Consider the following 52,941-nt stretch of genomic DNA (forward strand, 5'->3'; position numbering starts at 1 on the left):
TTTTGCGAAAAGTTTCGCAAAACAGGGTAAAAGAGGCATCCCACCCCACACCTCGACGCCGGTGACTATAGGCATGCTTCACGGGGCCGCCAAACGGCACACGCCAAACGGGATGCGCCGAACGAGCGGTAGGCGCGCAATGGAAAGGCCGAATTAGCTGAAAAGGTATTCCACGTCCGCGCGGGACAGCGACTTCACGAAGCCTTGGTCGTCGGAGATTAAATCTTTGGCCAGTAGGCGCTTGCGCTCCTGGAGCTGCAAGATCTTGTCCTCGATGGAGTCCTTGCAGATCATGCGGTAGGCGAAAATGGCCTTGGTCTGGCCGATGCGGTGGGTGCGGTCGATGGCTTGCTGCTCGACGGCGGGGTTCCACCAGGGGTCGACGATATAGACGTAGTCGGCGGCGGTGAGGTTGAGACCGACGCCCCCGGCCTTCAGCGAGATCAGGAACACGCGACAGGTTTCGTCGTTCTGGAAACGCTGGATGGCCTTTTCCCGGTCGGGCGCGCTGGTGCTTCCGTCGAAGTACTCGAAGGGTATCTCCAGCTCCTGGAGCTTTTCCTTGACCAGAGCGAGCATCCCCAGGAACTGGGAGAATATCAGGGCTTTATGATTGGAGATGTTCTCGCTGATTTCGCGCGCCAGCTCTTCCAGCTTGGCGGAGACGTTGGGGTACTTTTCCGGCTCGTTCAGGATCGCCGGGGAATCGCAGATCTGGCGCAGCTTCATCAGACCCTGGAGGATCGTCAGCTGGGACTTGTCGATACCCTGGGCGTCGATGGTCCCCAGGATCTTGGCCCGGTAGTCGTTCCGGTAAGCCTCGTATATGTGCCGCTGTTCGTCCAGCATTTCACAGAAGAGGATGGATTCGGTCTTTTCGGGCAGGTCCTTGGCGACCTGCTCCTTGGTCCTGCGGAGGAGGAAAGGGTAAAGGAGCCGCCGGAGGTGGTCCTTTTGTTCCTGTTCCCCGAACTTGTCGATGGGCGTGGCAAATTCATTCCGGAAGAACTCCACGCTCCCAAGCATACCGGGGTTCAGGAAGTTCATCTGGGCGTAGATGTCGAAGGTATTGTTCTGCAACGGCGTACCGCTGAGGCAGAGCCGGTTTTTGGCGTTCAGCAGACAGGCCGCCTTGGCCACCTTGCTGTGTGGGTTCTTGATGGCCTGGGATTCGTCCAGGACGGCATAGTCGAAGGCCACGCCGATCAGCCACTTGATGTCGCTGCGGAGGGTGCCATAGGTCGTGATGATGATGTTGTATTGCTCGAAAACCGACGAGTCCTTCGCCCGGGCGCCCCCATGGTGTACCAGGTAGGTGAGCTCGGGGGTGAATTTCTTGATTTCGTTTTCCCAGTTATACATCAACGTGGTAGGACACACGACCACGGCGCGTAAGCGGCCATTCGCCGCATGGAAATGCGACAAATAGGAAAGGGCCTGGACTGTCTTACCAAGACCCATGTCGTCGGCCAGGATACCCCCCCAGCCCACTTCCCGGAGGTAGTTGAGCCATTGGAAACCGGACACCTGGTACGGCCTCAGGATCCTGGAAAGGGTTGCGGGCGCCGGGATTTCCTCGATGCGGCGGAAGGCCCGCAGACGCTCGTATTTCTCTTCCAGCTGGATCACCAGCTCCTGCTCGTCCCGGTTCTCGTATAGTTCGTCGATGACGCTGAAGTGGAATTTGGACAGCCGTAATTTCTCGTTCCGATTCTCCCCGACCTTGAAAAGCAGGCTGTATTTTTTCAGCCATTCTTCGGGCAGGATACCCAGGGTGCCGTCCGGGAGCTGTACAAAAGACTGTTTGCTGGCCAAAGCCTGTTTGACGGCCGCGATGCCGATGTGCTGTTCGCCGAACTGTATATCGACCCGGGCGTCGAACCAGTCGACCCCGCTCGAAATATGGATATGCGTGGAGGGACGGGCGGTATTGAACCGGAAGTTGCGCAAGACCTCGAAACCCGTGACGGGTATCTTCATGTCCTTCATCGCGTCTATGAACAGGAAAAACCAGTTGTTCTTCAGTACCTCGCTGCCCTTGAGCACCAGGTGACTGGTACCGTCGGGCCGGATAAAACCGGAATGCAGCCCCTCCAGCTTTTGTAGAAAAGCGCCTTCCGCTTCCATATCCCGGTGTACCACCAGGATCTGGTCGCCCTGGGCGGTGGTGATGGTGCCCTTGTCCCCCGACTTGGTTTCGAACCCTTTATAAGAGAAGATGGGGTTGAAAACGAGGTACTCCCCTTTTTCCTGGAGCTGAACCCGGATTTCGGGTACGACATCCTTGATTTCACGGACCAGCCCGGGCGCAAAATTCACCCGGTATTGCCGCGTCAGGGGCAGGATGTATTGCTGAAGCAGGGACGGCCAGTCCTCGTTGGGGATGACCTTTTTGCCGTGCTCCATATAGAACTCGCCCAACAGGATGTCGTCCTGCCGCTCCCAGTTATAAAATACGCCGTCACGGAGGAAAAGGGAAGCATGGCCCCACTCGTTTTCTCCCACCTCCAGTTGCTCGTCGGACACCCGGACCTGGCAGCGAACGATCCATCCCTCCTCACCGTGGCCGATGGCAAACGTGGGGACGATGGTCATGGTCGAAAGCCGGACGGGCTCGAGGTTTTCGGTTTTGAACGACTTATTTTCCGGGAGATAAAATACAAACGGGCTACCCTGCTGGTCCTGGGCCAGTTTTTTCCACTTGGGAAAAAGATAGTCCAGCATCAGCGCCTTGGTTTCCTCCGGGAGGCTGTCGCCTTCGGTATGGACGATGTTCTCCCAGATCCCGCTAAAAGGGGAGTTCCGGTTGAGGAACTTGTTCAGCTCGGAAGACTGGAAGCGCCTCAGCAACTGTACCAGCTGCTTGTCATCCTCGGAAAAGGCTTCGGTATTGACAAACTTCCCCAGGTCGACACGTTCTACCTTGTCCACAAAGCGTTCCCCCGTCTCATCGGCTTCGCCCTTGACGACATCGATGGAAAAACCGGGGTAAGAACCGGCGTTGGCGTTGATCACGATCCCCAGCCGCAGCCCGGCGATCTCCTCCACCACTTCGGCGGCGACTTCTTCGGGCACGGTTTCCACCAGCTTGACCGGTTTGACGGGCGCCGGGGTGACGTTGATCTTTTTTATGGTAGGATCCAGCACCCTCAGGAAGGGTTTGCCTTCGTTGTACGTGAACTCGAACTTCCCCTTCAGGTCGTCGTCCAGGGTGTAGCCGTAGGCCTGGAGGAGCTTGTTTTTTTCCTTGTCCCAGTTCCGGATGGTGTCGAAGTAGTGCGGCCCGAATGCATTGAGGAGCTGGAGCAGCAGGGCTGTCTTGTGTCTGCAAAGCGAATGCGCCGTTTCGTCGCAGGTACAAGAGGTATCGAAATTGCGTTCCTCGTTCTTTTGGATGACCAGGGGATAGACCTCCCCATCCACCTCCAACCGCGCCTCGACCCTCTCGTCCCTGGCGCTGATGATGTTGGCGAGGTTGTGCCGCAGGATCTCCTCGGACAGGTTGAACATCGCCGGCGACGTCAGCAACCGGATCGTTTTCAGGTCGATAAATTTCATCTTTACGACCGTATGGCGCTGGTTATAGAGGACCTCCTGGTCGCCCAGCAGGTTCTTGTCCAACATTTCCTGAAGCTGGAAGAGGGCGGCGGACTCGTGTCTGCAGATATCCCCCAGGTTATAGGGACACCCGCACCGGAGGTTCATCGTCTTGGGATCCCGGTATTTTTGGATATAAACCTTGTAGAAAGTGCTATAAGCATCATCCTTCACGCGGAAAACGACCGATCCGGAGAGCTCATCATGTTCCACCAGTTCAACAAAGCCAATGGCGTGGATTTTTTTCCCCCGACGGATCACTTCATCGGTCCCATTGGTATACACGTATTTGATCAAATAAGGAAGGGCCATTCAGAAAAGGGCAATTCACAAAAGTAAAGCAAAATCCCTGAAACGGCAGTCAAAAACCGCGGGCCCCGGCTTCACTAAATTGTTAAATCACTCGTTAACTTTCCTTCCGAATAGACTGGGAGGACGTTTGCCGCGTTGGATGTCAGGCAGTAACGAATATCTTCCTGGAGACCATACCCGCTCAGCCGTATGAAATGGGAGGCCCGTTTCTTTTCCATAAACCCATACAAATCCTTTTTGGCGTCCTTGTACAGGGTTTCGGCCATTTTGGAAGAGTCGCAGTTGATGTCGAAGGCGGAACCTATGCGGTTGATGATGGCCCCTGCCATCAAGGTATCTTCTATATTGACCCGGTCTTTCCAGGCCGAACAACCCAGGACCACGGGTTGGGCTTTTCTGGTCAAATAGTCGCAAACCGCGTCCAGGTTAGAGAACGCCCCCGTGACGATCTGCTGGGCGCCCTTCTCCAGGGCCATGTGCAAAAGCTTGGTGCCGTTGGTTGTGGTCAGGACCAATGTCTTACCCGCAACGAACTCCCGGGGGTATTCAAAGGGGGAGTTACCGTGTTCCAGTCCCTCGGCGATATGCCCATCCCTTTCACCGGCCGTTATTCCGTCGATCTGCCGCCCGATTTCGATGCACTTGGCCACGCTGTCCACGGGTATCACGCACCGGGCGCCGTTGTACAGGGCGGTGGCGATCGTGGAAGTGGCCCTCAGCACGTCGATGATAACGACGATACTCGAACTGACATCATATAGGGGTAAAAGCGCGGGGGAAAGAGACGTATAAAGACTGGGTTTCATTTATTTTTTGTTTTTTCCGGGAGGATCACCTTCCACTTTTCGCCCTCCGCGTACTGTTGGATCAGCCGGTTCTTGGCGTCCAGGTATTTTTTTAAAAAAGACCGGATCATGGCCCTGTCCGCCAATTTACCCATGGAACCAAACGCGGGCTCGTACTCCAGGACGTCTATCAGCAGCGTCCCGTTATCGATGGGTTTGAAATGCTGTTCGTGCGTCAGGGTCTTGAAGGGTCCCCGCACCAAGGTACTGACAAATTGCTTTGGGAACTCCAGGTTTTCGATCCTCGTAACCAGCTCCCGGGTCCTGCCCAGGAACTGTAGCTTGAATCCGACCTTATCGTCTTGTTTCAACAGGCTGTCCGCGCCTGTTTCCAGGGCGCCCTTCTTGTATTTTCGCAATACCGCCTTATGCAAGCTGGTACTCCTGGAAAGGTCAAAGATCCTTTCCACGGGTGCGTGGATACAAGAGGTCACATGGAGGGTTGACATAAGGAATCGGGTTTCGCCCTTGTCATCAAAAAATGTGCCCCGCCTTTGGAGGGCGGAGCGTGCTGACTGTTTTTTCCCCGGGTTGCGGGGGCCGCAAAAACGGGGAAAAAACAGTCAGCACGCTCCGCCCTCCAGGCTATCGGGTTTATGAGAACGGGACGCGTACTACTTTTGCTTCAAGGAGCTTGTCCCGAACGATAATCTTAATCTTGGAGTCGAGGGCCGCGTGGGCAACATCTACGTAGCCAAGGCCGATGGCCTTTCCGAGGGAGGGGGACTGGGTGCCAGAGGTCACGCGGCCGATGGGGTTTCCGGCGGCGTCGGCGATGACGTAGTCGTGGCGGGGGATGCCTTTGTCGACCATCTCGAAGCCAACCAGCTTACGTTTTACGCCTTCAGCCTTCTGGCGTTCGAGGAACGGGCGCGACGTAAAGTCCTTGGTGAATTTGGTGATCCAGCCCAGGCCGGCTTCCAGTGGGGAAGTCGTGTCGTCGATGTCGTTCCCGTAGAGACAGTAGCCCATTTCCAGGCGGAGGGTGTCGCGGGCGCCGAGGCCTACGGGTTTGATACCGCTGGCGGCGGATCCGGCTGCAAAGATCGCGTCCCATATTTTCCGGGCGTTCTCTTCGGTGGCCTCGAAATAGATCTCCAGTCCGCCGGCTCCGGTATACCCCGTGGCGCTCATCAAAACGTTGTCCACCCCCGCAAAGGTACCCTTGACGAAGGTATAGTACTTGAGGTTGAGGATATCCACGTCCGTCAGGGTCTGCAGGATCTTGGTGGCGTTCGGCCCCTGGATCGCCAACAGGGCCGTGCGGTCGGATATGTCCTGGAGGGTTGCGCCGCCGGTGTTGCGGGCAACGATCCAGTTCCAGTCCTTTTCGATATTTGCGGCGTTTACGACGATCATATAGGTCTTCCCGGGCTCCAGGCAATAGATCAGCAGGTCGTCCACGATTCCCCCTTCCCCGTTCGGCATACAGCTGTACTGTGCCTGACCCGCTACCAGCTTGGCGGCGTCGTTGGAGGTAACCCGCTGGATCAGATCGAGGGCGCCCTCCCCTTTGACGATGAATTCGCCCATATGGCTCACATCGAACACCCCCGCATTTGTCCGGACGGCCTGGTGCTCCTCGTTGATGCCGCTATAGGAGATCGGCATGTTGTAGCCCGCAAAGGGCGCCATTTTTGCTCCCAGCGCAATGTGCTGGGCGTGAAAGGGGGTATTCTTCATGTACTCTTTGGTGGTTTGGCCGCAAATGTACAAGATTCGTACTCGGGCCCAAAAAATAAGCGGGCCCCAATGTGGCCCGCTCGCATTCCTCGATCTACTACTAATACTAAAGGGTACAGCTAATACGGTATCCCGGGGACAAAACCGCGCTCACCGAATTGTCGGTCGAGTCGGCTTTGTGTTTAGCGGGTTGTTCGTGGTAGCGATATTGATGATCATGGCTTTTCGCAGTATCCGGTGCGTCCCCGCGGTCGGGTGCCTCCGGTTTTTCGGGTTGCTCGGGTTGTTCCGACTTTTCGGTCTTTTCCTTGCGTTCGCGGTGCTCGGGCTTTTCATCCGCCAGTACGAGCCCGTCCTTGGTCATGACATAGTCCATTTCCAGTTCCAGGTCGTTGCCGTCGTCGTCTTCATCCCAGCGGTTGTTATCCCATTTGTTCTTGAAGACCCTCCAGTTGTGTCCTTCCAGCCGGTCTGCGCTCTGGTCCAGGTAGATGTGCTTGCCGATGGGTACCAGGACGTTTACCCGTACCGCCTGACCATGAAAGTGGTCATTAGGCTGTAGCTCGAGCGTCCTGGACAGATATAGCACGCTGTCATCCTGGGTAAAGGTATATTGGATGCGCTGGGCGTTGTCGGCGGCGGCGTTCGGGTCGGTCCCAAAGCTTTGTTTCAGGACTTCGACGTGGTAGTCCGCGTCGGGACTTTGGGTGACGTTCATCCGGACATTGAACACGTGCAGGTTATTGTCGAAGTCGTTTTCCATAACGTTGTCCAGGTGGATGCCCCACCACCAGCCGCGGTAGCGGTAGCTCTCGTTCTTAACCCGGACGACGATCCGGTTGTTGGAAGGCTGGGTGATAGCCGGCTTATCGGTATAGTCGTTTTGCTCCCGGTAGGTGTTGAAGATGGTCGCCGCCAGGCAGATGGCACTGACCAGACCCAGTATCCATAACGTGGCGAAGATATATCGGAGATAGCTGTTCTGGCTCTTGCGTCCTACCATCATCCGGATAAACCAGTGGACGATGGCGATGGCCGGTATCCCGATAAACAGGGCCAGCGTGGACCATAGGAAAAAGTGCGGCCAGAAACCCACCACGAAAAGGTCGGCGAGGTTGTGGGCCCCGATCGTCGCAAAGAGCACGGCCAGCAGCACCATCAGGACGCAGAAGGCTATCAGGGCCGTGATGCCGAGGAAAATAATCTTGAACAACATCCCGATGGCCCTGGCGGCGCCGGAACCCGTCCGGCGGGCGGCCGGTCCCGCTTCCTTGGCAAAACGCGAGCCGCCCGACTTGAGTTCTTCTCCGAAGGCCTGGGCCCGCTGGCTCATTTCACCGCCGGCTTTTACCGCTTTGTCCTTGAGCGACTGGATCTCTTCCTGTACGGTTGCCTTGATGCTTTCCAGGTCGATCTTCGCCCCGCGCATTTCCAGCTTTTCACTGGCGCTCCGGGCTTCGGGGACCACAGCCCAAAGGATGATATATATTACGGTCAGCGTACCGCCAAAACCCGTTCCCACCGTAAAATATCCGTGGTAGTCGGTGAACATGTAAAAGATCCCGCGCGCGATCCAGCCGACGATGCCTAGGATAAACGGCGCCGCGAAAATCAGCCTGGGTATCCAGACCTCAATATTGAGGTAGGCCGCGATCCCCCCGCAGACCCCACCCAGGAGGCGGTCGTCGGGGTTGCGAAAAAGCCGTTTTTTAACGTTCGTTTCCAGGCTTTGCGTGGGCAGCACGATCCACAGGATAAAGTACACCAGCACCGCTGCCCCGAAGCTACCGAACACCATCAGTACGAATAGGATACGCACGATGGCCGGATCGATCTTTAGGTAATTGGCCAAACCGCTGCAGACACCACCCAGGACCTTGTCCGCGTCGTTGCGGTACAGACGCCCACGTGGCTCATACCCAAATGCGCGGCTGTCCCGGTTGTCGCCTTTATCGGTCGAACCGCCGCCCGACGCGTTCGAACGGCTGTATGAGCCGCCGGACGCGCCGCCGCCAAAAGCCCCGCCGGTTTGGCCGCCGCCGACCTGCTCCGCAAAGGAATTTTCAGCAGCTTCGAAGTCTTCGGGGCGACCCATATTATTGATGATCTTTTCCAGGTCGCCATCCGTCACACAGGTGGCGCCTGTCTTGAGGCAATCGTTAAAGAGCTCGCCGATCCGGTCCTGTATATCGTTGATAATCTCTTCCCGTCCTTCCTCCGCGGCAAAATAGCGTCTCAGGCTATCGATATACTGCTTCAGCGTCTCGAAAGCAGACTCTTCGATCGGTATGACCCGGCCCTGAAAGTTTATATTGATCACTTTTTTCATGACGTTCTATTGAGTGTGTTTGTCAGATTTTTATTTTATACAGGTGTTCCGTTTGTCGGCAGTTCTGTAAGCGCTTTGACGGCCCCGGCCAGCTCGTTCCAGGTGTCCTCGAGTTCCTTATAGAAGGTTAACCCTTTGTCCGTCAGGTTAAAGTATTTCCGGGGGGGGCCGGAATTGCTTTCAACCCATCTGTAGCTGAGCAGGTCCGCGTTCTTGAGCCTCGTCAGTAGCGGATACAGTGTCCCTTCCAGGATGTGCAGGTTCGCCGATTTCATCTTCTCGATAATATCAGACGGGTAAGCCTCCCCGTGCCTGATGATGGAGAGAATGCAGAACTCGAGCACCCCCTTCCTCATCTGGCTCTGCGTGTTTTCAATGTTCATAGCACTTCATGTTTTAGAATAGATTTTGTTTTCCCGGTTGTCTCTCTATTCTAGGTTGGTTTCTCATTTTCTTTTTTCGTGCCTCGTCACCGCGGCTTCTCATTTTGGCGCCCGCCGGTGGGCTTCCTGAACGGCTCCCCGCAACCCGGGTTCTCATTCACTGATACAAAGCTATGGTATAATTTAGTATTATGCAATACCAACTACTATTTTTTTTTCAGTACTGGGTGGTTTTCCCCTTTTGTAGTTGAGCCGCCCCCACAATATCCTGATAATCAATCCAACTTTCCAGGACGCTGCCATACCACCTCCCCCTCCCTTGCATTGCCTTCAGCTGCCCCTTCTGCACCTGGCGCCCTGCTCCGACCCGCGTTGACGTTTGGGTTGCCGGCCTCCGGCTGTGGGGTGGGATGCCTCTTTTACCCTGTTTTGCGAAAAGTTTCGCAAAACAGGGTAAAAGAGGCATCCCACCCAACACCTCGACGCCTGCACCCAGGGCTGCAAACGGGGGCGGCAAAGGGCGGCCGGATGGCGAAGCTGGGCGGAGAGGTGAGGGAATTGTTAAGATGGCCAGCCGGTAAAAATTTTATACACATTTTTTTCAAAAAGGATATAACTTTGGTCCCTCAAAACCGCTAAAGGGTTGGAACAGTACCAGACACATACATATTACCAGGCCTACCATCGGAGACAGATGGGTACGGTGTCGTATTTGGGTATGTATTGCTCGTACCTGATCCGACGACCTAGGATCTGATAGGCAGACCCGCCGGTCACGGCGATGCCGAAGTTTCCGGGTGCTTTGCAAGGCGCCCGCAGCATTATCAACCACGATTTTATTGGATCTTTTAATTCATAACTGGAATTGGAAAATCACGAAATTATTGTTCGTATTGCGGAAAGTGGCGACGGTCACTACGCAGAGACCATCACGAATGAAATGGAGTCCTCGGCCAAGGCCCGGGGCACGGGTATAGCCAAGCGTTCGCCGGAGTATATCCGGACGAAGATGGATGAGGGCAAGGCGGTGATCGCGCTGACCCCGGCCGGTGATTGGGTAGGATTCTGCTACATCGAGGCCTGGGGACATGGTGAATTCGTGGCCAACTCCGGGCTGGTAGTCAGTCCGACCTTCCGGGGATCGGGGGTGGCTACCCGCATCAAACAGAAAGTATTCGAGCTGTCGCGGCATAAATATCCCAACGCCAAGATCTTCGGTCTGACGACGGGGCTAGCGGTGATGAAGATCAATTCGGAGCTGGGTTACAAGCCCGTGACGTACTCAGAGCTCACGGACGACAACGACTTCTGGAAGGGCTGCCAAAGCTGCGTGAACTACGACATCCTGATGGCGAAGGACAGGAAGAACTGTTTGTGTACGGGGATGTTGTACGACCCCGCGTGGGAGAAGGAGAAGGCGGCGGAAGCCACGGCGCCCACGCCGGAAGAAGCGGCCGAGCACCACAAACACGTGGGTGGTCCCGTGCCGCACCAGGAACACTTCGCCCGCCGCCGCCGCATGCACGAGATCCGCGACCACCTGAAGCTCTACGAACGCTGGCTGCGTTTCAAAAAATACGCCCTCCTGCGGGGTCACAAAGATGAGCAGGGCGCGAGTGCCACGGGCGTAAAAAAATTCTTTCATCTCTTTTTTTAATCGACTTCCGACATGCAAAAAATCGTTCTTGGTTTCAGCGGTGGCTTGGACACGACCTATTGTGTAAAATACCTAAAAGACGACAGGGGTTTCGAAGTGCATACCGTTACCGTGAATACGGGCGGATTCTCCCCCGAAGAGCTCAAACACATCGAGGAGCATGCCTACCGTCTGGGAGCGAAGAGCCATACCACGGTGGACGCGGTAAAGGGTTACTATGACCGCATCCTCCGCTACCTCATCTATGGGAATGTGCTCAAGAACAATACCTATCCCCTCAGCGTCAGCGCAGAGCGCCTCAGTCAGGCGATAGCCATCGCGGAGCACGTCCGTAAGGTCGGTGCCGTTGCGGTTGCCCATGGCAGCACGGGCGCGGGTAACGACCAGGTCCGGTTCGACATGATTTTTCACATCATGATACCAGGTATCGAAATCATAACCCCGATCCGCGACCTGCGGTTGAGCCGGGAGGAAGAGATCGAATACCTGAAAACAAAGGGTGTGGAAATCAATACCGAAAAGGCCAAATACTCGATCAACAAGGGCCTCTGGGGGACGAGCGTAGGTGGGAAGGAAACCCTGAACTCCCGCGGCTTCCTGCCTGAATCGGCCTGGCCCACCCAGGTATCCAGGACCGGCGAAGAGGAAGTCAAGCTGACCTTTGACAAGGGCGAGCTCACCGGCATCAACGACAAGACCTTCGGCCACCCGACCGAAGCCATCCAATACTTACAGACGCTGGCCGGTCCTTACGGTATCGGACGCGATATACACGTGGGCGATACGATCATCGGGATCAAGGGCAGGGTAGGCTTCGAAGCCGCCGCGCCCGTGATCATCCTGAAGGCCCACCACGCCCTGGAAAAACACGTGCTTACCAAGTGGCAGCTGAACTGGAAGGACCAGCTCGCCCTTTTCTATGGCAACTGGCTCCACGAGGGTCAGATCCTGGACCCGGTGATGCGCGATATCGAAGCCTTCTTCACCAGTACCCAGGACAAGGTCAGCGGATCGGTCTATGTGCAGATGAAGCCCTATCACTTCCAGGTGACGGGGATCGAATCCAGTCACGACCTGATGAACAGCCGGTTTGGCAAGTATGGGGAAATGAATAATGGGTGGACCGGGGAGGATGTGCGCGGGTTCTCGAAGATTTTCGGCAACCAAACGGTGATTTGGAGCCTTGTGAATGGCGAAAGCGCCGGAGGCGACGCCGCCAAAGGAGGGTCACATGAGTAGCCCCATCCGGGTCGGCATCATCGGCGGCGCGGGCTACACCGGCGGCGAGCTCATCCGGGTACTGCTCCGGCATCCGGGGGTAACGCTCGCGGGCATCCACAGCCGGAGCAACGCCGGGCAGCCGTTGTACAAGGTGCATACCGACCTGCTGGGCGATACCGATCTGACCTTTACGGATACCCTGCCCACCGACGTCGACGTGATGTTCCTGTGTATGGGGCATGGAGAATCCAGGAAATTCCTGGAGGCGACGCACCCCAGCCCAAGCGTGAGGATCATTGACCTAAGCCAGGACTTCCGTCTGGACGAAAACGGCAAACGGCCCCAGCTGAACGGCGCGCCGATCGTATATGGTCTGCCGGAATGGAACAGGGACGACATAAAAAAAGCGATGCACGTCGCCAACCCGGGTTGTTTTGCCACGGCCATACAGCTGGGTTTGCTGCCCCTCGCCAAGGAGGGCTGGCTGGCAGAGGCCTATACCACCGGGATCACCGGTTCCACGGGGGCGGGTCAGTCGCTGCAACCCACGACCCATTTTACCTGGCGGGCGGATAACATTTCGGCGTACAAGACGCTGACCCACCAGCACTTAAAGGAAGTTCGCCAGACGCTCAAGGCGCTCAACCCGCTGGTCGACCCGCCGGTCCACTTCGTGCCCTGGCGGGGCAATTTCACCCGTGGCATTTTCGTGAGCAGCACGGTGACGTGCGCCGCGCCGCTAAAGGACATCCAGGAGCTGTACCGACGATACTACCAGGGCCACCCCTTTACCCACCTCAGTTCCGAACCCATCGACCTGAAACAGATCGTGCAGACCAACAAGTGCGTGCTGCAGCTGGAACAGGCGGGGGATAAGCTGGTGGTGCACTCGGCCATCGATAACCTGCTCAAGGGGGCCGTGGGGCAGGCGGTACAGAACATGAATCTGATGTTTGCGCTGGATGAAAAAGCCGGTCTCGATCTGAAGGCCGGGAGCTTCTAAAGCGCAGGCGCCAAAACGGCGTGACACGAGGCGCGCAACGCCCGCGGCGCGATGACAAATCAGGCGCGCAGCGCCATAAAACCTTTAGCGATGCAACTCTTTGACGTATACCCACTCAACGATATAACGATTACCTCGGCCCGGGGTTCCCGGGTCTATGACGACAAAGGCCAGGAATACCTGGACCTGTACGGCGGACACGCCGTGATTTCCATTGGGCACACCCATCCGCACTACGTAGAACGGCTGACCAGCCAGTTGAACAAGGTGGGTTTTTATTCCAATTCGGTGAAGATCCCCGGCCAGGTGGAGCTGGCGAACCTGCTCGGCAAGGTTTCCGGTCGGGAGGACTACCAGCTGTTCCTCTGCAATAGCGGAGCGGAGGCCAACGAGAACGCGCTCAAGCTGGCGTCTTTCCACAACGGCCGCAAAAAGGTGGTCGCTTTCCGCAAATCATTCCATGGCCGGACCTCGCTGGCGGTGGCGGCAACGGACAACCCGGCCATCGTGGCTCCGGTGAACGCCACGGCGGACGTGACCTTTTTGCCCTTTAACGACGTCGAGGCGCTGGAAGACTTTTTTGCCAGGGAAGGAGACAAGGTTTCTTCGGTCATCATCGAAGGCATACAGGGCGTGGGCGGAATCAATGTGGCGAGCGAGCCTTTCCTACAGGCCATCCGCCGGCTATGCGATCAATACGACGCCATTTTTGTCGCGGATTCGGTGCAATGCGGGTATGGCCGGACGGGGAAATTCTACTCCCACGACCACAGCGGCGTGAGCGCGGACATCTATTCCATGGCCAAGGGTATGGGGAACGGGTTTCCGGTGGCGGGGATTTCGATCGCGCCCAAACTTCACCCGAAGTACGGGATGCTGGGGACGACCTTCGGGGGGAATCACCTGGCCTGCGCGGCGGCGAGCGCCGTTTTGGAGGTCATGGCGAAGGACAGGTTGATGGAGCACGCGGCGGGTCTCGGTGAGTATTGGATGACGGAGCTTCGGAAATTCCCGCAGATAAAAGAAGTCCGGGGCAAGGGGCTGATGATCGGGCTGGAGTTCGGGGAAGAGTGGAAGGACCTTCGGAAGAACCTGCTGGCAAAACACCGGATCTTTACCGGGGAGGCAAAACCCTACGTCATCCGGCTGCTGCCGGCCCTTAACCTGGAAAAGGCGGACGCCGACCGGTTCCTGGAAGCCCTTCAAACCGAATTTTCAGCAAAAGCATAAAACACCTGGGATGCAAAATTTTCTTTCGGTGCACGACGTGACCGACATCGACGGGCTCATGGGAAGCGCCCTGGCTTACAAGGCCAACCCCCTGAAGGATCAGGCCCTGGGCGCCGGGAAGCGCATCGGGTTGCTGTTCCTGAACCCCAGCCTGCGGACCCGGCTGAGCACACAGGTGGCCGCCCGGAACCTGGGTATGGAGCCCATCGTTTTTAACGTGGACAAGGAGGGCTGGGCCCTGGAATTCGAGGAAGGCGCGATTATGAGCGGCTCCACCGTGGAGCACGTCAAGGACGCGGCGCCGGTGCTGGGTCAGTACTTCGACGTGTTGTGCATCCGCACCTTCCCCAGCCTGAAAAACCGGGACGATGATTATAGCGAGCTGTACATCAAGCAATTCGTACAGCATGCCGGGGTACCCGTCGTGAGCCTGGAGAGCGCCACCCTACACCCGCTCCAAAGCCTGACCGACCTTATCACCATAAAAGAGTCCTTTACCCAAAAGCGCCGCCCGAAGATCGTCCTGACTTGGGCGCCGCATGTCAAGCCGCTGCCGCAGTGTGTGGCCAATTCGTTCGCCCAGTGGGTGAACGCCTGGGGTGAATCGGATTTTGTGATCACGCACCCGGAAGACTATGAGTTGTCCGAGGAATTCACCCAGGGCGCCACGATCACCCATGACCAGGACGCGGCGCTGAAAGACGCGGATTTCGTTTACGTAAAGAACTGGAGCACCTTCAACGACTATGGTAAGATATACAGCAACGACCCGGACTGGATGCTCACGGAGGACAAATTGAAACTGACCAACAACGCCCGGGTGATGCACTGTCTGCCCGTGCGCAGGAATGTGGAGCTGAGCGACGAGGTGCTGGATGGCCCCCACAGCCTGGTCACCCGGGAAGCGGGTAACCGTGTGTGGGCGGCGCAGGCTGTGCTGGCCGATATTTTAAAAACCCGCGGGTAGCTACCCGGGGACCCAGGGCTCAAAGACACACAAGGCAATGGAAAAATTATTCGTCATAAAGATCGGGGGCAACGTCCTCGACCACCCCGACGCCCTGGATAGATTCCTGGACGACTTTGCGGCAGTTCCCGGGCACAGGATACTGATCCACGGAGGAGGCAAGATCGCCACGCGGTTGGGAGACCAGCTGGGAATCGAATCCAGATACGTGGATGGCCGCCGCATAACCGACGACGCAACCATCGACCTGGTGACGATGGTGTATGGCGGCCTGGTGAACAAGCAGCTCGTGGCCGCCTTGCAGGCCAGGGGTTGCAACGCGATGGGGCTGACGGGCGCCGACGGGAATGTCATCGCGGCCCATAAACGCCCGGTAAAAACCATCGACTATGGTTGGGTCGGCGACGTCGACAACGTCAATGGCCACTTCCTGCGCGCCCTCCTGGAGGCGGGGCTGGCGCCTGTCATGGCGCCGCTCACCCACGACGGACAGGGTCACATACTCAATACCAACGCTGACACCATCGCCTCGAACCTGGCGGTGGCCTTGTCGGCCACATACCAGGTCCGGCTTATGTATTGTTTCGAGAAAAAGGGCGTGCTCGAGGACCTGCACCGGGAGGACTCGGTCATTCCCCTGATCAACCGGGAGATCCACGCCCGTCTCCTGGCGGAAGGCCGGCTGGCGGATGGCATCATCCCAAAGATCGACAACGCTTTTGCCGCCATTGACGCGGGCGTTAGGGAGGTACTGATCGGGGACGCGTCCGAGCTTACCCGGAACGTGACGGACAAAGTTTCGGGAACATTGATCGTATCTTAGCGTATGCACCAATTGTATGAAGATTGCGTGGCCCTGCTGCAGTCCCTTATCCGGACGCCGTCCCTGAGCCGGGAGGAAGCCGGAACCGCCGACCTCCTGGAAGCGTTTTTACGGGAGAGGGGCGTCGAGCCGCATCGTCACCTGAACAACGTCTGGGCGCACAACCGGCACTTCGACCCCGCAAAGCCCAGCATATTGCTCAATTCGCACCACGATACCGTAAAGCCCAATCCCCAGTATACCCGCGATCCCTTCGAACCCGTGATCGCCGATGGCCGGCTGTACGGGCTGGGGAGCAACGACGCGGGCGGATGCCTGGTGTCGCTGGCCGGGACGTTTTTGCACTATAACGAGCGCCGGGACCTGACGCATAACCTGGTCCTGGCTTTGAGCGCGGAAGAAGAGATATCGGGTCTCAATGGCATCGAGGCGCTCCTGCCGGTATTGCCGCCCATCGAGGCGGGCATTGTCGGCGAACCCACGAAGATGAACCTGGCGGTGGCGGAAAAGGGTCTGATGGTGCTGGATTGCACCTCCCTGGGCCGGGCGGGGCACGCGGCCCGGGAAGAGGGTGACAGCGCACTCTATAAGGCCATGGACGATATTTCCTGGTTCCGGAAATACAAGTTCGAAAAGGAATCCCCCTGGCTGGGGCCCGTCAAGATGAGCGTGACCGTTATCGAAACCGAGAATAAGGCCCATAACGTCGTACCCGCCGTCTGCCGGTACACCGTGGACGTGCGCGTCACCGATGCGTATACCCACGAAGAAGTGTTGGAGATCATACGGGCCGGGGTACTCGCGGAGGTCCGGCCCCGCTCGATGCGGATGCGGGCCACGCGGATCGACGACCGGCACCCGCTGGTGGTCGCAGGCGTGTCACTGGGACGATTGCCGTACGGGTCGCCCACGAGCTCGGATAAGGCGCTGATGCCGTTCCCGGCGCTGAAGTGCGGACCCGGCGATAGCGCGCGGAGCCACACGGCGGATGAGTTCATTTACCTGGAAGAAATACGGGAGGGCATTGCGGGCTATATCGCGATGCTCGACCGCGTTATCTTAAAATAAGACTATGGAAAAACTCTGGCAAAAAGATAAAGTCTCCCTCAAAGAGGTGGAAACCTTTACGGTAGGCAAGGACCGGGAGCTCGACCTGCTTCTGGCGCCGTACGACGTCCTGGGATCGATAGCGCATGTCACCATGCTGGGTAGCGTAGGGTTGCTGGAGGCGGAGGAAGTGGACGTCCTGGTCGGGAAGCTGCGGGAGATACACGCGCTGGTCAGCGACCCGGGTTTTGCGCTCGAGGACGGCGTCGAAGACATCCATTCCCAGGTGGAGCTGATGCTGACGCGGATGCTGGGCGACACCGGCAAGAAGATCCATAGCGCGCGGAGCCGGAACGACCAGGTCCTGGTCGATCTGAAGCTCTTCCTCCGGGCGGAATTGGGGAAACTGGCGGCGGAGGTAAAGACATTTTTCGATTTGCTGCAGGAGAAAAGCGAAGCCTACAAGGAGTATCTTTTTCCCGGATATACCCACCTGCAACTGGCCATGCCGTCGTCGTTCGGGCTCTGGTTCGGGGCGTATGCCGAAAGCCTGGTGGACGATATGATCCAGCTCCGCGCAGCCTATACGGTGGTGAACAAAAACCCGTTGGGCTCCGCCGCGGGATACGGGTCGTCTTTCCCCATCGACCGCGCTCAAACGACGCGCCTGCTGGGATTCGGCGACCTCAACTATAACGTGGTCTACGCACAGATGGGCCGTGGCAAAACGGAACGCCTCGTTGCCATGGCGCTGGCTGGTGTGGCCGAAACGGTGGGCCGGCTGGCGATGGATGCCTGCCTGTATCTCAACCAGAACTTCGATTTCATTAGTTTTCCTGCCGAACTGACGACGGGCTCGAGCATCATGCCGCACAAAAAGAACCCGGACGTTTTCGAGCTGATCCGCTCGCACTGCAACCGTATCAAAGCGCTCCCGAACGAGGTCATGATGATGACGACGAACCTTCCCTCGGGGTATCACAGGGACCTGCAGCTGCTGAAGGAACACCTGTTCCCCGCTTTTGCGACGCTGACGGACTGTCTGCGGATGGCTCAGCTGATGCTGCGTAACGTCTCCATCCGGAAAGATATCCTCCAGGACGAGAAATACAAATATGTGTTCAGTGTGGAGGTCGTGAACCGGCTGGTGCTGGAGGGCGTGCCGTTCCGGGATGCCTATAGACAGGTGGGCATGGATATAGAATCGGGGCGTTTTGCGTGGGAGGGAAAGGTCTCCCATACGCATGTAGGCAGCATAGGAAACCTGTGCACCGGCGAGATCCTCAAAATGATGGAAGACGCCATGCACAGTTTTCCTTTTGCCCAGGTGGGCACTGCTGAAAACAGTCTACTGGGGAAAATATGATTTCACCCCAGGAACTCTTTCAGTCTGCGGTAGTTACGTGTAGAGGGGGATTCGAATTGCTCGAGAAACTTCTTCCAGACAATCTTGATAACTCTGGATGTGGTCATTTGCGCAGGAGCGGCATGGGCATTCGTTTTCATTGTCATTGGATTTTGTAGGGTATTAATCGGATATCGAGGACAATATATAAAATATTTTGTATCCAAAAATATTTTTATACACTTTTTTTGTGAAAACGGGGAAAAATCCGACAGAGTTTTAATTTCGTAAATAATATTGCTAATCCGCAATCTAAACTCCGCGCTAATAATTGCTTGGAAACAGCGTTGACCTTTCAGCAAGAGTTAATGTCCCGGCTTAAAGCCCGGGATGAACAGGCTTTTGCCACGCTCTACCGGAATTATTCAAATGCCTTTATATCAATCATCAAACAGATAATCCGTGACGACACCGAGCTTGCAAAAGACATTTTGCAGGACGCCATGGTGAAGATCTGGTATAATATAGACAGCTATGACGCCACGAAGGGCACGCTGTTTACCTGGATGATGAACATCTGTCGTAACGTTGCGATCGATCGGACGAGGTCCAAGGACTTCAAAAATCAAAGCAAGAACCAATCCCTCGACGCGTCCCCGGAATCGGGGAACACGAGAAGCGTGCAACCCACCCCGGAATTGATCGGCGTCCGAAAGATGCTGGAAGTCCTGGAGCCCAACCACCGGGAGGTGGTGGACGTGGTGTACATGCTCGGTTATTCCCATGCGGAAGCCGCGGAAATCCTCAACATCCCGGTCGGTACGGTGAAGACCCGTCTGCGAAATGCGATCATCGAGTTGAGGAAGCGTTACCAGTATTTATGACAATGCAATGAACGTACAAGAACTCATATCGTCAGGAAAACTGGAGCTGTATGTAGCCGGTACCCTCTCCGACAGGGAGATGGGGGATGTGGCTGCGTCTGCCCAGGAGTATCCGGAAATAGCCGTGGAGATCGAAAAGATCGAGCGGGCTATGCTGGACTTCCTGAGCCCGATCGAGTTCAATATGACGGACCGCGAAAAAGACGGGCAGCTGGGCCATATTTTTGGCAAAATCCATGAAACCGATTCCTCCCGCCAGGGGAAGGTAGCGCCGATGAAGCGCTTCAGCCGGCTGGCCGTAGCCGCGGTAGTCGCTCTACTGATCGCGACCGCCGGCACGTCGATATGGCTGTCGATGCGGGACGCCAACCTTTCGGATGAAATCACCGCACTACGCGCCGACGAGCAACAGATGAAGCTCGACAAAGGCCGGATGGAAGACCATTACCATTGGATGCAGGAGCAAGCCACGGTCATGCGGAATATCCTCACCCGCCGGGTAGAGCTGACCGCTATGCCCGGGAACAAGATCACCGCCCAGGACAGCTACATACTCCTCTATTGGAATCCCAATACCCGGAAGCTTATGCTGGCCGACGCCCACTTGCCGAACCTCAGCCCCGACCAGCAATACCAGCTTTGGGCGCTGTATGACGGCAAACCCGTGGACGCCGGCGTATTCGATTATAAGAACAATACGCTGGGCTTCGGGTTTCAAAAAGACGTCTCCAATGCGCAAATGTTCGCGGTCACCGTCGAACCCAAGGGAGGGAGCGCGTCTCCCACCATGAGCAATCTGTGTATGATGGCCAAGCTGTGAGAGACCCCGCAGAAATAACCAAATCTTAATGCCGCTATTTGCCCAACGGCCGCGCCATTACGCAGCTTTGCGGGATGGCGAATGAACCGCTGAAACCCCTCACCGTAAAATCATTTGGAAAGGACTTTGCCTGGGGGGTGGCTATCGCGGCCGCGCAGAACGAAGGCGCCTATAACGAGGGCGGACGCGGTTTGTCTATCTGGGACGCCTATGCGCGCCGGCAAGGCACCATCCGCGGAGGCGGAAAGCCCTTCGTAGCGTGTGACTTCTACCACCGCTACAAAGAGGACCTGTTGCTCACCAAGGCCCTTGGATTCAACAGCTTCCGGTTCTCGATCTCCTGGTCCAGGGTCTTGCCCGACGGGAGCGGCCGGCCCAACAAGGACGGGTTGCGTTATTACCACGACGTCATCGACGAATGTCTCCGGCTGGGGCTGGAACCGTTCGTGACCATTTATCACTGGGACCTCCCGCTCGCGTTGCAAAAGGAGGGCGGGTGGACCAGCTTCAAGATGATGCGCTGGTTCCCGCGTTTTGTAACGCTTTGCGCGGAGGAATTCGGCGACAAGGTGAAGAACTGGATCGTGCTCAATGAGCCGGCGGCATTTACAGCGCTGGGATATATGCTGGGACGGCACGCGCCCGGGCTCACCGGGCTGGATAATTTTTTTCCCGCCGTCCACAACGCCGTCCTGGCGCAGTCGCAGGGTGGTCGCATCCTTCGCGACCTGGTGCCCAACGCCCGGATAGGCACGACCTTTTCATGCTCCGAGGTGGTCCCGTATACTAACCGGACGGAAGACGTACAAGCCGCCGCCCGGGTGGATATCCTGCTCAACCGTCTGTTTGTAGAACCCGCGCTGGGAAAGGGTTACCCCTCGGAATCGTTCCGCCTGATCGAGCGGTTGGAGTTGTACAACAAGTCCTGGAAGTATACCGAGCGCATGCCCTTCCAGTTCGACTATATCGGGCTCCAGAACTATTTCCCGGTGGTAGTCCGCTTCAACCGGCTAATACCAATGGTGCAGGCCTCCGAGGTAAAGCCTTATTACCGGCGGGTCCCCCGCACGGCGATGGGTTGGGAGATCAATGGGGATGGTCTGGCGAACATCCTGCGGCGCTTCTGGAAGTATGGAGCCGTAAAGGAAATCATGGTGACCGAAAATGGGGCGGCGTTCAAGGACGCCGTAGTCGGGGGGCGGGTAAGAGACGAGGAAAGGATCGCCTTTTTCAAGGAGTATCTGCGCGCCGTACAAAAGGTGAGGGAGGAAGGCGTGAACGTAACCGGGTATTTCGTCTGGACGCTCACGGACAACTTCGAGTGGTCGGAGGGCTACAAGGCGCGTTTTGGGCTGGTCTACCTGGACCACGCGACCCAGCTCCGCACGATCAAGGATTCCGGGTACTGGTTCAGGGATTTTTTATCACCCGCTTAGCCCCCACGCTGATGGGGGAGCCCTCGGCCAGTAGGATCGAGTCCGGCTTGCGTCCCTCCAGGAAGGCAAAGGGGGCGCCGTATAAACCGCCGAAGTCCACCTTTATCTCAAAACTTTGTACGGGGTAGGTTTTCCACACGGGATGTTCGACCGGATACTCGCCGGTTTTGTAGGCATTCATCCGGGTGTATCCAAAATAATGCTCGGTTATAAAGGCGTTGAGCCCCGCCGCATCCTGGTCGCGGGGCTCCGGGTCCGTCACCACGCAGAACGAGTTCCAGCCGCCGTTCTTCCATTCATATTGTACCGTGAGCGCCTCCTCGGTCCGGTGTATGTCGTGGCGCATGGGCATACTCCGGTAGTGCTCCTGATAAGCCTGGTTGGCGACGAAGGCCAGTGTGGGCAGTGGGACGATCTCGCTGATGAAAACGACCCCCCTCTTCTCACCGTGCCGCACGTACATCCGCAGGTTGACCTCTTCGAAGTTGGAGTGATAGGGCACCCGCATCCCCCGCAGACGGGTGTTGATGAAAAGAAAACCAACTAGGCTGACGTACGTGAGCCCCTCCCAATAATCGAGCTCGGTTCCAGCCGGCAGGAATGGCGTGAGTAACCCGGGGTCTACGACGTAGTTCGCCATGGCGAGGTACCTCCATTCTGCGGTAAGGAATGACATCTTAATAGTTTATGACCTGCTCTTCCATGAACTCCGGCATGGGTCGGAATTCATACTGTTGGGTCCTGAGCTGGGGTTCGAAACCCGCCTCCCGTATCGCCGCCTGTATGCCTTTGGCTGTAAAACGGTGCGGCGCACCCGCAGCGCTGACCACGTTTTCCTCGATCATGATGCTGCCGAAGTCGTTGGCGCCGGCGTGGAGACAGAGCTGGGCCGTGGCCTTGCCGACCGTCAGCCAGCTGGCCTGTATGTTGTTGATGTTGGGGAGCATGATACGGCTGAGCGCGATCATCCGGATGTACTCCTCCGCCGTGGTCAGGTTGTGTACACCCCTGATCCTGGCCAGGAGGGTATCCACGTCCTGGAAGGTCCAGGGGATGAAGGCAACGAAGCCCTTCGCGCCCTCGGGTTTCCGGGCCTGTACCTCCCGTATCCGTACGAGGTGCTCGAAACGCTCCCGTACCGTCTCCACGTGCCCGAACATCATCGTGGCGGTAGTCGTCAATCCCAGCTTGTGGGCCTCGTGCATGATGTCGAGCCATTCCTGGGAGCCGCACTTTCCCTTTGAAATCAACCGGCGGACCCTGTCCACCAGAATTTCCGCCCCGGGACCGGGCATGCTGTCCATCCCGGCTTCGATCAGCGCCTTCAATACATCGGCGGGGTGCATCTTTTCCAGTTTGGAGATGTGGGCCACTTCGGGGGGGCCGAGGGTATGGAGCTTCAAGCGGGGGAAGAGCTTTTTGAGCTCGCGGAACAAACCGGTGTAGTAGGCCAGCCCCAGGTCCGGGTGGTGGCCGCCCTGCAGCAGCAGCTGTTCGCCCCCGTAACGGAAGGTTTCCTCGATCTTGCGCTTGTAGGTTTCTATATCGGTGATGTAGGCGTCGGCGTGACCGGGTATGCGGTAAAAGTTACAGAACTTGCAATTCGCGATGCATACGTTGGTCGTATTCATGTTGCGGTCGATGATCCAGGTGACCTTCCCCGAAGGGACGCGCTCACGGCGCATTGTATCCGCCACGGACATTAGCTCGGTGAGCGGGGAATGGTGAAAGAGGTACTCGCCTTCCTCGATGCTCAGGAAACCTCCATCGAGAGCTTTCCGGTACAGTTCGGCTGTTTGCATACAATGAAAATTACTGGGTAAAGGTACGTTCTTCGGGCCAACCGTTGAAGCTAATGCGTCATCCGCGAAATAATCCTTTGGCAAGCGTTAAAAAATATGTAACTTTTAAACGCTATGTCGCCAAGGCTTTTGCTTTATTGTCTTTGCTCACTACTGTCCATCCTTGTGGTTAATCCGTCCGTGGCCCAAAATCGCTACAACGACGATTTCCCACCGGCTAAGTTTATCACGCGTTTTCCGTTTCAGCAGTTCAGCGGGGGCATCATGGTGGTCCGCGCGACCGTGGACGACTTTCCCGATACCCTCAACTTCATCATGGACACCGGGAGCGGGGGTATCTCGATGGACTCCGCCACGGCCGCCCGGCATCACCTCATACCCGAGCTTTCGGATAAAACGGTGAAGGGTATCGCGGGTATAAAGCCGGTCCGTTACCTGTATCACCAGGCGCTCCACCTGCCGGGTCTGACCGTGGAAAACCTGGACTTTCACACCAACGACTACGAAATCCTGACGGAGGTCTACGGCGTACAGATCGACGGTATCATCGGGTACAGTTTCCTTCGGCAGTTCATCCTCTCCATCAACAGCGACAGCCTCTACATGGAGGTGTACAGCCCGGGGCGGTTCCGCTATCCCCACAACAGCTGGACGATGCGACCGGATTTTACCACGCTCCCGATAGCGACCCTGACGCTCCGGGACGACCACCGCTGCGAAAGCCGGTTCTATTTCGACACCGGCGCGGGGCTCTGTTTCCTGCTTTCCCGGGCCTTTATAAAGGACAGCGCCATCTTATCCCGCCGTCACCGGCCCGTCCTGACAGAAGCAGAGGGTTTGGGGGGAAAGGCCCTGATGTCGCTGACCGTCGTCAAGGCGCTGCACGTCGGCCCGTATGTTTTCCGGATGGTGCCCACCTATATCCTGGACGACGAGTACAACGTGACCGGATACCCTGACCGCGGCGGTCTGATCGGCGACGACATCCTGCGGCGGTTCAACCTGGTCATCAACTACCCTTTCCGGGAAATCAACCTTAACCCCAACGACCACTACAAGGATGCCTTCGACTACTCCTATACGGGTATGAGCATCTATTTTATCCAGGGCCGGATTATGATCACCGACGTACAAAAGAATTCGCCGGCCGAAAAGGCGGGGATACAACCGGGGGATGAGCTGTTCGCGGTGGACAATAATTTTTCCCACAACATCCAGCAATACAAGAATATCCTCCAAAACGCCGGGGACCGGGTGAAACTGATTATCTTCCGAAACGGGCAGCCCCAACTGATCTCGCTAAAGATCAAGAAGATCTCCTGAAATGGCTACCTTTGCGGACTATGATCCGATTTAACCGCCTGGTCTTGTCAAACGGGCTCCGCGTGCTGGTGCACGAAGACGCGTCCACCCCCATGGCCGTGGTCAACGTCCTTTATGACGTGGGCGCCCGGGATGAAAATCCGGGCAAAACGGGTTTTGCCCACCTTTTCGAACACCTGATGTTCGGGGGATCGGTAAACATCCCGGACTATGACGAGCCCCTGCAACGCGCGGGTGGCGAAAACAACGCCTATACCACCAACGACCTGACCAATTATTACCTCCAGCTCCCGGCGGAAAACCTGGAAACTGCTTTCTGGCTGGAAAGCGACCGTATGCTCAGCCTGGCTTTCAGCCCGGACAGCCTGGAGGTCCAACGTAAAGTCGTGTCCGAGGAGTTCAAGGAGCACTACCTGAACAAGCCTTACGGGGACGCCTGGATGAAGCTCCGCGAGATGTCCTACAAGGTGCACCCCTACCGGTGGATGACCATCGGGAAGGAGCTCAGTCATATCGAAAACGCGACCCTCCAGGACGTGCGCGGCTTCTTTTTCGAGCACTACCTGCCGGTGAACGCGGTCCTGGTCGTAGCAGGAAACGTCACCACGGCGGAGGTTCAGCGGCTGGGCGAAAAATGGTTCGGGCCGATTGCATCGGGGAAGCCGTATGTGCGCGATATTCCGCAGGAGCCATTGCAGACTTCCGCCCGGCGGTCTTCGGTGACGGCCGCCGTACCGTTGGATGCGTTTTATAAAACGTGGCATATGTCCGGCCGTTCGAGTTCCCGGTACCATGCGATGGACCTGTTGACCGAAGTCCTGGGCGGTGGCGCTTCATCCAGGCTCTACCAGGCGCTGGTCAAGGAGAAGAAATTATTCAGCAATATCGAATGCTATCACTTCGGGACCATCGACCCCGGGTTGGTGACTATCGAGGGTAAGGTCGTCAAAGGCGTTTCCCTGGAAGCGGCGGAGGCCGCCGTCGAAGAGGTGCTTTCTTCCGTCCGCGGGTCGCTCGTCGAAGGGCGGGAGCTCGAAAAGGTCAAGCACAAGACCGAAAGCATGATCGCCTTCGAGGACATGTCGATCACCAACCGGGCTGCCAGCCTGGCTTTTTACGAGTTGCTCGGGGATGCCTCGTTGATGAACCAGGAGCTCGATAAATACCGGAAAGTCCCCGCCGGGGCCCTCCTGGAAGAGGCGCGTGCGGTGTTTACCCCGGAGAACAGCAATACTCTTTACTACCATGCTCAATAGACAACAAGCGCCCGCGCTGAAAGACGCCGTCGATTATCCCCTGACCCTAAAGCCCTACCAATTCTTCCGGCTGCCCAATGGCATAGAGGTCTATGCGGTGGACGCCGGCCCGCAGGAGGTGATCCAGGTGGAAATGGTGTTCGACGCCGGGAACGCTTTCGAGGATAAGAACATGGTGGCTGCGTCCACCAACTTCCTCCTGAAGAATGGAACCCGCACCCGGACCGCTTTTGACATAAACGAACAGCTGGAATACTACGGGGCGTACCTGAACCGGAATTGCTATAACGAGACAAGCAGCCTGGTGCTGCACTCGATGACCAAACACCTCCCCGAACTGCTGCCCATCCTCCGGGACCTGCTGACCGAATCCACGTTTCCCCAGGAAGAAATCGATACCTATCGCCAGAACATGCTCCAGCGGCTGGCGGTTAACCTGAAAAAGCCGGAATTCATCGCCGGCCGGCTGATCGATGTATCCCTCTTTGGCGCGGACCATCCTTATGGTAAGTTCAGCAGCCGGGAGGCTTATGAGGCTTTGACGCGGGAACAGCTCGTTTCTTTTTACGAACGGCACTACCTCCGCGGGCGGTGCCGCATATTTGTGGCGGGACGCATTCCGTCCGACCTGGAAGGTTTGCTGGCCGGAGCATTTGGCGATTTGCTGGTGTCAGGCGCCGCGCTGCAGGCGCCTTCGTACGAGGTGCACGCCGCGACCGAGCGCGTTTCGCGGGTCATAAACGATCCGGCCGGTATGCAGGGCGCCATCCGGATCGCCAGCCCGTTCCCGGACAAGAAGCACCCCGACTTCCCCAAAGTACAGGTGCTGAACACCATCTTTGGCGGGTACTTCGGTTCCCGGCTGATGAGCAATATTAGGGAGGAGAAGGGGTATACCTATGGCATCCACAGCTTCCTGCAGGCCTATACGCGCCTGGGCGCCTGGATGATCTCCACCGAGGCCGGCAGGGACGTCGGCGAGGCCGCCGTCCGCGAAATCTATTTTGAAATGGAGCGCCTCCGTAACGAACCCGTTGACGCCGATGAGCTCAGCCTCGTCAGGAATTATATGATCGGGACGCTGCTGGGCGACCTGGACGGTCCCTTTCACATCATCGGCCGATGGAAGAACCTCATCCTGCACGGGCTGGGGGAGGAGTATTTCTATAATTCGGTGCGGCTAATCAAAACCATCACGGGGGAGGAGCTGCAGGAGCTGGCAAAGAAGTATCTGGTGCCGGAGCGGTTTTACGAGTTGATAGTCGTGTGACCATCTGCCCCGTGGGCCGCTTTGCGCCTTGCGCCGGGCGTGGCGTGATCGCGCCCACGGGCGCCGCGGCGCGCTGATCCTTTGGCGATTAGCATGTTTATTGCTACATTCACCGCATGGTGAAGTTCATTCTCAAGATATTCTTCACGGCGGCCGTGATTCTCGGGTTGGCGCGCCTGCTCCCGGGAGTCCATATCGATACCTACTGGACCGCCATCGTAGTGGCCCTGGTCCTGGCCGTGTTGAATGCTTTTATCCGTCCCATCCTTATTTTCCTCACCCTTCCCGCTACCCTGGTGACCTTCGGGTTGTTCCTGTTCGTAATCAATGCCGGAATCATCCTGCTCGATGCTTACTTCGTGCACGGGTTCAAGGTCAATAATTTCTGGTGGGCCCTGGTCTTCAGTATATTGCTTTCCGTTATCCTGTCTTTCTTCGACGGGCTGGAGAAACAGCAGGAGCATAAATCTGAGTAGCGCCGCCACGCCCGGCGGGCGGCCCCGATAAAATTTGACGCGTATGCATTTTGATCGAAAAGATTTGTCGGACGAGGCTCTCGTCGGGATTTACCGCGCGCTGGTGTTGCCCCGGATGATCGAGGAGAAGATGCTCATATTGCTGCGCCAGGGCAAGATCAGCAAGTGGTTTAGCGGGATCGGACAGGAGGCCATCGCCGTGGGCGCAACCCTGGCGCTGAATGCGGACGAGTGGATCATGCCGCTTCACCGGAACCTCGGGGTTTTCACAACCCGACAGATGCCCCTTTCGAAATTATTCCGCCAATGGGAAGGTCAGCCCGATGGGTATAGCCAGGGCCGGGAAAGGAGTTTTCACTTCGGCAGCCGAGCGCACCATATCTGCGGTATGATCTCCCACCTCGGTCCCCAGATGGCGGTGGCAGATGGCACGGCGCTGGCGCACGTCCTTTCTGGCGAAGGAAAGGTCTCCCTGGCTTTTTGCGGGGACGGGGGCACCAGCGAAGGCGACTTCCACGAGGCCCTGAATGTCGCGGCCGTGTGGGACCTGCCGGTCATCTTTGTCGTGGAGAACAACGGCTACGGCCTGAGCACCCCGGTACAGGAGCAGTACCGCTGCGCCCGGCTGGCGGACCGCGCCCTTGGCTATGGGATGGAGGGCGTCACCATCGATGGGAACAACATCCTAACGGTACTGGATACCCTCCGCGGCGTCCGCGACTATTGTATCCGGGAGAAAAAGCCCTACCTCGTGGAGTGTATGACCTTCCGGATGCGGGGTCACGAAGAGGCCAGCGGCACCAGGTACGTGCCGCCGGCCTTGTTCGAGGAGTGGGCGGCGAAGGACCCGGTGGGGTCTTTCGAGCAATACCTGGTTTCCTCCGGTGTGCTCGACGGAGCCGCGGTAGAACGCATCCGCGGGGAAATCCGCGGGTATATCGAGGATGAGTTGCGGGTGGCGGGTTCGGGGGAGGGGCGCGTGGCGTCCGCCGGGGAGGAGCTCGCGGATGTGTACGCCCCGGCAGCGCCAGACCTGGCCGCGGATGCGCCTGGCGCGCCGTCCTCACACGTTGCGCCGCCCACACAAGCCGCGCCGGGAGGCGCGAGCCGGCAGAAGCGCTTTATCGACGGTATCTCCGAAGGCCTCCGCCAGTCGATGGAGGTGCACCCGCGGCTGGTCCTGATGGGCCAGGACATCGCGGAATACGGAGGCGCCTTCAAGATTACCGAGGGCCTGGTCGGGGCTTTTGGGCGGGCGCGAGTCCGGAATACGCCGCTTTGCGAGAGCGCCATCCTGGGAGCTGCGCTGGGCCTTAGCCTCGAAGGCTTCAAGTCGATGGTGGAAATGCAGTTCGCCGACTTTGTCACGTGCGGCTTCAACCAAATCGTCAACAACCTCGCAAAGATCCACTACCGCTGGGGACAGCCCGCCGACGTGGTGGTACGGCTACCGACGGGCGGCGGTGTCGGGGCGGGTCCTTTTCATTCCCAAAGCACCGAGGCGTGGTTCACCCACGTGCCGGGCCTCAAGGTGGTCTTTCCCTCAACCCCGGCGGATGCAAAGGGGTTGCTGATCGCAGCCATCAATGATCCCAATCCGGTCCTTTTCTTCGAGCATAAGGCTCTTTACCGCAGCGTCAGCGGCGAGCTGCCGGAGGCTTATTTTTCCATACCCATCGGCCAGGCCCGACAGGTGGCGGCCGGCTCGGACCTCAGCATCATTACCTATGGCGCCGGCGTCCATTGGGCGCTCGATTACATACAAGCGCACCCGGGCGTCTCCATCGACCTGCTGGACCTCCGGACGCTCCTTCCACTGGACCATGACGCCATCCGCGCGTCCGTCTCCCGCACGGGAAAGGTCCTCGTCCTCCACGAAGCCACCCTCACCGGCGGGGTCGGCGCCGAGGTCGCCGCCTGGATCGCGGAGCACTGCTTTTCGCTGCTGGACGCGCCGGTCATGCGGTGCGGCTCCCTGGACACGCCGGTGCCGTTCCGGATCGGACTCGAACAACAGTTCCTGGCGAAGGCCCGACTGGAGGAGTGCGTGGCGCAGCTGATGTCGTACTAGTACACTCCATTATATATTAATGACTACGCCAACACCGTCCACTCGATGACTTCGGGGAAATAACGGTGCTCGAGGGCCTGGATCTTGACCGCCAGGGTCTCGGGTGTCTCGGAAGGAGACAAGTCGCAGGTCGCCTGGAAAACGTGCGCCCCATGGTCATACTGCTCGTCGACCAGGTGGATGGTGATACCGCTTTGCGGTTCCCGGGCGGCGACGACGGCTTCGTGGACAAAGTGACCGTACATGCCCTTACCGCCGTATTTCGGGAGCAGGGCGGGGTGGATATTGAGGATGTGCGCGGGATAGCCGGCGATCAGGGCGGAGGGTACCTTCCAGAGGAAGCCGGCCAGTATGATCCAGTCGATACCCCGGGCGCGGAGCTCGGGGAGGTAGGCGTCGCCGCGGAAGAAGCGTTCGCGGTCGATGAGGAGGGTCTCGATGCCGGCGGCGGCAGCGATAGCCAAAACGCCCGCGCCGGGTTTATTGCAAACGACGAGGTCGACGGTGATCCGGGGGTGTGAACGGAAGCGTTCGATGATTTTTTGGGCGTTGGTGCCCGAGCCGGAGGCAAAAAGCGCGAGGCGGATGGGGGAGGTCATGGGCGGCAAAGCTAGGGAAAATGCTGGCGGCTCAAAAAAGGCGACGTAGGAGACGGGCAATTGTCATTTTTATGTCATTTGACGGTCACGCCAGCGTCGGGAAACCGTCATAAAACGGTTGTTCATTCGTCACAGAAACGTCGGAAAATGCAATTTGTTGGATGCGATTATTTCATTATGTAAAGCCCCAAAAAACGCTGAAACCCGCGTCAATACTGAATAAATTTTTTTTAAAATATGTGAATAGTTTGTCAACATCGTCCCCTAATTTTGCACAGCGTATCGGAAATATTCCAAATTCTTTACGATTCAAGCGCTTATGTTCCAAGATCGTACTATCCTGAAAAAATCTCTCGCAGCTTTACTGATTGGTGGTCTCTTTTTGGTCGGCAAAGTCCACGCACAGGACGCCTCCAAGGGGAAGGCTTTGTTCCTTTCAAACTGCAGTTCCTGCCATGCCGTGAACAAGGTGGTAACGGGGCCCGCCCTGGCAGGTGTCGAGGATCGCTGGCCGGACAAGAAGATGTTGCACAACTGGATCCGGAACAACAAGCAGGTGCTGGCCGAAGGGTATCCGTACGCGGTAAACCTTTTCAAACAGTACAGCAATATATCGATGAACGTCTTTTCGAGTTTCTCGGATAAGGACATCGACGATATCCTTGCTTATATCAAATCCGAGGCCGGAAAATCGAACACGCCGGCCGGCGGCGCCGCGGCGACTTCGACAAATGAAGGCGGCGGCTCCAACAACTCCCTCCTCTTTGGCATCATGACGCTGGTCCTGGCGGTCGTCGCCCTGATCCTCCTCCAGGTCAACAGCAACCTCCGCAAACTGTCCGACGATAAAGAAGGCGTTCGCCGCGGCGAACCGGTTCCCTTCTACCGGAACAAGGCGTACATCGCGCTGGTGGTCGTCATCCTCTTTATGATCGGCGGCTACTACCTGGTGCAAGGCGCGATCGGCCTGGGTCGTCAGCAGGGCTATCAACCGGAGCAGCCGATCTTCTACTCACACAAGGTGCACGCCGGCGTCAACCAGATAAGCTGTTTATATTGCCATAGCTTCGCGACCACGGGCAAGCACGCCAACATACCCTCCGTAAACGTGTGCATGAACTGCCACATGAACATCAACGAATACAGCGGTACGGCAGGCAAGCTGTACCGGGAAGACGGTACGGAAGTAGACGGCACGTCTGAAATCCAAAAGCTGTACTCTTACGCCGGTTGGGATCCGAAAACGCGGCAGTACACCGGGAAGGGTCACCCGATCGAATGGATCCGCATCCATAACCTTCCGGATCACGTTTTCTTCAGCCACGCACAACACACCAACGCGGGTAAGGTGCAATGCCAGACCTGTCACGGCGAAATCCAGAAGATGGATGAAGTCCACCAGTTCGCCCCCCTCAGCATGGGCTGGTGCGTCAACTGTCACCGCACCACTGCAGTGCAGTTTAAGGACAACGGCTTCTACAGCATCTACGAGCGTTTCCACAAGGACATGAACGATAAGAAGATCGACAGCGTTACCGTCCAAATGATCGGCGGTACCGAATGTCAGAAATGTCACTATTAATCCTTTTGACTAATTCATATGCAAAAGAAAGAGCACTGGCAAAGTTTTGGACAGAAAGACGGTTCCGAGGCTTTTAATCAACTGGCAAAGGATGAATTTCAGGAAAGCCTTCCTGTCGTGTCGCCCGACGAGGGACTCTTCGACGCCAAGGCGCCCCGGAGGGACTTCCTGAAGTACCTGGGCTTCAGCACCGCAGCCGCGGCGCTGGCGGCCAGCTGTGAAATGCCCGTCCGCAAGTCCATCCCCTTCCTGAATAAGCCCGAGGACATCGTGCCCGGTGTGGCGAACTACTACGCCACGACCTTTGTACAGGACGGGGACATGATCCCGGTGCTGGCGAAGGTCCGCGACGGCCGCCCCATCAAGATTGAAGGGAACGAAAAGTCCACGATCACCAAGGGCGTCACCAACGCCCGCGTGCAGGCCTCCGTGCTCAGTCTGTACGACGTGAACCGTGTCCGGAACCCCAAAGAGGGTAAAGGGAACGAGCCCACGTTCGAAGCCATCGACAAAAAGATCGCCCAGGCGCTGGCCGGCAACGGTTCCAAACCGATCGTGCTCCTGACCAGCACGATTTCCTCGCCGACCATCAAGGCAGCGATCGACGACTTTACCAAGAAATTCCCCTCCACCCGCCAGGTTACGGTCGACGCCGTTTCCTACAGCGGGTTGCTCCAGGCCTCCGAGGCCGTATACGGCAAGCGCGCGATCCCGGGTTACCGGTTCGACAAGGCCAAGGTGATCGTTTCTATCGACGCCGACTTCCTGGGTACCTGGGTAAGCCCGGCGACCTTTGCGCGTCAATACGCCGAAGGCCGCCGTGTCACCGACGCCAACCTGGACATGAGCCGTCACTTCCAGTTCGAAGGGACCTTCTCCATGACCGGGGCCAACGCCGATGAGCGTTATACTTTCAAGCCGTCTCAAACCGGGGCTGTCGTCCTGGCTCTCTACCAGGCGCTCGGCGGGTCCGTATCCGCACCCGCGCTGACCGAGCAAAGGTTGAAAGATGGCATCGTCCAGGCCGCCAAGGAGCTCAAGGCCGCCGGTGGCAACGCCCTGGTGGTTGCGGGCAGCAACGACAAAAATGTGCAGATCGTCGTACACGCCATCAACGAATTGATCGGCGCGGGCGGCAAGACCATAGACTGGACCGGCACCCTGAACTATCGCCAGGGTATCGACGCGGACATGGTGAAGCTGGTCGACGACATGAACGCCGGCAGCATCGGCGCCCTCTTCATCTTCGGGCCCAACCCCGTCTATAATTATTACCAGGCGGACAAGTTCAAATCGGGTCTGGCGAAGGTGCCCCTTACGGTGGCCTTCGCCCAGGTGGAAGACGAGACCGCCACGCTGTGCCAGTACATCCTCCCGGTACACCACTACCTGGAAAGCTGGGGTGACGCCGAACTGAAACCCGGTTATGTTTCGTTCCTGCAGCCGACGATCGCCCCCCTGTTCAAGACCCGCGCCTTTGCTACCTCCCTGCTGAAGTGGAGTGGCAACGACAAGGACTACGAAAATTATTTCAAGGAATATTGGGTAGCCAAGCTGGGCGGCATCGACGCCTTCGACCTGGCGCTCCAGGCAGGTATTTCGGAGCCCGCGCAGGAGCCCGCTATCGGCACGGCCGCCTTTAACAGCGGCCCGGTAAGCGCGGCCACGTCAGCGCTGGCGCAAGCCAAAGCCGGCGGACAGGTCGAAGTGGTGCTCTATCAAAAGGTCTCCATCGGAGACGGCGCCCTGGCCAACAACCCCTGGCTCCAGGAAATGCCCGACCCGGTGACCCGCATCACCTGGGACAATTACGCCATCCTTTCCCCGGCCCTCGCCGCCAAGATGAACATCCACGCCGGCGACCACTACGAGGTGGAAATCGGCAAACCCACCGTCAGCGTAAAGGTGGGAGACAAGACCTATAAGCTCGCCGCCATCATCATACCCGGGGTTCACCCGGACGTAATAGGCGTCGCGCTGGGTTACGGCCGCGATCCCAAGATCGGCCTGGCTGGTGGCGGGATCGGTCAGAACGCATACCCGCTGGTCGGGTATGACGGGACGGGCTTCACTTACGCGGCGACCGACGCTTCGGTTACCGCCGCCGGCGACACCTATAAAATCGCACAGACCCAGCTCCATAATGTATACGAAGGCCGTACGTCCGTCATCAAGGAGGCTACGGTCGGGACATTCAGGGAATCCCCCGATATCTTCCGCCAGATGGACAAGGAATTGGAGGAGGAATACGGTGACAACTTCCGGGAGAACGGGACGCTGTACAAAGACGAAGACGTCTACGACCGGTTCGGTATCGCCTGGGGAATGAGTGTCGACCTGAGCGCGTGTATCGGTTGCGGGGCCTGCGTGGTGGCGTGTAACGTTGAAAACAACGTGCCCGTCGTCGGCAAGATCCAGGTGGCCAAGGCCCACGAGATGCACTGGATCCGTATCGATCGCTACTTCAGCGGCGACATGGAAAATCCGGACGTGGTCTTCCAGCCGATGATGTGTCAGCACTGCGACAACGCGCCCTGCGAAAACGTCTGCCCGGTGAACGCGACCAACCACTCCACCGAGGGGTTGAACCAGATGGCGTATAACCGCTGTATCGGTACGCGTTATTGCGCCAACAACTGTCCCTTCAAGGTCCGTCGCTTCAACTGGTACGACTGGCTGGGCGCCGACAGCTTCCCCGACAACCAGAAACCGTTGGTTGAAGAAGGCTGGATCGACCCCATCCTCAACGACATGAACGACCCGCTGAGCCGGATGGTCCTCAACCCCGACGTGACCGTCCGCGGTCGCGGCGTGATGGAGAAGTGCTCCTTCTGCGTACAGCGTCTCCAGGAAGGCAAGCTCAACGCCAAGAAGGACAGCCGCCCGCTCCGCGACGGCGAAGTACGGACCGCCTGCGCCCAGGCCTGCCCCACCCACGCCATCGTCTTTGGGAACGCGAACGACTCCTCCAGCGAAATTTTCAACCTCCGCAAACGGGAAAACAAGAACCGCGTATACTACGCCCTGGAAGAACTGCACGTGTTGCCGAACGTCAACTACCTGGCCAAGGTGCGGAACACCGAACGCAAGGTGGGAATGGAGAAAGAAGCATAAGAGATCAACAAAAGAGAGCAATAATCAAATAATAGAGCCCAATGTCTTTGTTAAAGTACGAATCAACGCTCAGAGAACCGTTAGTGGATGGTGATAAGGACTATCACCAGGTGTCGGAGGATATCTGCCGGCCTATCGAGGTGAAGCCCCTGAAGTCCTGGTATGTCGGTTTCGGCATATCGGTGCTCCTGCTGCTCTTCGGGGTCTACTCGATCTACCGGGACGTTACCTACGGTATCGGCCAGTGGAACCTGAACCGGACGATCGGTTGGGGCTGGGACATCACCAACTTCGTCTGGTGGGTCGGTATCGGTCACGCCGGTACGCTGATCTCCGCGATCCTGCTGCTGTTCCGCCAGGGCTGGCGGACGGGCGTGAACCGCGCGGCGGAAGCCATGACCATCTTCGCGGTCATGTGCGCCGGCCAGTTCCCGATCTGGCACATGGGTCGCGTTTGGATCGCCTTCTTCGTAATGCCCTATCCGAATACCCGCGGGCCTGTATGGGTGAACTTCAACTCCCCGCTGCTCTGGGACGTGTTCGCCATCTCCACGTACTTTACCGTATCGCTGTTGTTCTGGTACTCGGGTCTGCTCCCCGACCTGGCGACTCTCCGCGACCGGGCCAAGACTAAATTCCGGAAATTCTTCTACGGCCTGACCTCCTTCGGCTGGTCGGGTTCCACCAAGCACTGGCAGCGTTTTGAAGCCCTGGCCCTGGTTCTGGCCGGTCTCTCCGCCCCCCTGGTGCTTTCGGTGCACACCATAGTATCCATGGACTTCGCCACCTCCGTCATCCCGGGCTGGCACACGCAGATCTTCCCGCCCTACTTCGTCGCGGGGGCCATCTTCTCCGGTTTTGCGATGGTCCAGACGCTGCTGATCATCACGCGTAAGGTCCTCCGCCTGGAAGACTACATCACCATCGGGCACATCGAGGCCATGAACAAGGTCATCGTGATGACCGGTTCGATCGTGGGTTGTGCCTACCTGACCGAGCTCTTCATAGCCTGGTACTCGGGTAACCCCTACGAATACGACGCCTTCTACAAGTACCGCATCGCCGGTCCCTATGTTTGGGCCTACTGGACGATGATGACCTGTAACGTGGTGTCTCCCCAGCTGTTCTGGTCGGCGAAGCTACGCCGGAACATCCAGTTCACCTTTATCATGAGTGTCGTGGTGAACATCGGGATGTGGTTCGAGCGCTTTGTGATTATCGTGACCTCCCTGTACCGCGACTATCTGCCGTCCTCCTGGTCGACCTTCTACCGGCCGACCATCTGGGAAGTCGGGTTCTTCATGGGGACCATAGGGCTGTTCTTCACCTGTTATTTCCTGTTTGCCAAATACTTCCCGGTTATCGCCGTGGCGGAAATCAAGGCCGTCCTGAAGACCTCCGGGGAGAATTTCAAGCGGGGTATGGAAGGCATCGAAAAGGAGAGCGTCGATGAATTTGTTCACAAACATGCGCCAAGCGAGCACGGGCATTAATTATAAAAACGAAACGCATTATGGCAATCAAAAAGTTCGTTGTAGGCAATTTCACCGATGAAGAGGTGCTGTTCCCCGCCGTCAAGCGGGTGCGCTCCGCCGGTTACAAGATACACGACGTATATACGCCCTTTCCCGTGCACGGTCTGGATCATGCCCTGGGTTTGAAACAAACGCAGCTGCACACGGCCGGTTTTATCTACGGCATCACCGGGACCACGACCGCGCTGTGCGGGATCAGCTGGATCTTCGACGTAGACTGGCTGATGAACATCGGTGGTAAGCCCCACATCCCGTTGCCCGCCATGATACCCATCACCTTCGAGCTTACAGTATTGTTCGCCGCGGTGGGTATGGTGTACACCTTTTGCTGGTTGTGCGCGCTGGCCCCCGGCGTCAAGAAGCACGTCTTCAATCCCCGCTCCACCGACGATACGTTTACGATGGTGATCGAGTGCACCGAGCACACCAACACCGAGGAGGTCAAGGCTTTCCTGAGCACGGTCGGCGCCGCGGACATCAACGTCCAGCACGCCGAAGCCGGCTGGTGGTGGGGTACCTATGACAAGGAGCAGGTATTATACAAGGAGGAGCTGGTCTAACAAATTATATAACGATGAAAATGACTAAGATAATTTCCAGCGTTTTGACGGGCACTTTGGTGGTGGGTCTGGTCGGTTGTGGTGGCGTGCAACGGAATCCCGGCCGCATCTACATGCCGGACATGACCTATAGCCGGGCGTATGAAACCTACGCTTCGACGCAGGACCTGACGGACGAGGGCGTTCACTTCGACCATATGCCGGTCGCGGGCACCATCGCCCGCGGTGAAGAGCTGCCCTTCCCTTATGCCAAGGACGCCAGCGGCGACACGACGAACTACATCGCCTCCAGGCAGGTAAAAGACCCCTTGTCGCCGCTCGACTCCGCGGACCTGGCGGAGGCCGGTCGCCTGTTCAACATCAACTGCGCCATTTGTCACGGGGCCAAGCTGGATGGCAACGGCCCCCTGTGGAAAGACGGTAGCGGGCCCTTTTCCGCCCACCCCGCCCAGCTCGTCGGCGGCGCCCAGTACATGAGCATGCCGGAAGGCCAGATGTTCTATTCCGTCACCTACGGCAAGAACATGATGGGAAGCTATGCGTCCCAGCTGACCCGCAAACAGCGCTGGATGGTCATCCAATATATCAAGGCACAACAAACGGCCTCCCTGCCGTCCAACAAGCCCACACCGGCGACGACGGACAGCACGGGGACGAAATCGAGAATCTAAAGCCATCAACGATCACGTATAAAGTATTTTGACGATGAAGGAACAATTCACCATACCGGCACGATTGAAAACCTGGTCCCTGGCGCTGATTGCGATTGGCGTGCTGACCCTCCTGCTGGGGATTATCTTCCTGCACCCGTTCTATAGCGGGCCGGAGCAACACTTCGAGACGACGCGTTTCTGGGCCAGCCTGATCCAGGACAGCACCTTCTTTTTCCTGATCTCGGTGGCGGCGTTCTTTTTTATCGTGGCGCACACCCTGGCCATGGGCGGATGGCAAACCCTGGTCCGCCGTATTCCTGAAGCCATTTCGGGGTACATGTACGTGGGCGGGATCATCCTGGCGATTGTTTTCTTCCTCTACATTTTTGTCGCAAAGGACCACTACATATACACCTGGAAAACCCCCGGCACGGACAAGGAATTGCTCCGTAAGCACGGTTTCCAGGGGCAGGCCTTCTTCGTCGTCTCCTCCATCCTCTTTATGGGGGTGTGGATGTGGACCAGGACTGCATTTCGTAAAACATCGATTGCCGAAGACAACGGCGCCTTCGGGGACCGTTCCTACTTCAGGAAGATGGTGACCATCTGCGCGGTCTTCGTGGTCTTTTACGCTGTGGGTATCTCCTCCGCTCCCTCCTGGTTGTGGCTGATGAGTATCGACGCCAAATGGTCGAGCACCATGTACGGGTGGTACACATTTGCAAGCACATGGGTATCAGCACTTTCCTTTATCGCCTTGTTCTTCATCTATCTGAAGAACCAGGGTAAGCTGGAGCTCGCGAACGAGGAGCACCTGCACGACCTCGGCAAGTATATGTTTGCGTTCTCGATCTTCTGGACATATCTGTGGTTCGCGCAATATATGCTGACCTGGTACGCCAACATCCCCGACGAGACGACTTATTTCGGTATCCGCCTCTGGGGCTCGTTCCGGCCGATCTTTTTGCTGAATTTGATCATTAACTTTGTGTGTCCGATCCTGATCCTGATGACCCGCGACTCGAAGCGCAACTATGCGGTGATGACGTTCATGGGCGTCCTGATCATCTTCGGTCACTGGCTGGACTTCTACCAGATGGTGATGCCCGGTCCGATGAAGGACCACGCGTCGATGAGCTGGTATGAGTTCGGCATCCTGGCCGGCTTCGTAGGAACGGTCATCTACGTGACCGCCAAACAGCTGGAAAAGGCCTCCCTGGTGCCGATGAACTCGCCTTTCCTCAAAGAAAGCATTATACACCATACCTAAAGATAATTTCGATAGATCATGTCATTTCTTCTGATAGCAACGATTATACTGGTCTTCGTGGTGGTCTTCCAGATCGCCAAGGCTAGCGAGTATGTGAGTGTACTGAAAGGCGAAGAAAAGTCCCGCGCGCAAAACAACCGGATCAACGCCTTCCTGATGCTGGCCTTCCTGGTGGTCGGCCTGATCGGGGTGTGGTGGTGTAATGACCTCCTCTACAAAAAGACTCTCCTGCCCATGACCTCCGCTTCCAAGGAAGGGATGGATATCGACAAGATGCTATGGATCACCTTGGCTATCACCGGTGTGGTTTTTGTCATCCTGCAGATCCTGTTGTTTACGTTTGTGTTTCGTTTCCAGGAGAAGCCAAACCGTAAGGCCTTTTATTTCCCCCACAATAACAAGCTGGAAGTGCTATGGACAGTCGTTCCCGCGATTTTCCTGCTGGTGCTGGTCGTGTTTGGTCTGAAATACTGGTTCCATATGACCGGGGAAGCGCCCAAGGACGCCATCGAGGTGGAGATCACCGGCAAACAATTCAACTGGATCTATCGCTATCCCGGTCATGACGGCAAATTCGGCAAGACTTATTTCAAGAACATCGACGAGAACAAGAGCAACCCTCTGGGCCAGCTGTGGGACGACCCCGCGAACCAGGACGACCTCGTGGAGACGTCGGAGCTGCATATCCCCGTGAACCACCCCGTGAAGCTGATCATCCACTCCCGCGACGTGATCCACGACGTGGGTCTGAGCCAGTTCCGCATGAAGATGGATGCGGTTCCGGGAATCCCCACGACGATGTGGTTCACTCCCCAGTTCACGACGGAAGAGATGAAGAAAAAGACGGGGAACCCCGACTTCGTATACGAAATCTCCTGCGACCAGATGTGCGGCCCCGGCCACTTCGGGATGCGCGGTATCATCGTGGTCGACAGCGAGGATGACTATAAGAAGTGGCTGGACGCCCAAAAGCCCAACTATTATGCGGCTTTCCCCGAGAAGGCCCCCGGCGCGACACCCACGCCTCCCCCGTCCACCCAGGACTCGTCCTCGGTGCATCGAGTAACAGCAAGCATTAAGTAAGCATAAGAAGAATATATAAATAAGCGGATATCATGAGTAACGAAGCCATCCTTCAGAGCGGACAAGCGGTGAGCACCCACCACCACGAAGTCCATGAGTTCCATGAACACCATGACACGTTCATCACGAAATATGTTTTCAGCCAGGACCACAAGATGATCGGGAAACAGTTCCTGATCACGGGTATGTTCTGGGCCGTGGTGGGTGGTTTGTTCTCGGTGATCTTCCGTCTTCAGCTCGGCTATCCCGATCAGAGCTTCCCCTTCCTGGAAACCCTGCTGGGCCACTGGGCAAAAGGCGGCCACCTGAACCCCGAGTTCTACTACGCGCTGGTGACCATGCACGGGACCGTGCTGGTGTTCTTCGTGTTGACCGCCGGTCTGAGCGGCACCTTCGCCAACTTCCTGATCCCCCTGCAGGTGGGCGCCCGGGATATGGCCTCCCCCTTCATGAACATGCTCTCCTACTGGTTCTTCTTCATGGCATCGGTGGTCATGTTCTCCTCCCTGTTCGTCCAAACAGGCCCAGCCAGCGGTGGCTGGACCGCTTATCCTCCCCTGAGCGCGCTGGGTGGCGCCTCCGACGGGTCGAAAGCAGGCATGGACCTCTGGTTGATCGCGATGGCGCTGTTTGTCGTATCGCAGCTGCTGGCCGGTCTGAACTATATTTCCACGATCCTCAACATGCGCACCAAGGGCATGAGCATGACCAAGCTGCCCTTGACCGTATGGGCGCTGTTCTTTACCGCCGTGCTCGGGGTGTTGTCCTTCCCCGTGTTGTTCTCCGGCTTTATCCTGTTGTTGTTCGACCGCCACGCCGGTACGAGCTTCTACCTGTCCGATATTTACCTGGCCAACGGGACCGTGCTCCCCAATGAAGGTGGCAGCGCCATCCTCTACCAGCACTTGTTCTGGTTCCTGGGTCACCCGGAAGTGTATATCATCCTGCTCCCTGCCATGGGTATGGCGTCAGAGATAATCGCCGTCAACTCGCGGAAACCCATCTTCGGGTACATGGCGATGGTGGGTTCGCTGTTCGCGATCACCATCCTGGCGTTCCTGGTGTGGGCGCACCATATGTTCGTGACCGGTCTGAACCCCTTCCTGGGCTCGTTCTTCGTGTTGCTCACGTTGCTGATCGCCATCCCGTCGGCCATTAAGGTCTTCAATTGGCTGACGACGCTCTGGCGGGGCAATATCCGCCTCACCCCGGGGATGATGTTCGCGATCGGTTTTGTAAGCCTCTTTATCTCGGGTGGCCTGACGGGTATCTGGCTGGGTAACTCCGCCCTTGACATCCACCTCCACGATACGTACTTCGTGATCGCCCACTTCCACATAGTGATGGGTGTGGCCTCCTTCTTCGGGATGTTCGCCGGTATCTACCACTGGTATCCCAAGATGTTCGGACGCTACCTGAACAACACGCTCGGGTATATCCACTTCTGGGCGACCATCATCGGCGCTTACTGTATCTTCTGGCCGATGCACTACGAGGGTCTCGCAGGCATGCCCCGCCGGTACATGAACTACGAGAACTGGGTATCCTTCCGCAACTTCAGCGGTCTCAACGAGTTCATCAGCGTGGTGGCCCTGATCACCTTCGCGGTACAGATACTCTTCCTTTTCAACTTCTTCTACAGCATATTCAAAGGCCGCAAGGTACGGGAGGCGAACCCCTGGAAAGCCACAACGCTGGAATGGACCACACCCATCCGGCCGGGGCACGGCAACTGGCCCGGTGAAATACCCGAGGTACACCGTTGGGCTTATGACTATGGTAAGGACGGCCGGGATTTCATACCCCAGACCGAACCGGTGGGAGCAAACGAAAGCACGCATTGACACAAACGTTAGCAGGTAGTGGAGTGAGGGGCATCGTGGATGCGGTGAGGCAGAAGGTGAAGGATTACCTGCTGCTTGTCAAGCTGTCCCTGAGCATCATGGTGGTGTTCAGCAGCGTGGTAAGCTACGAGCTGGCGCCAAACATCGTTTCCCTGGACTGGAAAATGGTGCTGCTCCTCTCACTCGGGGGACTCCTGGTGACCGGCAGCGCCAATGCCATCAACCAGGTGGTGGAGAAAGACACCGACGCCATGATGAAGCGTACGGCCGGCCGGCCGGTGGCGGCGGGTAGGATGAGCGAATCGGAAGCCTGGGTATTTGCCTTCCTGGCGGGTGTCCTGGGTATCGGAATATTGAAGTTCTTTTTTAGCTGGCAGGCGGCGGCGCTGGGTGCATTCAGTTTGTTCCTGTATGCATTCATCTATACGCCGCTGAAAAAGGTCAACTCCACGGCGGTCCTGGTCGGGGCTGTACCCGGGGCGCTCCCTTGTCTGATTGGCTGGGCGGCGGCTTACGACAACGGTCCCCTGTTCAACTGGACGGGCGGGCTGGTGCTCTTCGGCATACAGTTCCTCTGGCAGTTCCCGCACTTCTGGGCGATCGCCTGGGTGGCGCACGGGGATTATTCGAGGGCCGGATTCAGGCTGCTGCCTTCGGAGAAGGGTCCGACGCGGTTTACGGCCGTACAGGCGGTGACCTATGCGCTGGCGCAGTTCCCGGTGGGAATTCTGCCCTACATGTTGCACATGAGCGGGGTGGTGAGCCTGGCGGTCGTGGCGCTGGCCAACGTTTTCCTGTTGGTGCAGTGTATCAGGCTGCTCACGGAGATGTCGGTCAAGGCGGCCAGGAGGGTGATGTTCAGCAGTTATATCTACCTGCCGGTGGTGTTTCTGGCGTTATTGTTCGATAAAGTGCATATTGTTATAAACTGATGAGTACTATTGGAATGGCGACGGAGAGAAAGAGGTTGCACCCACACAAGTTCACCTTGTGGCTCGCGATAGGCAGCATCGTAATGATGTTTGCCGGTCTGACGAGCGCGGTGATCGTGAAGCGCAACCAGGCGGACTGGCAGGGATTTACCCTGCCCACGATCTTTTGGTATTCTACGGGGGTATTGCTGATCACGAGCCTGACGATCCAGATGGCCCTGAGGGCCTTCAAGGAACGCCGGATGCAGCGCTACCGGTCGCTGCTGACGATCACGGCTGTCGGGGGCCTGCTTTTTGTGGTCCTCCAGTTCAGGGGTTTCGAAAGCCTCTGGGGGCAGGGGTTGCGGTTCACCAATGACGTAGCGGTTTCCTTCCTCTACATCATTTTCGGGCTGCACGCCGTACACGTGCTGGGCGGTATCATCGCGCTCACCATCCAGTTCGGCCGGGCCTTCAGCGCGCGGAGCCGGAACTACAGCGCGGTGCCCATTGAGATCGTAAGCACCTACTGGCATTTCGTGGATTTGTTGTGGCTGTATATTTTGGTATTTTTTATATTGATTCAATAATTCATAGACTTTTAAACCCGATTTCATGGCAACTGCTGCAGTAGCGAATGAGCAAACATGGTGGAGTGGAGGTAAAAGCCCCTACAATGTAAGCTATGGTAAGCTGATGATGTGGTTCTTCCTGATGAGTGATGCCTTTACGTTTGGCGCTTTCCTGATCTCCCTGTGGACTACCCGTTTTTCGCTCTCATCGTGGCCCGATCCGAACAAGGTGTTCAGCTCCGCTCCGTTTATCGAGAGCGGCGCGCCTCTTGTCTTCGTGAGCCTGATGACCTTTATCCTGATCATGAGCTCGGTTACGATGGTCCTGGCCGTGAACGCGGGTCACCATATGGACAAGAACGGCGCCGCCAAATGGCTGTTCCTGACGATCATCGGCGGGCTTTGCTTTTTGGGTTGCCAGGCATGGGAATGGAACCACCTTTTCCACGAGGGCGCCTGGTGGGGCCGGAACCCCTTCCCCAACAGGGACGGTACGGTCGCGAGCACGGCGTTCACCAATTATTTCTTTACGGTAACGGGCTTCCACGGTTTCCACGTGTTCAGCGGGGTGGTGATCAACTGCGTCATCCTGACCAACATCCTGAAAGGGACCTACGATCGTCGCGGGCACTATGAGATGGTGGAAAAGGTCGGTCTCTACTGGCACTTCGTGGACCTGGTATGGGTATTCGTATTCACCTGCTACTACTTGCTCTAACAGAATAAAAAGTCATTGTATGTCTGAAGTCAATACACACGCTCACGATGTCCCCCACGAGCACGAGGAAGGGATGACGACCAAAAAGATATGGAGGGTTTTCTGGTGGATGCTCCTCATTACCGTCTTCGAGGTGTTTTGGGGTATGCGGGTCAGCCACCACTTCGCGGCGGGTTACCAGTGGGTCAACGCCCTGGTCTTTTTGTCCATGACCCTGGTTAAGGCGGCGTTGATCGTCGGCGAATTCATGCACCTCAACTACGAAGTCAAAAACCTGATCCGGACCATCCTGGTGCCGCTGACGCTCTTTATCTGGTTCATCGTTGCCTTCCTGGCGGACGGGGACTCCTGGCTGAACCTGAGGAACCGGTATGCGCCCCATGACAGGGAAAAGGCCCCGACCGAGGTGGCTAAACCCGCGGAGGCGGAGCCGTTGAAATAGGCGGGCCTGGCCGGAGGCGCCGGCACACCTTAAAAGATATTCTGGAAGCGGGCTTCGGCCCGCTTTTGCGTTGTATCTTTGCCGAAATTTCGCTCGGATGAACCCTCGGTCGATGTTGATCATGTGCCTGGTGATTTTTGTTCCCCTGGCCTGCTATTTTGTGTTGAAACACTACAGCGACAGCGCAGTGGCGATGCCCAGACATTATATCGCGGATACGGTGGTGGAGGTGACGGATCATGGGAAAACCCATTTTGATACGGTATGGCACGTGATCCCCGACTTTACGCTCACCAACCAATTGGGGAAGGAGGTTTCGCTGCGCGATGTCCCGCGCAAAATCGTGGTGGCCGACTTCTTTTTTACGCACTGCCCCTCCTTTTGTCCTACGCTTACCCGCAACATGCGGCGTCTGCAGGAGCTCTTCCGGAGCAACGATACCCTCGTCCAGTTCGTTTCATTTTCGGTGGACCCGGTAAGGGATTCGGTTCCCGTGCTGAAGGAGTACGCGGACCGCTTCGGGGTCCAGCACAACAACTGGTGGATGCTGACGGGTAACCGGGATTCGATCTATACCCTGGCGGAGCGGGATTTCAAGGTGGCGGCGGTGGACAGCGGCCACCAGAATTTCGTCCACACAGACCGGTTGATCCTGCTCGACAAGGACCGGTTCGTGCGCGGCTACTACAACGGCGAAGATACCATGGACGTGGCGCGACTGGCAAAGGACATCGTCCTGCTGGGCCTGGAGCGGCACAAGGGTGAAAAGTCGAACATATTAAAGCCCCAAAATGAAGAATAAGAATCTGACCCTCCCGATCATCATCGTCTCGGTGGCGGTCCCCCTGGCCGTGGCGTTCCTGATCCTGGTGCCCTCGGTAAAGGTGAATTTCGGTTTTAATACGTCGGTCCTCCCCCTTTTTCATGCGACCCTGAACGCTACCGTGGCCATCCTGCTGCTCGCCAGCCTTTGGTTTATCCGTCACGGGCAGAGACAGGCGCACAAGGTCGCTAACCTGGTAGCCGTGGCGTTGAGCGCGATCTTCCTGGTCTCCTATGTGATCTATCACGCCTCCAACCCATCGACGCTGTACGGCGACCTCAACAAGGACGGACACCTGGACGCCGCGGAAAAGGCCGCAGCGGGGTCGTTGCGCTATGTGTACTATTTCGTATTGACATCCCATATAGTGTTATCGGGTATTATCATCCCCTTCGTCCTGTTCACCCTGCAACGGGCTTTCCAGGAGCGCTTCGACAAACACCGGAAGCTCGCCAGGATCACCTGGCCGCTCTGGTTTTATGTGGCCGTTACCGGGGTGATCGTTTACCTTATGGTCAGCAAATATTACTAGGATCGCCGAAGGCGATCCGCCAGAAATTATTCAGCATGAGTAAAATCCACCAGTATAAGGTCGACCTCCTCTGGACGGGAAACCGCGGCAGGGGTACGGAGGCCTACAACGCCTACGAGCGCAGCTATACCCAGCACGTGGCGGGAAAACCCGATCTCCAGGGCTCGTCCGACCCGGCTTTCCGGGGCGACCCGTCCCGGTATAACCCGGAGGAGCTGCTGGTGGCTTCGTTGAGCTCCTGTCATATGCTTTGGTTCCTGCATCTGTGTTCGGAAGCCGGCGTGTCGGTCGTCGACTACGTCGATCACGCAAAAGGGCTTATGGAAGAGGCCAAAGAGGGCAGCGGACGGTTTACGGAAGTGGTGTTGCATCCAACCGTGACGGTGGCGACGCGGTCTATGGTCGCCAAGGTCGACGGGTTGCACGATGCGGCGCATGCCAAGTGCTTTATCGCCGCCTCGGTAAACTTCCCGGTGCGTACGCTCAGCACGTGCGCCGCCCTAGAGTAGTCGTCCCAGCGACGCGACGCGATGACGGTAGGTTTCGCCTATGGGCAGCGTTTTTTCCCCCACTAGTAATTCCGAGGCGCCTAGTACGCGGACCTTGGACAACGCGACCAGGTAAGACCGGTGTATGCGTACAAACGCATCGGAGGGTAGGAGTCCTTCCAGCGCTTTCATGGTCATATGGGTTATGTAGGCGTCGTCCGGTGTGACCACCCGGAGGTAGTCCTTGAGCGACTCGATGTAGAGGATATCCTCATGGTTTATGCGGACAAGCGCGCCATCTACTTTGAGGATGAGGTTATCCCGCCGGGGGGTATCGGGCGTACGTTGCAGGATTTTATCGACACAGCGGAGGAAGCGCTCTTCGGTGATGGGCTTTAAGAGATAGTCCACCGCTTCGAGGTCGTAGCTTTGGGCAGCGTACTCGGGATAAGCGGTGGTGAATACGACCAGTGGCGGGTCCTTGAGCGATTTCAGGAAGTCCATGCCGTTGATGTGCGGGAGGCGGATATCCAGGAAGATCAGGTCGATCTTCTCACGGTGTAACGCCTCGAAGGCTTCGACCGCCGTGGTGCATACGCCGGCCAGGTCGAAGGCGGTGAGTCGACCGATGTATCGCTGGAGCACGAGCTGCGCCAGGGGTTCGTCTTCTATGATCAGACAGCGCGGCATCAGGTAAGCTGGAGGGTGAGTGAAACCGCAAAGCCGTCGGGCGTGTCCGAGACTACCAGCCGGTGTTTACCCGGATAGAGCAGATCGAGGCGCTTGCGGACATTGCGAAGACCCAGTCCTCCCGTCGTGGGCGCCCGGTTGGCGGGTTTGCTGTTGCGGACTTCGAACGTAAGCTCACCGTCGGACAACAGCGAAATGACCTCCACGAAGCCCTTGGCCAATTCCTCGCGTATGCCATGCTTGAAGGCGTTTTCGACAAACGGGATGAGCAGCAGGGGCTCGATCTGCACGCCCTGCGACTCCCCCTGCCAGTCGAACCGCACGTCGATGCGATCCGGATAGCGGACGCTTTCGATGTCCATGTAGTTCCTGATGAAGCCTACTTCGCTGGACAAGGGCACCCTTTCCGCCTCCGAGTCATAAAGGACATACCGCATCAGCTCGGACAAACGGGCGACTAAGGGCGCCGTCTGGCCAGACTGCTCCTGCGCGAGCGAATAGATGTTGTTGAGGGTGTTGAACAGGAAGTGGGGGTTCATTTGCGCCTTGAGGTACTCGAGCTCGAGACGCAGCTGCTGTTTTTGCAGCTCGTGTACCTGGCGTTCCTGCCCGCGCGAGCGCATATAGTACGCCAGGCCGGTGGTGAAAAGGACGTCCGAAAAAAAGCCATACACGGATACCCGCGGCACGCGATGCCAGTCCGGGGTAGCCCATTTTATCACGAGGGCCGGGAGAAAGGTCATACGGGATACCAGCCAATCGACCGCGACGAGAACATAGATATCAAAGCAGACGTAGTAGAGGATCAGCGCCCCCGCAAAGACCCAATAGCGTTTGTTGAACAACAGCCGGGGCACTATCCAACGATAAAAGAGGTAAAAAGGGACTATGTCGATCAGCCCGGTAATGGATTGATATATAAGGCTGGGCCAAAACGGATTCCCGCGCAATTCCGGCTCCCTGCCGTATTGAAGGACGACCGTGACCGGTAGCCCGACGAAAAACGCCAGGAAGAATAGCGCCTCTTTCCATTGCCTCGACATAACTCAATTTCCGGTTTTTATCCTGGAGTGGCGCCTGTTTTTAGACGAACCGGGCTCGTTTTTAGATGAACCGTCACCGGCCGAAGACCGGGGGCGCTCCATCGAAAAGGCCTGCGCGGCGTTTTTGGATGACGTAATTTTCTAAAAAAACATATGCTGCTATTGCTGGCGGGTCTATTGCAGGACAGTCTGTTTGCGCGAAAGGTGCTGCTGGAGGCCGAAGCGCGTATCCGGCAGACGCACACCCTCGTCTATCATTCCGATTACCGGCAGACCGATTCGGGTCTGGAGGACTCGGTCTTTGCGATCAGCGGAACCCAGTGGCTGGAACGGGCGCCGGGGGATACCATCTTTGGGTACCACCTGCACGTGCGGGGAGACGGGTTCGATTACTTTTATAACGGGAAACTTTGTCATGAATACCGCAGCGCTGAAAAGGAGGTTACCGAATTCGACCCGCGCAGTTCCGGGAACGCCTATAAGGCGCGGGTGGCGCTGGTGCCGTTGTTCGACCTGGAGACGGACACCGCGCTGGTGGATCACCTGATGCGTTTTTGCGCGGGGCTGAGCGTAGCGGATTCGGGGGCCGCCTGGGTGATCACCGCGGCCATGCGGCCCAACGCGTCGGGGGCTCAGTCGGTCCGGCGTCTCTGGATGGACAAGGATACCTATAGGATCGTCCGGTCGGAGGTCACCGGGTATTTTAACGGCACGCGGTTTACGCAGCGGTTCGTCATCTCCGGTCTTACGGCCGACGGGCCGGTGGCCGACAGCCTCCTGGAGCCGGATGGTTTGCACTACAAGCTGACTCGCTATGTAAAACCGGGCCCGCCAAAACCTTCCCCGCTGGAGGGGGCCATGGCGGCGGATTTCACCTATACTTCCCTTGACGGCCGTAGGGTACGTCTACGCGATCTCCGGGGCAATTATGTGTTGCTCGACTTTTGGGAAAGCTGGTGCGGTTGGTGTATCGATGCCTTCCCTCACCTGACGGCGCTGGATTCGGCGTACCGGGGACGGAACTTCCGCCTGCTCTCGATCGTCACCGAGAACCTGAGCAAGGTGCAGACGATCCTGGATGGCAACCGGGTGTCTTACAGTACGCTCAAGGGAGACGGCCAGGTACTGAAGGACTACCAGGTGGAGGGCCGGCCGACCTATGTGCTGATCGACCCGTCGGGGCGGATCATCGCTTACGGGCCGGGGGACCTCGATAGGATGAAAGCTCTGCTGGCGGCTCGTCTCGGGGTTCCGGTTACGGCAGCCGGCGCACGGTGACCGACGACGGGTGTTTGGTGTCGTGGTAGATTTGGATGGTCTCCTTTTTGAAATCGCCGGCCGACGCCCTCGGGATGTCCACGAAGGTCTGGGGATTCAAATCCACCAGCGGGAACCAGCTGCTTTGTACCTGCACCATGATGCGGTGCCCGGCCTTGAAGGTGTGCGCCACGGAGTTCAGGGTAAAGGACACCTTGGTGACGGTTCCCGGCTCGAAGGCTTCGGCGTGTTCCCAGCTTTTGCGGAACTTGCCGCGCATCACCTCCGCGCGGACGAGCTGCTCGTAACCGCCCAGCGCCTTTTCCTCGGCCGCGGGCGCCGACCTGCGGTCCGCCCCTTCGGGGCCCCCAGCCGGCTCGACGGGCAGGACGTCGATGACCTTGACTACAAAATCCGCGTCGGTCCCGCTAAGGGAGACGTACAGGTCGGCGTTGATCTCGCCCGTCAGCGTAACGTCCTTGGACAGCACGTCGCTGGTATAGGTCAGCACGTCCGGCCTCAGGGAGGCAAAGCGCTGGTCGGCGCCCATATAGTTGTTGTCCCGGTTCCCTTTTACCCCTTTGACGTATGGGACGGGGTTCGCGGGATCGGACACATACGTGTCGAAAGATGTCGGGATCATCACCTTATCGGTGGATAAGGTGTGGGAGGCGCCCAGGAACCAGGTTTGTGCGACGCTTTCGTCGGGGGGCCAGGAGGAATACTTCTGCCATTCGTTTGTCCCGGTGACAAAAACGGTTGCCTTGTCGAGGTCCGATTTGCCTTCGCCCTTGAGGTAGTAGTTGAAAAAGGCCAGCTCCTGTTGCTGGAAAAAGGCGCTGGTGTTGGAGCCAAAGCTATAGTCCGCGTAGTGCGTCCAGTCGCCGCGGGCCCAGGCGCCATGCGTCCAGGGACCCATCAGCAGGTGGATGTTTCCGCCGGGAGACTGCTTGTCGACGGCCTCGAAGGTCTTGAGCGCGCCGAACTGGTCCTCCGCGTCGAACCAGCCGCCGACCACCAGCACCGCGGGTTTGGCGTTGCGAAGGTGGGGCCGGATGTTCCGCGCCCTCCAATAGCTGTCATAGGTGGGGTGTTCGAGGTATTCGTTCCAGATCTTGCTCTGGTTCTTGTAGTAAAGATCGTTCGCGGCTTTAAGGGGCCCCATCTTGAGGAAGAAGTCATAGGCATCGTTGTATTCGACCTGGAAGATCCGTGGATACTTTGTCCAGGGTTCCGGCCGCGGATGGTCGAAGCCGTTCATGAAGTCGAAATTATCCATCAGGAAAAACGCGCCCCGATGGTTGGCGTCGTCGCCCACGAACTCGTCCGTCACTGGCGCCTGGGGCGACACCGCCTTGAGCGCGGGGTGGGCGTCGGGCAGGGAGGCGGAGGCATAAAAGCCAGGATACGAAATGCCATAGATGCCCACCTTACCGTTGTTGTGGGTGATGTTTTTCAGCAACCAGTCGATGGTATCGTAGGTGTCACTGCTCTCATCCACGTCCTTTTTGGTCTTCTTGTTGTCGACGGCGGGCGTCATTTCCTGGAACTGCCCCTGGCTCATATAGCGTCCGCGGACGTCCTGGACCACGAAGATGTACCGTTCGGCGGGAAAGAGCCGGCTGGGTCCGAGCCTCCGGGGATAGTTGCTTTCGCCATAGGGGGCGCAGGAATAAGGCGTCCGCATCATCAGGATCGGGTGATCCACCGAGGAGTCCCTGGGGATATAGATCGAGGTAAAGAGCGTAACGCCGTCCCGCATGGGTATGCGCCGTTCGATCTTCGTGTAGTTGGCCTGTATGAATGCAGTTAACGTATCCGGTCCATTCTGCGCAGTAACGGTGAAGCACAAACCCAGACAAAGGGCCAGCCAGGAGAAACGAAGCATACGGTTGTTTTGGAAGGGCAATTTATGGTTTTCGGGGCAAATCGTTCTGTTTCTCCCGTTTTTCAAGCAACGCCGCGCGCCGGGGCCCGGGCACGTTTTTGTAGTCGTAAGGACAGTGTTTGCACCCATTGCCGCAGCAATCGCCGCGCTTCAGGTGAAAGGCGGCGGTCAGCACGACGTATCCGTCTTCGTTATAGTAGAAATCCTCACCCTCCTTCATACAGCATTTCCTTTAACGCCTCCAGACGGCTGTCGTCGAGGAGCGATCCGCTCAGCCCGAAACGGAGGTAGTGGACACGGCTGGACCGGGCGATGTCGAGGCCTTCGTAGTGGGTTCGGATATTCAGCTCCGGGCTTATCTTCTCCTGTTTGTATATATCGTCCGAGGCTTCGAACAACGGCAGGTCGAAAAGCTCTATCACCTTCCGGGTAAAAGCATACAGGTCGGGCGAATCGGTTTTGAGGTGGATCTGGCCGCCGGGCGCGAGGACCTCCCGGTAGAGCCGGAGGAAACGCGGGTGCGTCAGGCGCTTTTTGGCCCGGGAGGACCGCAGTTGTGGGTCAGGGAAGGTAATCCAGATGTCCTTTACCTCTTCTTTTGCGAAATAGGTTGGCAAAAAATCGATTTGGCTTCTAATGAATGCCACGTTTTTCAGCCCTTCTTTAATGGCTTGATTCGCGCCTACCCAAATCCTGTTGCCCTTTATGTCCACGCCAATATAATTGCCCTCCGGGTATAAGCGGGCCAGCCCGATGGTATATTCACCTTTGCCACAGGCCAGCTCGAGGGTTGTGGGATAAGTATTGTGGAAAAAGTCCGCCCATTTGCCCGGCATGCCCTGCGGGTATTCGAGGACGTGGGGAAAATTCTTTATCGCTGCAAAACGTACCAGCTTTTTGTAGCCCATGGGCGCAAAGGTACGGCGGCGGCGCCGGACTCAAAAGTGGAGGCGGTGACGTAGCTTTTCGTAATAGCCGTAGAGGTAGCACCCGGCGCAAAAACCGGCGAGCGATTCCAGCAGCGCCGCACATATCATGAGCCCTGCCAATCCCACGCTCAAGGCGCTGGACTCGAAGACATAAGCGATGATGATCGCCAGGCTTACGATCGCGCCTATCCGCGCGGCGAAGACTTTCGGGGGGGCATAGACGGGCTTGAACCGGTTCCCGAGGAGCCAATGGTTGATCTGGGTTGCCAGCAGACGAAGGGGACTATACCGCTGCAGGTCCCACCCGCGGAGGTAAAAGTCAAACAATAAAAAAAGGGGTATAACAAGTAAGTGGCTGAAAGCAAATGCTATAGCAAGTATCGCAACTTCAAAGGCGACTATCCTTATGACGGGTTCATTCAGCTGTACGGACGAATTGCTCATAAGATTCGAATTTTAAAGGACCAAACCCTGAAGCGAATCCACGATAAAGATAACAAATTTTTTTGATCTGACCAACCCTTTCCCCCTGCTTTGACATGCCGCCTGCCGGAATATTCGAGGGGTCCCGCCCTCTTTCCTCCGCTTTGACATGTTGCACGTTAGGAATAGTCGAGGGGTGCCCCCC

The 52,941-nt window shown here is 57.4% G+C and carries 48 protein-coding genes; 32 read left to right on the plus strand and 16 right to left on the minus strand.

Annotation, left to right across the window (positions count from 1 at the left end; genetic code table 11):
* Nucleotides 1-153: 153 nt before the first annotated feature.
* The 6 genes from VL547_RS23340 to VL547_RS23365 all read right to left on the minus strand — a co-directional run bounded on the left by VL547_RS23340 (nt 154) and on the right by VL547_RS23365 (nt 9,149).
* On the minus strand, nt 154-3,909 hold the full coding sequence (locus VL547_RS23340; protein WP_325582564.1) for a DEAD/DEAH box helicase: 3,756 nt from the start codon (nt 3,907-3,909) through the stop codon (nt 154-156).
* A 74-nt stretch (nt 3,910-3,983) separates the two neighbouring features.
* Complete coding sequence (locus VL547_RS23345; RefSeq protein ID WP_325582566.1) at nt 3,984-4,715, minus strand: 2-phosphosulfolactate phosphatase; 732 nt, start codon at nt 4,713-4,715, stop codon at nt 3,984-3,986.
* The gene (locus VL547_RS23350; protein ID WP_325582570.1) at nt 4,712-5,203 is read right to left on the minus strand and encodes a hypothetical protein; all 492 of its coding nucleotides are present in this window, start codon (nt 5,201-5,203) and stop codon (nt 4,712-4,714) included. Before VL547_RS23350 ends, VL547_RS23345 begins: the two co-directional genes overlap by 4 nt.
* Before the next feature lie 145 nt (nt 5,204-5,348).
* Nucleotides 5,349-6,437, minus strand: coding sequence for a glycine cleavage system aminomethyltransferase GcvT (gene gcvT, locus VL547_RS23355; RefSeq protein WP_325582572.1), 1,089 nt, complete (start codon nt 6,435-6,437; stop codon nt 5,349-5,351).
* 106 nt (nt 6,438-6,543) lie between these two features.
* Entirely contained in the window at nt 6,544-8,766 is a 2,223-nt protein-coding gene (locus VL547_RS23360) for a PspC domain-containing protein (RefSeq protein WP_325582574.1), read from the minus strand.
* Nucleotides 8,767-8,801: 35 nt separating this feature from the next.
* Nucleotides 8,802-9,149: a PadR family transcriptional regulator gene (locus tag VL547_RS23365; RefSeq protein WP_325582576.1), complete on the minus strand. Its 348-nt coding sequence runs from the start codon at nt 9,147-9,149 to the stop codon at nt 8,802-8,804.
* An 865-nt stretch (nt 9,150-10,014) separates the two neighbouring features.
* On the opposite strand from VL547_RS23365, the gene VL547_RS23370 reads away from it, so the two are divergent.
* The 11 genes from VL547_RS23370 (at nt 10,015) to VL547_RS23420 (ending at nt 21,582) form a co-directional block, all read left to right on the plus strand.
* Entirely contained in the window at nt 10,015-10,806 is a 792-nt protein-coding gene (locus tag VL547_RS23370; RefSeq protein ID WP_325582578.1) for a GNAT family N-acetyltransferase, read from the plus strand.
* A gap of 12 nt (nt 10,807-10,818) precedes the next feature.
* A complete protein-coding gene (locus VL547_RS23375) occupies nt 10,819-12,045 on the plus strand; it encodes an argininosuccinate synthase (RefSeq protein ID WP_325582580.1) in 1,227 nt (408 codons plus the stop codon).
* Nucleotides 12,038-13,030, plus strand: coding sequence for an N-acetyl-gamma-glutamyl-phosphate reductase (gene argC, locus VL547_RS23380; protein ID WP_325582582.1), 993 nt, complete (start codon nt 12,038-12,040; stop codon nt 13,028-13,030). The genes VL547_RS23375 and argC overlap by 8 nt, the downstream gene beginning before the upstream one ends.
* Before the next feature lie 90 nt (nt 13,031-13,120).
* On the plus strand, nt 13,121-14,260 hold the full coding sequence (locus tag VL547_RS23385; RefSeq protein ID WP_325582584.1) for an aspartate aminotransferase family protein: 1,140 nt from the start codon (nt 13,121-13,123) through the stop codon (nt 14,258-14,260).
* 10 nt (nt 14,261-14,270) lie between these two features.
* Nucleotides 14,271-15,227, plus strand: a complete 957-nt coding sequence (locus tag VL547_RS23390) for an N-acetylornithine carbamoyltransferase (protein WP_325582586.1) — start codon at nt 14,271-14,273, stop codon at nt 15,225-15,227.
* A gap of 37 nt (nt 15,228-15,264) precedes the next feature.
* Complete coding sequence (argB, locus tag VL547_RS23395) at nt 15,265-16,050, plus strand: acetylglutamate kinase (protein WP_325582589.1); 786 nt, start codon at nt 15,265-15,267, stop codon at nt 16,048-16,050.
* Between the two features lie 3 nt (nt 16,051-16,053).
* Nucleotides 16,054-17,118, plus strand: a complete 1,065-nt coding sequence (locus VL547_RS23400) for a M20 family metallo-hydrolase (RefSeq protein ID WP_325582593.1) — start codon at nt 16,054-16,056, stop codon at nt 17,116-17,118.
* A gap of 4 nt (nt 17,119-17,122) precedes the next feature.
* Nucleotides 17,123-18,463 carry an argininosuccinate lyase gene (gene argH / locus VL547_RS23405; protein WP_325582595.1) on the plus strand — a complete coding sequence of 447 codons (1,341 nt, stop codon included), beginning with the start codon at nt 17,123-17,125 and terminating at the stop codon, nt 18,461-18,463.
* A gap of 347 nt (nt 18,464-18,810) precedes the next feature.
* Complete coding sequence (locus VL547_RS23410) at nt 18,811-19,326, plus strand: RNA polymerase sigma factor (RefSeq protein ID WP_325582597.1); 516 nt, start codon at nt 18,811-18,813, stop codon at nt 19,324-19,326.
* Nucleotides 19,327-19,333: 7 nt separating this feature from the next.
* Nucleotides 19,334-20,146: an anti-sigma factor gene (locus VL547_RS23415; protein ID WP_325582599.1), complete on the plus strand. Its 813-nt coding sequence runs from the start codon at nt 19,334-19,336 to the stop codon at nt 20,144-20,146.
* A gap of 74 nt (nt 20,147-20,220) precedes the next feature.
* A complete protein-coding gene (locus VL547_RS23420) occupies nt 20,221-21,582 on the plus strand; it encodes a GH1 family beta-glucosidase (protein ID WP_325582601.1) in 1,362 nt (453 codons plus the stop codon).
* Here VL547_RS23420 and VL547_RS23425 read toward each other — a convergent pair.
* Both VL547_RS23425 and mqnC read right to left on the minus strand, forming a co-directional pair.
* Nucleotides 21,557-22,258 (minus strand): DUF2071 domain-containing protein, encoded by a 702-nt coding sequence (locus VL547_RS23425; protein ID WP_325582603.1) that lies wholly within the window; start codon nt 22,256-22,258, stop codon nt 21,557-21,559. The genes VL547_RS23420 and VL547_RS23425 overlap by 26 nt on opposite strands.
* Before the next feature lies 1 nt (nt 22,259).
* The gene (gene mqnC / locus VL547_RS23430) at nt 22,260-23,384 is read right to left on the minus strand and encodes a cyclic dehypoxanthinyl futalosine synthase (RefSeq protein ID WP_325582605.1); all 1,125 of its coding nucleotides are present in this window, start codon (nt 23,382-23,384) and stop codon (nt 22,260-22,262) included.
* Nucleotides 23,385-23,498: 114 nt separating this feature from the next.
* Here mqnC and VL547_RS23435 point away from each other — a divergent pair, with 114 nt between their 5' ends.
* The 5 genes from VL547_RS23435 to VL547_RS23455 all read left to right on the plus strand — a co-directional run bounded on the left by VL547_RS23435 (nt 23,499) and on the right by VL547_RS23455 (nt 29,780).
* Complete coding sequence (locus VL547_RS23435; RefSeq protein ID WP_325582607.1) at nt 23,499-24,707, plus strand: aspartyl protease family protein; 1,209 nt, start codon at nt 23,499-23,501, stop codon at nt 24,705-24,707.
* A gap of 20 nt (nt 24,708-24,727) precedes the next feature.
* Entirely contained in the window at nt 24,728-25,963 is a 1,236-nt protein-coding gene (locus VL547_RS23440; RefSeq protein ID WP_325582609.1) for a pitrilysin family protein, read from the plus strand.
* The gene (locus tag VL547_RS23445) at nt 25,953-27,233 is read left to right on the plus strand and encodes a pitrilysin family protein (protein WP_325582611.1); all 1,281 of its coding nucleotides are present in this window, start codon (nt 25,953-25,955) and stop codon (nt 27,231-27,233) included. Before VL547_RS23440 ends, VL547_RS23445 begins: the two co-directional genes overlap by 11 nt.
* A 116-nt stretch (nt 27,234-27,349) precedes the next feature.
* Nucleotides 27,350-27,709 (plus strand): phage holin family protein, encoded by a 360-nt coding sequence (locus VL547_RS23450; protein WP_325582613.1) that lies wholly within the window; start codon nt 27,350-27,352, stop codon nt 27,707-27,709.
* Between the two features lie 43 nt (nt 27,710-27,752).
* On the plus strand, nt 27,753-29,780 hold the full coding sequence (locus VL547_RS23455) for an alpha-ketoacid dehydrogenase subunit alpha/beta (protein ID WP_325582615.1): 2,028 nt from the start codon (nt 27,753-27,755) through the stop codon (nt 29,778-29,780).
* A gap of 23 nt (nt 29,781-29,803) precedes the next feature.
* On the opposite strand, the gene VL547_RS23460 is transcribed toward VL547_RS23455, so the two are convergent.
* Complete coding sequence (locus VL547_RS23460) at nt 29,804-30,379, minus strand: formyltransferase family protein (protein WP_325582617.1); 576 nt, start codon at nt 30,377-30,379, stop codon at nt 29,804-29,806.
* Between the two features lie 382 nt (nt 30,380-30,761).
* Between VL547_RS23460 and VL547_RS23465 the strand changes: the two genes are divergently transcribed.
* The 15 genes from VL547_RS23465 (at nt 30,762) to VL547_RS23535 (ending at nt 46,527) form a co-directional block, all read left to right on the plus strand.
* On the plus strand, nt 30,762-31,961 hold the full coding sequence (locus VL547_RS23465) for a c-type cytochrome (protein ID WP_325582619.1): 1,200 nt from the start codon (nt 30,762-30,764) through the stop codon (nt 31,959-31,961).
* 18 nt (nt 31,962-31,979) lie between these two features.
* A complete protein-coding gene (locus VL547_RS23470) occupies nt 31,980-35,075 on the plus strand; it encodes a TAT-variant-translocated molybdopterin oxidoreductase (RefSeq protein WP_325582621.1) in 3,096 nt (1,031 codons plus the stop codon).
* A gap of 41 nt (nt 35,076-35,116) precedes the next feature.
* A complete protein-coding gene (gene nrfD, locus VL547_RS23475) occupies nt 35,117-36,568 on the plus strand; it encodes an NrfD/PsrC family molybdoenzyme membrane anchor subunit (RefSeq protein WP_325582623.1) in 1,452 nt (483 codons plus the stop codon).
* Between the two features lie 20 nt (nt 36,569-36,588).
* Nucleotides 36,589-37,170: a DUF3341 domain-containing protein gene (locus VL547_RS23480; protein WP_325582625.1), complete on the plus strand. Its 582-nt coding sequence runs from the start codon at nt 36,589-36,591 to the stop codon at nt 37,168-37,170.
* 20 nt (nt 37,171-37,190) lie between these two features.
* Nucleotides 37,191-37,841, plus strand: coding sequence for a cytochrome c (locus tag VL547_RS23485; RefSeq protein ID WP_325582627.1), 651 nt, complete (start codon nt 37,191-37,193; stop codon nt 37,839-37,841).
* A 34-nt stretch (nt 37,842-37,875) separates the two neighbouring features.
* Nucleotides 37,876-39,093, plus strand: coding sequence for a quinol:cytochrome C oxidoreductase (locus VL547_RS23490; protein WP_325582629.1), 1,218 nt, complete (start codon nt 37,876-37,878; stop codon nt 39,091-39,093).
* 18 nt (nt 39,094-39,111) lie between these two features.
* A complete protein-coding gene (locus VL547_RS23495) occupies nt 39,112-40,176 on the plus strand; it encodes a cytochrome c oxidase subunit II (RefSeq protein ID WP_325582631.1) in 1,065 nt (354 codons plus the stop codon).
* Nucleotides 40,177-40,208: 32 nt separating this feature from the next.
* Nucleotides 40,209-42,020, plus strand: coding sequence for a cytochrome c oxidase subunit I (locus tag VL547_RS23500; RefSeq protein ID WP_325582634.1), 1,812 nt, complete (start codon nt 40,209-40,211; stop codon nt 42,018-42,020).
* The gene (gene cyoE, locus VL547_RS23505; protein WP_325582636.1) at nt 42,017-42,952 is read left to right on the plus strand and encodes a heme o synthase; all 936 of its coding nucleotides are present in this window, start codon (nt 42,017-42,019) and stop codon (nt 42,950-42,952) included. Before VL547_RS23500 ends, cyoE begins: the two co-directional genes overlap by 4 nt.
* Nucleotides 42,952-43,521: a cytochrome c oxidase subunit 3 gene (locus VL547_RS23510; protein ID WP_325582639.1), complete on the plus strand. Its 570-nt coding sequence runs from the start codon at nt 42,952-42,954 to the stop codon at nt 43,519-43,521. Before cyoE ends, VL547_RS23510 begins: the two co-directional genes overlap by 1 nt.
* Before the next feature lie 25 nt (nt 43,522-43,546).
* Nucleotides 43,547-44,221, plus strand: coding sequence for a cytochrome c oxidase subunit 3 (locus VL547_RS23515; protein ID WP_325582641.1), 675 nt, complete (start codon nt 43,547-43,549; stop codon nt 44,219-44,221).
* Nucleotides 44,222-44,240: 19 nt separating this feature from the next.
* Nucleotides 44,241-44,663: a cytochrome C oxidase subunit IV family protein gene (locus VL547_RS23520; RefSeq protein WP_325582645.1), complete on the plus strand. Its 423-nt coding sequence runs from the start codon at nt 44,241-44,243 to the stop codon at nt 44,661-44,663.
* A gap of 97 nt (nt 44,664-44,760) precedes the next feature.
* The gene (locus tag VL547_RS23525) at nt 44,761-45,465 is read left to right on the plus strand and encodes an SCO family protein (RefSeq protein WP_325582647.1); all 705 of its coding nucleotides are present in this window, start codon (nt 44,761-44,763) and stop codon (nt 45,463-45,465) included.
* Nucleotides 45,455-46,018 (plus strand): DUF420 domain-containing protein, encoded by a 564-nt coding sequence (locus tag VL547_RS23530; protein WP_325582649.1) that lies wholly within the window; start codon nt 45,455-45,457, stop codon nt 46,016-46,018. The genes VL547_RS23525 and VL547_RS23530 overlap by 11 nt, the downstream gene beginning before the upstream one ends.
* Before the next feature lie 35 nt (nt 46,019-46,053).
* Complete coding sequence (locus tag VL547_RS23535) at nt 46,054-46,527, plus strand: OsmC family protein (RefSeq protein WP_325582651.1); 474 nt, start codon at nt 46,054-46,056, stop codon at nt 46,525-46,527.
* Here VL547_RS23535 and VL547_RS23540 read toward each other — a convergent pair.
* Complete coding sequence (locus tag VL547_RS23540) at nt 46,519-47,196, minus strand: LytTR family DNA-binding domain-containing protein (RefSeq protein WP_325582653.1); 678 nt, start codon at nt 47,194-47,196, stop codon at nt 46,519-46,521. The two genes, VL547_RS23535 and VL547_RS23540, sit on opposite strands and share 9 nt — an antisense overlap.
* On the minus strand, nt 47,196-48,239 hold the full coding sequence (locus VL547_RS23545) for a sensor histidine kinase (protein ID WP_325582655.1): 1,044 nt from the start codon (nt 48,237-48,239) through the stop codon (nt 47,196-47,198). The genes VL547_RS23540 and VL547_RS23545 overlap by 1 nt, the downstream gene beginning before the upstream one ends.
* A gap of 153 nt (nt 48,240-48,392) precedes the next feature.
* On the opposite strand from VL547_RS23545, the gene VL547_RS23550 reads away from it, so the two are divergent.
* Nucleotides 48,393-49,517, plus strand: a complete 1,125-nt coding sequence (locus VL547_RS23550; RefSeq protein WP_325582657.1) for a TlpA disulfide reductase family protein — start codon at nt 48,393-48,395, stop codon at nt 49,515-49,517.
* On the opposite strand, the gene VL547_RS23555 is transcribed toward VL547_RS23550, so the two are convergent.
* The 5 genes from VL547_RS23555 to VL547_RS23575 form a co-directional block, all read right to left on the minus strand.
* Complete coding sequence (locus VL547_RS23555) at nt 49,495-51,384, minus strand: CocE/NonD family hydrolase (protein WP_325582659.1); 1,890 nt, start codon at nt 51,382-51,384, stop codon at nt 49,495-49,497. The genes VL547_RS23550 and VL547_RS23555 overlap by 23 nt on opposite strands.
* A gap of 22 nt (nt 51,385-51,406) precedes the next feature.
* Nucleotides 51,407-51,604, minus strand: a complete 198-nt coding sequence (locus VL547_RS23560) for a DUF5522 domain-containing protein (RefSeq protein WP_325582661.1) — start codon at nt 51,602-51,604, stop codon at nt 51,407-51,409.
* The gene (gene trmB, locus VL547_RS23565) at nt 51,591-52,292 is read right to left on the minus strand and encodes a tRNA (guanosine(46)-N7)-methyltransferase TrmB (protein WP_325582663.1); all 702 of its coding nucleotides are present in this window, start codon (nt 52,290-52,292) and stop codon (nt 51,591-51,593) included. The genes VL547_RS23560 and trmB overlap by 14 nt, the downstream gene beginning before the upstream one ends.
* 30 nt (nt 52,293-52,322) lie before the next feature.
* A complete protein-coding gene (locus tag VL547_RS23570) occupies nt 52,323-52,757 on the minus strand; it encodes a DUF4395 domain-containing protein (protein WP_325582665.1) in 435 nt (144 codons plus the stop codon).
* Nucleotides 52,729-52,941: hypothetical protein (locus VL547_RS23575; RefSeq protein WP_325582668.1), on the minus strand; the 213-nt coding region annotated here is incomplete at its 5' end. The genes VL547_RS23575 and VL547_RS23570, both read right to left, overlap by 29 nt.

Source organism: Dinghuibacter sp., assembly GCF_035492835.1.
In the GTDB taxonomy this organism is placed as follows: domain Bacteria; phylum Bacteroidota; class Bacteroidia; order Chitinophagales; family Chitinophagaceae; genus Dinghuibacter.

Excerpts from the sequence above, each read along its gene's own strand:
- VL547_RS23530 (WP_325582649.1), top strand. The coding sequence starts at position 45,455 with ATGAAGAATAAGAATCTGACCCTCCCGATCATCATCGTCTCGGTGGCG.
- VL547_RS23440 (WP_325582609.1), top strand. The coding sequence starts at position 24,728 with ATGATCCGATTTAACCGCCTGGTCTTGTCAAACGGGCTCCGCGTGCTG.
- VL547_RS23470 (WP_325582621.1), top strand. The coding sequence starts at position 31,980 with ATGCAAAAGAAAGAGCACTGGCAAAGTTTTGGACAGAAAGACGGTTCC.
- VL547_RS23410 (WP_325582597.1), top strand. The coding sequence starts at position 18,811 with ATGTCCCGGCTTAAAGCCCGGGATGAACAGGCTTTTGCCACGCTCTAC.
- VL547_RS23350 (WP_325582570.1), bottom strand. The coding sequence starts at position 5,203 with ATGTCAACCCTCCATGTGACCTCTTGTATCCACGCACCCGTGGAAAGG.
- VL547_RS23560 (WP_325582661.1), bottom strand. The coding sequence starts at position 51,604 with ATGAAGGAGGGTGAGGATTTCTACTATAACGAAGACGGATACGTCGTG.
- VL547_RS23545 (WP_325582655.1), bottom strand. The coding sequence starts at position 48,239 with ATGTCGAGGCAATGGAAAGAGGCGCTATTCTTCCTGGCGTTTTTCGTC.
- nrfD (WP_325582623.1), top strand. The coding sequence starts at position 35,117 with ATGTCTTTGTTAAAGTACGAATCAACGCTCAGAGAACCGTTAGTGGAT.
- VL547_RS23385 (WP_325582584.1), top strand. The coding sequence starts at position 13,121 with ATGCAACTCTTTGACGTATACCCACTCAACGATATAACGATTACCTCG.
- VL547_RS23520 (WP_325582645.1), top strand. The coding sequence starts at position 44,241 with ATGTCTGAAGTCAATACACACGCTCACGATGTCCCCCACGAGCACGAG.
- VL547_RS23375 (WP_325582580.1), top strand. The coding sequence starts at position 10,819 with ATGCAAAAAATCGTTCTTGGTTTCAGCGGTGGCTTGGACACGACCTAT.
- VL547_RS23550 (WP_325582657.1), top strand. The coding sequence starts at position 48,393 with ATGCTGCTATTGCTGGCGGGTCTATTGCAGGACAGTCTGTTTGCGCGA.
- argB (WP_325582589.1), top strand. The coding sequence starts at position 15,265 with ATGGAAAAATTATTCGTCATAAAGATCGGGGGCAACGTCCTCGACCAC.
- VL547_RS23480 (WP_325582625.1), top strand. The coding sequence starts at position 36,589 with ATGGCAATCAAAAAGTTCGTTGTAGGCAATTTCACCGATGAAGAGGTG.
- gcvT (WP_325582572.1), bottom strand. The coding sequence starts at position 6,437 with ATGAAGAATACCCCCTTTCACGCCCAGCACATTGCGCTGGGAGCAAAA.
- VL547_RS23555 (WP_325582659.1), bottom strand. The coding sequence starts at position 51,384 with ATGCTTCGTTTCTCCTGGCTGGCCCTTTGTCTGGGTTTGTGCTTCACC.
- argC (WP_325582582.1), top strand. The coding sequence starts at position 12,038 with ATGAGTAGCCCCATCCGGGTCGGCATCATCGGCGGCGCGGGCTACACC.
- VL547_RS23495 (WP_325582631.1), top strand. The coding sequence starts at position 39,112 with ATGTCATTTCTTCTGATAGCAACGATTATACTGGTCTTCGTGGTGGTC.
- VL547_RS23340 (WP_325582564.1), bottom strand. The coding sequence starts at position 3,909 with ATGGCCCTTCCTTATTTGATCAAATACGTGTATACCAATGGGACCGAT.
- VL547_RS23540 (WP_325582653.1), bottom strand. The coding sequence starts at position 47,196 with ATGCCGCGCTGTCTGATCATAGAAGACGAACCCCTGGCGCAGCTCGTG.
- VL547_RS23365 (WP_325582576.1), bottom strand. The coding sequence starts at position 9,149 with ATGAACATTGAAAACACGCAGAGCCAGATGAGGAAGGGGGTGCTCGAG.
- VL547_RS23445 (WP_325582611.1), top strand. The coding sequence starts at position 25,953 with ATGCTCAATAGACAACAAGCGCCCGCGCTGAAAGACGCCGTCGATTAT.
- VL547_RS23490 (WP_325582629.1), top strand. The coding sequence starts at position 37,876 with ATGAAGGAACAATTCACCATACCGGCACGATTGAAAACCTGGTCCCTG.
- VL547_RS23425 (WP_325582603.1), bottom strand. The coding sequence starts at position 22,258 with ATGTCATTCCTTACCGCAGAATGGAGGTACCTCGCCATGGCGAACTAC.
- VL547_RS23360 (WP_325582574.1), bottom strand. The coding sequence starts at position 8,766 with ATGAAAAAAGTGATCAATATAAACTTTCAGGGCCGGGTCATACCGATC.
- argH (WP_325582595.1), top strand. The coding sequence starts at position 17,123 with ATGGAAAAACTCTGGCAAAAAGATAAAGTCTCCCTCAAAGAGGTGGAA.
- VL547_RS23390 (WP_325582586.1), top strand. The coding sequence starts at position 14,271 with ATGCAAAATTTTCTTTCGGTGCACGACGTGACCGACATCGACGGGCTC.
- mqnC (WP_325582605.1), bottom strand. The coding sequence starts at position 23,384 with ATGCAAACAGCCGAACTGTACCGGAAAGCTCTCGATGGAGGTTTCCTG.
- VL547_RS23485 (WP_325582627.1), top strand. The coding sequence starts at position 37,191 with ATGACTAAGATAATTTCCAGCGTTTTGACGGGCACTTTGGTGGTGGGT.
- VL547_RS23420 (WP_325582601.1), top strand. The coding sequence starts at position 20,221 with ATGGCGAATGAACCGCTGAAACCCCTCACCGTAAAATCATTTGGAAAG.
- VL547_RS23460 (WP_325582617.1), bottom strand. The coding sequence starts at position 30,379 with ATGACCTCCCCCATCCGCCTCGCGCTTTTTGCCTCCGGCTCGGGCACC.
- VL547_RS23535 (WP_325582651.1), top strand. The coding sequence starts at position 46,054 with ATGAGTAAAATCCACCAGTATAAGGTCGACCTCCTCTGGACGGGAAAC.
- VL547_RS23510 (WP_325582639.1), top strand. The coding sequence starts at position 42,952 with ATGAGTACTATTGGAATGGCGACGGAGAGAAAGAGGTTGCACCCACAC.
- VL547_RS23500 (WP_325582634.1), top strand. The coding sequence starts at position 40,209 with ATGAGTAACGAAGCCATCCTTCAGAGCGGACAAGCGGTGAGCACCCAC.
- VL547_RS23345 (WP_325582566.1), bottom strand. The coding sequence starts at position 4,715 with ATGAAACCCAGTCTTTATACGTCTCTTTCCCCCGCGCTTTTACCCCTA.
- VL547_RS23415 (WP_325582599.1), top strand. The coding sequence starts at position 19,334 with ATGAACGTACAAGAACTCATATCGTCAGGAAAACTGGAGCTGTATGTA.
- trmB (WP_325582663.1), bottom strand. The coding sequence starts at position 52,292 with ATGGGCTACAAAAAGCTGGTACGTTTTGCAGCGATAAAGAATTTTCCC.
- VL547_RS23515 (WP_325582641.1), top strand. The coding sequence starts at position 43,547 with ATGGCAACTGCTGCAGTAGCGAATGAGCAAACATGGTGGAGTGGAGGT.
- VL547_RS23455 (WP_325582615.1), top strand. The coding sequence starts at position 27,753 with ATGCATTTTGATCGAAAAGATTTGTCGGACGAGGCTCTCGTCGGGATT.
- VL547_RS23570 (WP_325582665.1), bottom strand. The coding sequence starts at position 52,757 with ATGAGCAATTCGTCCGTACAGCTGAATGAACCCGTCATAAGGATAGTC.
- VL547_RS23400 (WP_325582593.1), top strand. The coding sequence starts at position 16,054 with ATGCACCAATTGTATGAAGATTGCGTGGCCCTGCTGCAGTCCCTTATC.
- VL547_RS23525 (WP_325582647.1), top strand. The coding sequence starts at position 44,761 with ATGAACCCTCGGTCGATGTTGATCATGTGCCTGGTGATTTTTGTTCCC.
- VL547_RS23435 (WP_325582607.1), top strand. The coding sequence starts at position 23,499 with ATGTCGCCAAGGCTTTTGCTTTATTGTCTTTGCTCACTACTGTCCATC.
- VL547_RS23450 (WP_325582613.1), top strand. The coding sequence starts at position 27,350 with ATGGTGAAGTTCATTCTCAAGATATTCTTCACGGCGGCCGTGATTCTC.